Source organism: Paenibacillus sp. FSL P4-0113 (genome assembly GCF_038009305.1).
Classification (GTDB): domain Bacteria; phylum Bacillota; class Bacilli; order Paenibacillales; family Paenibacillaceae; genus Paenibacillus; species Paenibacillus polymyxa_D.
In genome coordinates this window covers 4,140,343-4,197,641 of record NZ_JBBPAZ010000001.1, presented here as the reverse complement: position 1 = coordinate 4,197,641, position 57,299 = coordinate 4,140,343, and the positions used below count along the sequence as shown (strand labels likewise).

The following is a 57,299-nucleotide window of genomic DNA, read 5'->3' as shown; positions in this document are numbered from 1 at the left end:
CGGCTCAGTCAGCCCCGGGAAACGACCATTCGCTTTCCAGTCAAACTTGCCGCTGTCCACGATCACCCCACCAATAGACGTACCATGTCCGCCAATAAACTTCGTTGCCGAATGCACGACAATGTCCGCTCCGTATTCAATAGGACGCAATAAGTAAGGACTTGGGAACGTGTTATCCACAATCAGCGGAATACCATATTCGTGCGCAATCGCCGCTACTGCTTCCACATCCAGCACATTGCCCTGTGGATTGCCAATCGTTTCGGCAAAGATGGCCTTCGTTTTATCCGTAATGGCATGGCGGAAATTCTCTGGATCATCCGAATCGACAAAATGCACCTTAATACCCAATTTGGGCAGTGTGGTAGAAAACAGATTATATGTACCGCCATACAGGCTGGAGGCTGATACAATTTCATCTCCAGCTCCCGCAATGTTCAGAATGGAGAAGGAAATCGCCGCCATTCCCGAAGCTGTGGCCAACGCGCCAGCCCCGCCTTCCAGTGCTGCAATCCGTTGCTCGAACACATCCGTGGTCGGATTCATCAGACGCGTATAAATGTTGCCGAATTCTTTCAGCGAGAACAAATCAGCCGCATGCTCGGCATCCCGAAATCCATATGAAGTGGTTTGGTACAACGGAACGGCGCGGGAAAAGGTAGTAGGATCAATCTCTTGTCCGGCATGGACAGCGAGAGTTTCGAATGACAGCTTGCGTTCTTCTGACATGATTATTTCCTCCCTTGTTATACGTGCTGTATGAATCGTCTCTTCCTGTATGCGTAGTCATGGATGATTTTTCAATTATTCTCGCACAAAAAGAACGATTTGGGAAGAAAATTCTCATTATTCAGGTAGGATATTATCATTTTATTTAAAGCATCAGGTTTCGGATCGAAAGGTTTTGCCCAAATGCTCACCCAGACCAAAATAATGGCGGAAATTATAGATGAGCGGACTCCACTTTGTCGGATCAATATGGTTCTCGCCGAGGATGATATCCTGATGAACATGCACCTGTATGGCTTGAGTTTCGACGATAGCAAAATAAGGAGAATGGTCAGGAATTCTTACATCCCTCACCTTGGCTTCAATTTGAATAGGGCACTCCCTAATTCGGGCAGGCTTGACCCTATTCGACTCAATCGAAGTGAGTCCGCTGATCTCATACTTATCTTTATGGTACATAAATCCATGTCCCTTTTTTTCCGCTGGAACAGGATTCTTACCTGTATAAGGAGCCAAACGTTCTACATTTTCCCACATGGAAGGTCCCGGAACATTGATTACACATTCGGGATGCCGCTCCATATTTTCTAATGCTTTGCCACCTGTTCCAATGCCTAGTACCACACAATCTCCTAATGCCCACGAGGAGGAAATCGGGCTAATATTGGTCGTTCCATCCTCATTCACCGTATTGAGTAAAATCACAGGGGTTCCGTAATATAAAATGCTAGGGTTAATCGTTTTAACGTCTGGGCTATGATTCATTCCATTCATCTGATTTATTGGGTTCATTATCTCTTCTCCTTCTATTCAGATCTACCTCCCTATTGTAAAATATAAATATTTCAACCTTCATCGAAGTATGGATTACAAAGGGGGATAACCGTGCCATGAGCACCAAGTCAAATGTAGCTATGATTGCTTCTCTTGTTAGCGAGCCTTCTCGTGCAGCTATACTCACCGCTTTATTAGACGGCAGGTTCCACACGGCAAGTGAATTGGCCCATATGGCAGGCATCAAACCGCAAACGGCCAGCTTCCATCTGGCTAAAATGACCGAGGCACACGTCGTTACTGTGGAAAAACAAGGGCGTCACCGTTACTATGGCATTCAAGACCCCGAAGTTGCCCGGGTGATGGAGTCATTTTTATCCATAGCTCCACCTGTTCCAATCAAGTCATTCAAACAAGCCTCCGAAAACGAGGCCATACGGTTGGCAAGAACTTGCTACGATCATGTTGCGGGTCAATTAGGCGTACAGCTCATGAATTTTTTCATGCAAAAGGGGATTCTTTCCGAGGATCAGGACGGGCTTCATATTACGGACCAAGGAGAGACTTTCTTCACTGACTTTCAGATTGACCTTACAAAAACAAGACAAAAGCGCCGCTCTTTCTCACATAAATGCCTGGATTGGAGTGAACGACGCCATCACCTTGCCGGTGCTTTAGGAAGTGCTATTCTGGACAGATTATTCGAATTACATTGGATCGAGCGTCTGCCTACAACCCGAGCGATACGTATTACAGCCGAGGGTAAAAGAGGTTTTAAAGAGATATTTTCGATAGAGGTCGACTAGATCATCAGAGTCCTTTTATTTTTCGCATTACCTCAAATCAAGCAGACTGTTTGAATTGGGCAATAGCAATGGCGGAGTCCTGAAAGTTAACTCCTGTCGTAGTAAGCAGGATAAATTAAGAAGCTTTCCCGCTCTGATCCGCCGCTTTTGCCCCATCTGCCGGAGAAGGTTGAATGGTATTATGAAAAAAAGGTAGCCACAGCCACATACGTCTCCTTTTCATAGTCAATGATGTGTATACATATGACTAATCCGCATATCAAGACTGTGCGTTTCCCCAGAGTAATGAAACAGGTGTGGGCTGGATGAAGCTGTTCATTGATCAACCTCTCTTGAAGAACTCTACCGTTTCGTTAAATGATTGCTGAGCCGAATGTACGTTATATCGGGGAGAGTACGGATCACTGAATCCGTGCTGTCCGCTGAATTTATGTACCCGGATATTACGGTTATCTAAAATTGAAATGAGCTCATCCACATTAAATGATGGTTCTTCCTGTGGGAAAAAAAGCAGTGTTGGACAATGTGGAGTTATTTCTAAATAATTCCTAATACGAGAGCCATAGTATCCTACAATTCCATCAACATACTTTTCTTTACTACACAGCCAGGCAACCGTTGCCCCTATGCTAAAGCCGACGATAAATACCTTTTTATAGCGAGCTCGAATACTTAATAATAAACTTTCGATATGATAGAAAGAGCGTTCAAATCCTATATTTTCTATAAAATTGGTATAGGCACTTTCCTCTTGCGAATAGTCATAAGGCGTTTCTTTGCCTAGTAAATTTGGACAAATGACATCATAACCCTGATCTGATAATAGGCTACAAAAATTTTGTATATGCTTGTTAATCCCATAAATCTCATGCAGTACAACAATTAGGGTGCTCGACTTTTTATCTATGCTTATCATATTGTCCCCCTAACCAGTTTTGAATATGGGAAAATAATTCATCCGGATACGCGTATTTATACTTAGCTGCCACTTCCGAGGATAATCGTTTGAACAACTTTAAGGATACGACCAATGCTTCCCAACTATGATTGGGATCGTATTTCCCAAAAGATTTCTTCAAATCAGTAACAACATCTTGATCAGCCCATTCATTCATGAATTTCCCTGCATGCCAAGTATCATATTCCGATCCATGTACAGCTTTTGCATGCCACTCTATCATTTGCAGCAATAATTGTTTACAGTCCATATCTCTTTGCTTAGCTACCCACAGATCATTACGCAAAATTTGTTTAGCCACATATAGAGAGGCGAAGCAATACATGTTAACAACCTGTAGATAAGCACCTTCAGATATTAGAGGAGTATCCGGGATCGTTGTGGTTTGAGAAATGATTTGATTTCCATTCCCCGTCTTATCGAGCAGCATCCTGACCCCCCGCTGAAATCCTTCAGGAATACGTCCATTTTTGATTATATGATCCAGATCAGAAATATGACGGAATAGAAAATCAACCTCAGCCCCTTGGTCAAAGAGAACGAGTTTTTCCGGATCCCCTTTTGCCGTTCGAAACATAAAGCTGGTCCAAACTTTGCCGATGTTTAGTAACCATTGATCATTTTGAAGATAGTAATCTGGATTCGTTGAAAAGACGACTACATCCAAGTCAGAAAACTCATCAAAAGGCTTGTCCTCTCTTGCCCGGGACCCAACGATATAAACCGCAATAATTTCCTCATTAGAGATTCCCCATTCGGATATACGCTCCTCAAGCACTTCGTAAGCATTATTCATTACAATATATCCTCCTTTTTTAGAAAACATTATATCCAATCCAATAATTACGGTATATATTTTTAGTTAACATTCAAAGGAATGCTGCCTGATATACACCATTCATCAAATCAATTTCCCAATCTTCATCCTGTGATATAATTCTTTCAATATTACAGTTTGGAAGGATGGTGCAGATGTCGGAGCAGCGAGTATACATCCGGTTCTCTGAGGAGACGGACGCCGCAGAGTTGGCAGCAATGTACAAGCGCAATCGAGAATTCTTTGAGAAGTTTTCGCCAAACAACCAAGAGAAGTACTATACGGAGGAGCACCAGCTCCAGACGATTATTAAAAGCAAGGCCGACATGATGGAAGACCGGAAATATTCCTTCGTGGTATGCCACAAGGAGGACGACCGGATTATAGGCAGCATAAGCCTATCTTTTGTGGTGAGAGGACCGCTTCAGAGCTGTATGATCGGATACAGTCTAGACCAAGCATATAACGGAAAGGGTTATACGACGGAGGCGGTGAAGCAAGTGGTTCACTATGCCTTCGATGAGCTAAAGTTTCACCGGATCTTCGGGGAAGCCTCTCCCCAGAATCCAGGATCCATACGTGTGCTTGAGAAGGCTGGCTTTCACAAAGAAGGCATCTCTCGAAGCAACGTAAAGATCAACGGAAAATGGGAGGATCACCAGGTTTTGGCGATTATAAATCCATCTGAGGATATCTAGTTTTTCAGAGTGAACAATCATTTAACCATTGTAGGTGGTAGATAAAAGTACCAAATTTCAATATTCTTATTATTGTAATTGAATTTCGGGAAATTCCAAGGAGGTTATTATGAAGTATCAATCCATCAAACTGAATGAAAAGTTATCTAAGTTTAGTGATCATTGGTCTCCGAAAGTTATTGGTGAAATGAATGACTATCAATTTAAATTGGTGAAAATAGTTGGGGATTTTGTATGGCATGATCATCAGGATACCGACGAGGTCTTTATTGTACTTGAAGGTGAGATGTTCATTGATTTTAGAGATGGACGGGTACAAGTTTCTCAGGGAGAGATGTTTATTGTACCTAAGGGGGTCGAACATAAACCTTTCGCCCATGAGGAGTGCCATATCATGCTAGTAGAGCCGAGGGGAGTGGTAAATACTGGAGGATCAGAGTCAGAATTAACGGCAGCCAATGATACTTGGATTTGAATATATAGCAATAATTAGAAGTGAACAAGAAAAATTGAAGCTGATCGGAGATGGGGCGTATGCACTCCGTAGCTGTCTATTATTGCATTAAGCAACGGGCAGGGGGGATAGTTAAAAAAAATTTCGAGAAAGGAAGAGTATAGTGGATGATAAGAAACGCAGAATTTAAGAATAGTTATGCAGGATGGCGAGAAGTAGAAATAAAGGATTCCTCTCTAGGCATTACATTTCCCATGATGGTAATGTATCCAACGAACGAACCCGAACAAATAGAGCGATTGGGTCCATACCAGTTAGAGTTGGCGAGAGAGGCAGGGCCATCGGAAGGAAGGTTCCCTTTGGTTATCATCTCTCACGGTACTGGCAGTACACCGCTTGTGTATCGGATTTTGGCGCAGTATTTAGCACGTAATGGTTTTATTGTCGGCATTCCAGAGCATCCATTTAACAATCGAAATGATAATAGTCTGGAAGGGACTGCCCAGAATCTTATCTATAGACCTAGACATCTTAATATGGCCACCGATTGGTTTTTCGATAGTATGCTTTTCAAGGACAATTTGATACAGAATGCTGTGTCGCTCATTGGACATTCCATGGGTGGTTATACGGTATTAGCAGCGGCAGGTGGCGTGCCGACTTCTTTTCCTCACGAGACCTCGGACGGAAAGCCCCAGCTTATAGAGGTTACACCAGATTACCGAGTAAAATGCCTCGTTTTACTAGCGCCAGCGTCGGTCTGGTTTCGAGCTGAAGATAGCTTGCGTACGGTTAATCTACCTATCTTAATGATGGATGCAGAGAAGGATCAGTACACTCCTTCTTTACACGCGCGTATAATATTGGATGGCGTGCTGGACCCTAAGAAGGTACAATACAAAACAGTAAAAAACGCCGGACATTTCTCCTTTCTGAGTCCCTTCCCGAAATCGATGAGGACTCCAGCCTTTCTCCCATCGCAAGACCCTCCCGGCTTTGATCGCGAACATTTCCATAGGGGACTTAATGCTGACATATTGGATTTTCTATATGCTCATACACGTTAGTTGGATGACAACAGCGGCTGTCTAAGACTTTATCTTTCAAGTCTTGGTCCGCCGCTGTTTGATTTTTTGTTCAGTCTAAAGCTTTATTTCCACTGGATATTTTACAGAAACTGTGTTCTTTTGGCTGGGCTCTCTCAGTGCATGATTTCTCTCTTATTCACCTTAACACCTGATAAGGATTGATCAAACATATCGAGAATAAAAAGGAACCTCTCAGCTTCACGAAATACATGATCGGCTAATAAAGGATGGATAATGCTTTTTATTCGGCACTCGTCGATTAAATCACGCGCTGTTTTCTTAAAATCACGCAAGGACTTCACAGAGACACGGTTCTCATCAACAAATTGACTCAGGAGTGGAACGGTTTGTGACTGTGGTCGCATATGACTTAGGTCAATCGCTTGAAACATTAGCATATCAAAATCATTACTAAACTCCCTAGCTTGTTCAACCAGTTTACGTTCGGATGGATCAAGTAAATGGCCTATAAATTTTGCGTGATCGGCCATGATTTTTAAGAAAAATACATTTTCGTCCATAATAGCATCAGGTAAGGGTTCAAGTGTTCCTGAATTCAGTTCTCCTAAACGGTTTCTGAAATAATTTGCTTCCCGACTTACGTGATCTACCAGTAAAGGAAAATTGGTTTGTCCAGGAAGCTTGCATTGTAATATAAGGCCCAGTACCATCCTCTTAAATGCCCAAATATTCGTCGCCGCATTCTGAACTTCCGTATTAAACTCTTTGATTGTATAAGGATCTGTCTTGTTATTAAATTCATGCGACCTTTTCTCGATATCCTCGAAAATAGCGTAAAACTGATTGGCTTCTGTTTTAAGTTGAGTATCTTCCGCTCTAAAACCTAACCCCAGAAAAAAGGAATGCTCCTTCATAATCCTGGACCAAAATCGTATTTCATCTAATGAGCGTGAAACGAATGCATCCAATCATATCCCTCCTCTATGTGAGCAAAAAAGCACTTACTTAGTCATATGGGATATGCCTTGTCATTATGAATGATGAAGTTCCAAATCTCATACAAATCTAATTTTGAAGTTGAGCTATTGTGACTCGTAACTCTGTTGCCTTATTTATGTACCTGAAATATTTCTTCATACTGGCTAATGACCGTCAAAGTTATTAGATCTTTTAGAGTTTTCTCCTTTTTATACTTTCGACGACCTAGGTTCCCCTGAAACAAATTAAATTCCATAATAATACTCATATTTGAATTTATATCATTTAATGTTTGGACAATTCTCCCATTCTAGTTCTATAATTCACTTGTTATTACATATATTTAGGAGGAAGTCATGAAGAATATTATATTCAAAAAACTAGGAACAATAGTGTTAGCCCTTCTCATTGGAGTTTCGGTATTCTCCTTGTTCCCTACCGTTACAAAAGCAGAAACTACAAATGTGACTTGGTCAAATGGGTCATTGGATAACACTCTCACGAAAATCAATGAAGCTGACAAAGCATCTATAGGAAAAACCACAGGTAAATGGTATTGGGAGATCACTATAAAAGATACATGGGTTGAGTCCGCAGTTGCCATAGGAATTACTGGAGAGACAGGTACATTACCTTCATCCTCTTGGGATAGAATAGCAGCCTATGGTTTCACTCCTGAATTATTTGTTAAAACGAAAAACACATCAGACAGAATTCAAAGAACCAATTATGGTAGTAAGTTCGGCAACAAAGACGTGATTGGAGTAGCTCTAGATTTAGACAACGATAAGATCACATGGTATAAAAATGGGGTGTCTCAAGGATTAAGCATTGCTAAACCTTCGGATCTTGCTGGATTGCAAGTTTTTCCATTGATTATAAATGGTACAACATCAGAAAAAACACTTACTGCTAATTTCGGAGCAAGCGATTTTAAATATCCGATTCCTGAAGGATTTTTACCTTATCAAGATTCGGGTACATCTACAACACCTGATCCATCTACAAAGCCTGACCCGTCTACAACACCGGATCCATCCACTAAGCCCGATCCGTCTACTACACCGGATCCATCCACTAAGCCCGATCCGTCTACTACACCTGATCCATCTACAAAGCCTGACCCGTCTACTACACCGGATCCGTCCACTAAGCCCGATCCGTCGGATACAGATGGGGCCTCCCAACCAACTGGTGACCGCGCCATTCTGACTGTAACGATGGACAATGGATTTGATAAAGAATTCGATTTGAGTAAAAAAGAACTCAATGCCTTCATCGCATGGTATGACGCTAAAGATGCTGGTAGAGGTGCTTCTTTCTTTGCCATTGACAAACATAATAACAACAAAGGTCCATTCAGCAATCGCAAAGACTACGTAATCTTCAACAAAATTCTCACATTTGAAGTAAGCGAATATTCAACGAAATAAACATATGAAGGGCTTCATGTCGGCTAACATGCCGATGAAGTCCTTCTTTACATTTACTCTAATCTCGAGATCACGCCTAAACTGCTATACTGGACGATACATTTTTTCTAGACTAAAAGTTTGCAAATCGTTTTTTAAACAAAAAAAGCACGGTTTCCAAAAAGCCTGGAAGCTGTGCTTTGCTTATTTATTCAACCCTAATATTCGATAATAAAGGTAACAAGATAAAATGAGCAACTACCTCAACCGATGAGGACACTCACAGGAGAATTCGTCATGTTAAAAAAAGCTCTATTCATTGCTCTACTTTCTGTAGCTCTAACAGCTTGTGGAAGCAATTTCAAAGAAGCAACGACAAGGTCTGGGTCTTCAAGTACATCCTTTGCTACTGAACAAACAGCAAGCAATGAAAATACTGCTCAGCAAGCTTCTACAAATCAGGTCACAGATAAACAATATTTATTTGCTGAATTCATGAAAGATGGAACCCCCATGTTAACAGAAGATCAAGCTTCTATGGAACAAACGTCTTATGACTTCATTGCTAAAAACAGTGACTTATTTCCTTCCACAGATAAAAGCAAAGTCATTAATCTAGTAGACAAATCCGTAACAACAAAACACTTAAATAAAAATTTGAACTTATACTTAAACAAATTTGTAAAAATAAGCGGCGATGTAATAGATATAGAAGAAGATAACATTCCTATAGGAACAACGGCTATCGTTTATATTAGTGATGAAAATGATAATACAGTAATGGCAGTTTATCCGGGAGCAAGTGGGGAAATTTTTGAAGGAGACGTTGCTACAGTTATTGGAGTTCCTATCGCTAATTTTTCATATGAAAATGTTTCAGGTGGCTATACGAATACTACACTGTTAGCAGCTTCTTTTCTCACGAAAGAAAATCAATAAATTTTAATCAAGTAAGCCCTTAAGCGAGTATTCAACTAAATACACAACGAGAGGGACTCTATCCGGCTAAATAAAGTGATTAGGAAATTGTTCAAATGCAAAAAGCTCTGCCGACCCATAAGGTTAGCAGAGCTTTTTATCTAATCTAATTTCGGACAGAATGAAAGAAGGTCGTTCAACTTGATTGATGGGTCATTATCATACAATTCTTTTCGCAAAATTAAACCCAACATGATTTAAGGATGATAACCAAGAGGATATAGAGCACCAAAATAGCCGCTGTAGAAGTCCACACACCGCAAACAGCTGCACCTGCACATCCGCTCATAGCTTTAGCCCTCCTTTATTTGTCTTCATCTTAATATATGTGTAAATATGTTTTATGACCGGGCATTCAGGTAAACATAAAAAGCACTCCATTTACGCATGCCAACGGAATATTAGGATACTTTCCGATCGCGTGCTGATATCTTTGTTAATATGGAAGATGAGATATACACCGCGAAAAAGCCATGCTTAATAGTTCCTGATTGTAAATCTGATACTTACGGTTTTGATCCAACACCCAATTTGCAAATCCTACAGCTTTAGTGTAGCAATTATAATCATAGGGATTAATTTTAAACTCAAGAATATTCAGCATCATCTGATTCTCTTCATCTGATAATTCCAAGCCCAACTGGCTAAACTGTCTTTGTCGAATTCTCCGAGCGGTGTCGTCTTGTATGGCTCTGTGCTGAATGGACACTTGTCCTTTATGTTGACGATAATACAATAAGCTTATAGGGAGGTTTGCTATTTGTACCTGAGAGGCTAATCGGTTCCACAGTTCGTAGTCTTCGGCATGAGGATAACTACTATCATATTGAATGTTTAGCCGATGTATCATGCTATTGCGTAATATTGTAGCAGGATGGCAGATACAGCAATGAAATAACAACCATGTTCTAATTTCTTCATGACTAGCCGGATTCACCTTAAGTGCCCCTCCACTAGAAGTAGTAAAAGCAGCACCACATACATCAATTAAGGGATTTTGATCCATGAATGATATTTGCACATCCAATCGATCTGGCGTAGAAATATCATCGCTATCCATACGAACGATATATTCACCAGTTGCCCTATTGAATCCCTCGTTTAAAGTAGCAACCAAACCTTGATTGGTACTATGGAATATTTTAACCACTCTAGGATCTGTTATCTGTGAAATAACAAAAGCGGATCCATCTGTTGAGCCATCATCAATAATAATCAATTCAAAATCGGAATAGGTTTGAGCTAATATACTGTGGATTGCTTCCCAAACAAAGGACACAGTGTTATAAACTGGAAGTATAACTGAAGCTCGTGGCACAAGAAGTTCCCTCCATTCTACATTTTAAAATTAGAAAATATTATTTTGCATAAAAGCCAACTTCCCTATTTTTCTCGAAAACTATTTCTTCGAATGTTCATGCTCCAAGTATATGTATTGAAATATATTTTGAGGCGGCTTCTCGGTAAAAAAAGCTTTCCATAGCCACCCTTTGGGGTATTTATAGAAAGCTAATCTGCTTTGCAGCGTCTATAGCGCTCACTTAAAATTTTTCAGGAAACTGTTTGACAATGCCTTCTGTCAGAATGTCCGCTAAATGAATCATATGGATCTCGTTTTTGTCGGTTGGAATGGAATATATGATAGAAGTATTCATGGGCTTGTTTGCACTAATTCTTATATTATATCCTTTCAAAGTACTGGTACGATGGTTATTAGAATTCTTAAATTTTAAAAATGTCGTCACTTCCTTTATTACTTTTGGCACGCTTGCTTTGTCGTATCTAATATTTATTACAGTTAGATCACAATCAATAGAGGATATATTAAAAGGAGCTTCGATTGCCATACCTGTTTTTGTACTATACTTAGTAATTGATCTTCAAAAAAATAATAAAGAGAAGGAAACTGCATTACCCACTACTCCATAAAACAGTAAAGATACCCTGACGCTTTAAGTAAGTGAGTAATCAAATAAAGACTCTTATGGCAATATATTAGCAGAGTCCTTTCATTTACTCTAAATTCACATTGATCACGGAAAAATAAGATTAGTTAATCTTAATAGCTATTCGGTGATCGGTGTGTTGAATCTAAAAGTAAACAATCCCCGCTGACCAAGTATGGTTAGCGGGGATTGTTTAGTTGTTTTTGAGTTGTTGTTTACGATTATCTTTTACTGTGGTTTTCAGGCTCGCGACGTTTTAAACCTGCCAAGCCAATTAATCCCAACAGGCCAAGCCACCCCCAATTATTATTATTATCGTTATCATTATTATTAGTAGTAGTTAGCATTTGTGTTCTACCATTGTCGTTTGTGGCCATATTGTTTTGACTGTTTTCAGCAAATGCTACTGCCGCTCCAAAGCTTGAAATCATTAATGCAACAACAGCCATTATCTTCATTTTTTTCAACATACCTAAACCACTCCTTTAAATTTGTGTTTGCAATCAATTTTTTAATGTATTTAGCATGCCAATTGAACTTATTTCTTATACACACATTAAATCTTCACTACTGGGAATCATAAATTCGTACATCATTAAAATTAAAAAGGAGTGGTTTTTATAATGGGTATCCTAAGCGGGAATCCAAAAGACGAGCCCATGCATTACGGAGAAGTTTATAGTGTATGGCAGTTTTCAGCGTTAGCGAAAGGCAGCGTTTCATTTTACCAAGCATGTTTAAACCACGCAGGAGACAAAGAACTCAAAAAAATACTGGATGATCTTATTGATCAAGCTAAACTGGAAATCCAAGAATGCGACGCAATGCTTACTGATAATGGGATTGCCCCAGCTCCTATTTTGCCTGAAAGACCCCCTGTGAAACTTGAGGATATCCCGGTTGGTGCAAGGTTTACTGATCCCGAAATCGCAGCTAAAATCGCATTAGATACCTCTGTAGGATTGACATCTTGCAGCCAAGCTATGGGTCAATCCATTAGAGAAGACATCGGGGCTTTATTTGCGAAATATCATCTAACTAAAACTGCTTTGGGAGTTCGTATTTTAAAAATGAATAAAGAAAAGGGTTGGCTAATACCTCCCCCTCTTCAATTAAAAAGACCTGAACCAGTTAAAGCCTAAATTTCCAGTACGATTCCTCAACATACTGTTCCCCTTAGATTGTTCAACAAAAATCCCCGCCGACCAGTTAAGGTTAGCGGGGATTGGTTTTGTTACGTTTAAGCACCTCCGATGGTAACGTAAGGCTGAATACTATTGTGGTGGTTAAGGGCTTGATCCGGCACAGTAACAATAAACAAAAAGCTACATCCACACCTTTTCCATAAAATTTAAAAATGCTGCTTTGGTTTCAGGAGTCGCATAATCCCGAAAATGTAAAAACAAACCCAAACAGTTTATAAAACAAGTCTCATTATTTAGTGTATGATAACTTACTAATGAATACATCAAATGTTTAAAACCATCAATGTAAGAACCTCGATGTAAATAATAATAAGATAACTCGTAACCAAACCACGCGATATAATCCGGTATCACTTGTTGGGTATACATATCATCTGATGATAGTTGCTGTTGTGCAAAAGCATTTATTTCGGCTTCAAATTGCTGAAGTATACCTTCTACATCTATACTATATTGGTTTGCTGAAATTATAACATTCAACAGTTTTGAGATTTTCTCATTCTCGTTAGTGGCGGATGTTGCTGCAATATATTCAACATAATCTTGAAGCACACTTATATCTCCTGACAACAGTTTATATACGTAAGTATTACCTTCTGCCCAACTTTTGAACAAGCTAATCCAGTGTTGAGTATCGTCGTCAGTCTCTTTAACTGAGACCAGAGGAATACAAGCATTTAGGAAGTTGGCAGAGCAATCGTCAACAACAAAGAAATTTATAAAATTATGCTACTCAAGTCTCAAGACCTATTCACCAAATAAATTTAAAATTGAATAGATTGTTTTACAATTAACATTAATATGCGGCGAATGGGAACTTAATCGACCATGAAGAGGTCAGTTGTTCTCTATTCAGACATGTTACAAAAGAAAAGCACGTTAAATTACTCAGTCGGAGGAATCACTATTTTGAGAAAGCTATCATTATTCTTTATTTCCATTATCATGTTGGGTGCAATGTTGTCCGCTTGTTCTGCCATTACATCCACCGTGGATCAAGCGACTACAGGCGTTACGTCCGGCGAGAGCAAAGAAATCGAAAAATACAATGCGTATGTGAGGCTGAATAACTTGATGACAGGCAGAATCAATGAGGTTCTGGTTCATTATTTCGAGAAGTTCGGAGTTGATACACAGCCTGTAATCGAGAAGAACTTCAGCTTCATCATGCTTGGCGTTGCTGAAACTGAGCGGGAAGTTATTGATAAAGCGAACGGCTATACCGCAAGCCAACCTGCTTTTGCGAACGCAGACCCCGTAGTGATCAAACTGACACCGGTCATCAATGATCTGTTGTCCGTCCTGGACGAAATGAAAGCCTACTATGATACAAAAGGCTACGTGGATGATGACTTCGCAAAAGGAAAACAGCTGCATACCAAGCTGGTAAGTGCCAATCTCGCTTACGAGACTGTCTCCAAACAATACTTCACGGCTATGCAAAAATTGGGTAACGAGCAGCGTCTGGCTGAACTGCAAAAACTCAAGGATTCAGACCAGCGGATCAGGTATAATGCCTTGAAGTTCATGATAGATGCCGAGGCTACGGCCATTGAAATGGATGAGCAGGGTATCACCGCCAACAATGTGCTGCAGCTTGATATGACGAAGTTTAAAGCCAAATACGACATTATGACCGCAGATCTGAGTGCGCTCATGACAATCTCAAAAGACAAGAATCGAGTTCAAAAAGAAGGGATTAACAGCTTCAGTATCAGGAACTATGTTGATTCAGCCACTGAGGCAAAAGCGGCTGCTTCGAAAATTATTGAACGCATCAATAAGAAGGAACCTGTATCTGATTCTGACCTGAACGGCCAGTTCCTGAACACTACGGATGGCACACCTGAGAATTTCAATTATAAGCTAAGCAAGGCAGTCGAACGATATAATGAAATAAATTAAGCGTATCTAACGATAGGGGCTGCGAAAACAAATACGGAGTTCCGGTAACGAACAAGCTCTGCTAACCATAAGGTTAGCAGAGCTTTTGCTTTAAAATCCTCCAATGGTAACTTGAGGGTGAATGCTATGATGGTGGTTAAAAGCTTATCCGGCACATTAACAATAAGATTTAAAAATGCTGCTTTAATTTCTGGAACCGCATAATCCTGAAAGTGTAAAAATAACCAACCTTACTTCTCAAAGCTGGTATTCATCCGAAGAACGTTCAAGAGCAACTTGGACATTCGTCTATCAATCAATGTAACTCTGGATACCTATTCACATGTTCTTCCCAACCTCCAAGAGGCGGTGTTAAAAAACATTGGCGATTCAATTACAGGTGAGAGTATTAGCACTGAAAAGCCCACTTTACTAGATTAAAGGTTAGAAAAATGGTAGAAAAATGCTCACTCCAACAAAAAAACGCGTCCTCCAAAAAGCTTGGAAGCCGCGCTGTGCTTGAGTTGATAGCTATGCTGGTGAAGGGAATTGAACCCCCGGCCTACGCATTACGAGTGCGTTTAATCTCCGCTATCGTCCCGAAACCTAGACGCAGCCTATGACGAACATTCAGACGATGACCTACGGATTGTACGAAGCCCTACGGTTTGGTATTTTAATACATAGCGATTATACCACGGGGATATTGCCGGAGCAAACCAGCGATAATAAGCGTAACTTCTAGTAACATCCTATTATAGTCTTTATATTAGATGTTGTTTGGTGTATACTTGTTATTGTTAATTTATCAATAGTTTAGGAGCAACTGTATGGACCCACACCCTCCCTCTGAACTTAAACCTGATAGCTGTGATGCAATTCTGGACACGGTTAAAACTGTATATAATGAAGAAATTGACAGATTTAAACAAGTGGAAACTAAAACGGGTATCACATTAGGTTTTGTAGGTGTTATTTTAGGCGTCTTTATATCCTATGTTGGAGCCTCAAAAATTCAATTAAATGTCGTTTCCTACGTTGTATTTAGTTACTTTTTCAAACTCACTATTATAGGTTTGCTAACTGTAAGTTCTATCAAATTAATTAATGCTATAAAAGTAGGAAGCTTTCAACAAGTAGATATAAACAATATAGTAGACGCAGAGTTCGCAAAAGATAATCCCGCGGATGTTAAATACTCAATTGCAGCCACTTATCAAGAGACTATTACTCAAAATGAAGAGAAAATTGATAAAAAGAACGATAACTACAGCGTTGGACTTAACCTAATGACGTACGGTTTCGTATTGTTTATTATCTATATAATCCTAGAGGAGATCATCAAAAATGCCAAATAAAGACTCCAGAAGCAAGTATACAAATAATTCTACTGATGTGCCAAAGAGTAGAGGAACGAAACCTGTAAAACGTGATGCTTTCTCTCAACCTAATAACGGAACTACCAAGAGAACAACCACTAACCCACCTAATAAGAAGTAAACGAAGAAAAAGCGCCCGCCCACGGATCACAACCGTAGACGAGCGCTTTATAATTTCCGGAAGTTTATTTTGATACGCCGATTTCTCACGCACCAGATTCCGGGCCGGCGCGCAGGGGCCTTGGGGGTACGGCCCTCGCAATCTCCGCACAAAAATACGCTTATTCATTCGCTTTCGATAGCGTAAATAAGCGTTAATTCCGATCGGACACACGCAGCCATACGTACCACCCGATCGCCTTTTATGCAGCGGATATTCACGTACATATGCACAAAATCCATATTATGCGAACAAGTCTGCGCTCGGAAGCTGCGTCGTTATGCGGTTCCTATCGCGATGCATAAACGTACCGTATGCACCGTATATACATTACCAGCGTATAAATCGTATAAACCCCGTAGCTACGCGGCTTTGCGCTCCGCCCGGCCACTCACCCGCTGGTAACGTATGCAGTGAAATACGCTGGTTCTCACGTTCGTTATACACTGCGTATGCAGCCGAAACGTATGGCGGATTTACGCTATACCCGAAAGTTTCCGTAGCTATAAAACTGCGAGACTCCGCGCTCCTACTAGCCTCTTAGCTATTGGCACGCTTTCGTATCAGAAAAATTCCGAAGGGGTCACGCGTCAGGAGGCTCGTGTAGGTAAATTCGCTATAAAGTACACTTTTGGGACGCAATAATTAGCCGCTAATGCCCTATATACCGCTGATATAACGCCATTTCACCCGATTTCGCATACGGTATGAATCCGAACCGACTCGCAGTTTAAATAAGGCCGAACATTCGGCATCTCTCCGTAAGTTCATCCGCTGAAAGCACCGACCAATCTACCGCACTCCTATGTCGTCGACGTATTGCGGATATGAATCCTCGGTGTACCCTCTCGTACTCTTTATTAAAGTCTTCGCGCTGTCGCCAACGGTACAATGTCCGCCTATCAACTCCGCATAGAGACGCGATTTCATCCATCGTGTCATGTACGCCCTTGCGCGCCAGCATTTCGATTGCAAGCCTATGACGCTCGTCAAGCGGTGGCCGTGTGCGTCTTTTACGCTTCTTACTCGTCATTGTAACGCAACTCCTTCTCTATGTAAAAAAAGAGCGAGCCGCAGCCCGCCCGTTATTAAATCCGATCCAACACGATATAACGTTGTCCCGCGCCAAACGACGCAACGGCCACGCGGTCGCCCGCCTTGAGCGTATCGTGAAACGTAATCTCGAACTCGCCGGACGTGAATGACCCGAAGTTGAATACGTCGCTGAACGCCTTCGAGCTAGCAGGCGCAGACGACTCCGTTTCCTTTGTTACGCGCGTGTATCGGTTGAGTTCTAGCGTAGTAGGCGCCACCGCCTTAACGGACACTTTCCGCGTATGTTCCCGTAAATGTTCCGGAACAATTACGTCGTCTCCGTCGAGCTCGATCTTCATATTATCGACTTGAACGCGGAGAGCTGGCGGAGGTGCGATGATCGTCGCGTATTCGATATCAACTTCTACGTTGTATCCGAGTTGCTTAATAACGTCGCGGAATTGCGATACGCCATTACCTTCGGTTAATTTAATCATTGACCTGTTCTCCTTCCTTTCGTTAGATAGCGAGACGGCGCGCTAACATACTTGCGAACCGATCGACGTCCATGTCGCTATTAATCGTGACGTTCTGTATAACGATGGACGGAGCATTACCACCCTTTCCGCATTGCTGATCGCGCCATTCGGACGCTTCGTGCTTCGTGAGGACTGTTTCATCCCGATGGAGACGCGCAGGATAATCGTTATATGGGACGCGGTCGAGCCCACCCGCATGACCATTCGCATTCGGACGTTCGACTTGAATAACGCCGTTTCCGCCAAAAGCCTCCGGCATACCAAGCGAGAAGTTCCCGGACAATACCTGCGCCGCGTCAGAATTTTTGAACTCCTGCCATTTCTTATACGCGTACTCGATCGCAGAAGCCACCGCATCAATCGCCGTTTCCATGAACTTCAGAATCGGCTTAACGGTTTCCCACGCAGTCTTAAATGATTCTCCGAGCGTCGGAAGCATTGGCCGCACAACATTGTCTATGAGGAACGTAATCCCTTTCGCGAGGTATCCGACGAGCTTAGCTGCGATTGGAAATACCGTGTTGAAGATGTCCAGAACGGTCGGCAATACCGCAACCACGACCTCGCCGATCGCCTTAATGGCCGATTGGACCAACGTAAATACCGGCTGCATAAACGTCCAAGCCGATTGGAGAGCACTCGATATCTGCGGAAAGTAGCTTTTAAATATGCCGACTACGTTCGTGACCCCGTTTACGAGTGCGGTCCATGTCGCTTGTGCGGTCGGAAGCAACGATTTAACTCCGTTCATAACGGCTTGACCGACGGGAGCCAGCACAGTCATGACGCTGGTAAACGTAGACTTAATCGCGTTTCCCCACGCTTTGGCTTGATCGGAGTCTAACCAGTTGTTTAATTTTACGGCAAGCTCGGACCCTTTATTTGCGAGTGCGGCGATCATCGGCATTGTCGGAAGTAATGCAGAAATTCTTAAAGTTTCCAGTGCTCCTTCGAATTGTTCTACCGCACCGGCTGCGTTGTTCATTTTCTCTTTTGAAACTTGAAGCGCAGTGACGTTGCTCATCTGACGCTGAAATTCCTTGACGCCTTCGGAACCCGCCTTATACAACGTAGTTGCGGCCTTCACACCATCCGTACCATACATGTCCAGCAGCGTAGCCGTTCGATCCTGTTCCGACATCTTACCGAGCGTTTTTTGCAGAACGTCAGCCACGCCCGCTAGGTCCTTGATCTTACCCTTTTCGAAGAACTTATTTGCCTTGCCGACGCCAATGCCGAGGTCTTCGAACAGTCGTGCGGCCTTCTTTGTCTGCGGCTGCAAAGACATCAGCATAGACTTGTAAGAGGTACCGGCATCCGACCCGGATTTCAACCCGTCATTGGACATGAGGCCGATCGCGGTATTAAAGTCTTTGAACGATACCCCTACCATGTCCGCAACGCCGCCCGCACTCGCGAGAGCATATCCGAGACTTCTTACGTCAGTTGCCCCGGAATTGGCAGTACCCGCGAGAATATCCGCAGCTTGTGCCGCTGTAAGCCCGTCCTTCTTAAACGCGTTCAGCGACGTTGCCATTGTCTCCGCAGCTTCCGTGAGTTCCAAGCCGCCAGCCGTTGCGAGGTTCAGCGCTGCGTTAAGACCGCCCGCTTGGACTTGCGCGGTGGACATTCCCGCCTTCAAAAGCTCCTCGATCGCTTTTGCTGACTCAAGTGCTGAATATTTAGTAGCCATTCCCTGCTCCAGCGCGAGTTGTTGCATCTGCTTCATTTGTGCATCTGTAGAACCCGTTAAAGCTTTAATCGTGGACATTTGCTCCTCAAAATCCATTGCTTTTTTAACGGAATCTCCCGCAACGGCGACAGCAGAAACGGCAGACCCAAGAAGCCCCGCCGCCGCTCCGAACTTAACCATTCCGCCCATTGCCCGGTTCAGCTTACCGGACATTTCATCCTTCAGGCGCAGATAACCCGTGATATCAAATGCTATGACGGATCACCCACTCCCGATAACGATCGAGCACACGCAGCAACTTACGCAGCGAGTCGTGTACGGATAGCCTCTGACGCATTGCATTTCGACCGCGATCCACAGCCTCGTCCGCTTTCTCTAGTGCATCCGAAAGACGACGCATGTGATAGCCGACAGTTTTAATCGGGTGAATACCGGAATCCTCAAACTGCGTGGCTATCTCCGTCCACGTTGCGTACTGCTCCGTATGGCTTGTTCTAAAGCCGTAGTTACCCGGCCGCGTATACGTAATGATCTCCGCGAGTAAGTTCGCGATCGGGACTACGCGCTCAAAACCCGTTGTAATATTATCCGACATACTACTCCCCCTATCGTTGTTGCGCCGCCTTCGCTTCCCTCTCAAACTGAAGCATCATCGACGCGTACATAAACATCCGGTGTCGTCGTTCCTTGGCGTAGACTTCGTCGGGCGGAATGCCGTGACGCTGAAAGATTTCATGAAGCAACGCAGACTCCCCGCCCGACTTGATTAGTTTTTTGCTTCGTCAATCAGCTTCGCATCGTCCACGAATCCGGACAGTTTAAGCAACGCCTGTACGACACGGGATTGTTCGCCGGGCAGTAGCGCCTTTTTAACGACATCGGCTGCGTCAGACGCCTCGTAGTGATCCCTCAACGCCTTATCGTTAAGGTCCGGATCAGCTACGGCTTTAACGATGAGTAGACGGTTAAATAGCGACTCATCGACCCCTCCGTCCTTGCCCGTCGTTGCCTGTGCGCGAGCTTTTTCGAGCGTATCCTCGTCTAGTGCTTTGACGATGAAGTCCGTACCCAAACGCGGAATATACACGCCTTCCTGTAAATCCGTAGTTGCTCCGAGTAATGCTTCAAGTCTGCTTGTCATATAATCAGCCTCCGTATGTTTTTGTCGGAATTAAAAAGAGGCCCCGAAGGACCTCTGTGATATCGCTATCTACTTACGCAGTCAGCCCTTTGATACGGGCGTGCGCCTTCTCTTGTTGGAACTCCAGCGTATACTCTCCGACGATGATACCGGACTGATAATCGCCTTTGACGCCGAGGTACGTATGACCAAAGGAGCGGTCGCCGAGTGGTCGAATCTTAATCCGATTCGCGTCAATAAACAGAATCTCGTCCGGCTTCAGATTATCGTTGAGCACGACCTGGAACGTACCGAAGTCATTAATGAGGTGGTCGACCTTCTGGCCGCGACTATTCTCCGCCTGCGTCAATCTAATATTCGTAAATGCCATGTCACTAATTGCGCGCTTCTGCACGGCAGGAACAACGAGCGTATAGCCTGCGCTTCCTGTGGCAAAACCGCCCGCATTGTAGACTTCTTGCGCCACGTCATCGAGTAGCTTTTTCGTAACAGGGCCGCCTGCGGTCGTTACGTTGGTCTCGATGAAGCTACGGATACCGCGCATTGTGCGTCTATTGCCGTTGTCCGACTTTCTACCGCCGATAATCGCCTTTTCCAACTGGAGCGCGAGTTCAATTTGCTTCTTCGCTTTCTCATAACTGTACAATCCTGACGCCCCGATTCCGTACTGCGCTACCGCTTCCGCAGACCCGGTAATGCTCACCGTATCCTCGAAGATTTGCGTCACGTTGTCGACCTTGAGACGTTCTTTAAAGCGGGCCTCCCGTGCGTCTGCACCTTCCAGACTATCGCCGTACAACGATTCTATCGGAGAGTCCTTTGTAATCGCGGCGGCAGTTGTTCCGTTGTAACCACGAACGACCGTGACTTTATTTGCGATGGTATCGACGGTCTGAATCAATACGAGTTCATCTCCAATTTCCGCAATGGTGCGCGGTCGGAAGGGCTCGGTGCTGGCGACCTTAATCTCCGTTGCGTCCACAGCAGCGGCAGCAGTTACCGTCGTTCGTGTCGCAAACATCGCGTCCTCGTACCATGCGTGTGTGATTGATGTGACTGGCTGGCCGAATCCGAGTAAATTCAGCATCGGCGTTTGTGTTGGGTTAAGCAGCAAAATTTCATCGGCTACAGATTCGCGCTTACCTACCAAGTCAGTTGTATAAATTGTCATAATAAATTCCCCCTATTAATTTTGTAATTTAAGTTTACTTTTGAGTTCCATATACTCAACCATGTCTTCCGGACGCCCGGTACGCTTAGCCTTTTCCGCTGCTGTCGCAAGTCGCTGTTCACTCGTCTTTTCGGCTCGCTCACCATAATTGGGCGCAAACGGGCCTCCTATAGTACGCGGTTCTTTTGGTTTAGCGGCTGAAGTAAACGCGGTCAGGATTTCATCAATCCCCTGCGCTTGCCCTGCGTCATCAAACGTTACAGCAGAAAGATTTACAATACCCGCCAGTGCGTCCGGATCGTCAATACCTGCTGCCTTTGCCTTGCGATACCACGCATTGCCGACACGCTGGCTATGTAGCTCCGATGTCAGCGATTCGAGGCGCTGTGTGAGTTCCGCCCGTTCATCCTCCCACGTTGGCTCTTGCGTTTGTTCTTCCGGAATATCCGGATTTGTTACGTCTTCCATGTATACCGCTCCTTTACCATTTAAATTTCATGTGCCTGAACCACGTAAAACCTCGCGGCGTCATCAACCGCTTCACTGCCGGAGTAATCACCGTACCCACCTCCTTCACGCTGCTTGTACGTCCGCCGCCGCAGGCTTACCGCCTCTGCCCTCCGTTAGCACGTAACTCACGTGCAAGCCGACCGGCACTTCCGCCGTATCGAACGATTCGCAGTCGGATAGATGGAAGAATACGCGATCCTCACCAGACGAGATGAACCCGTAGCCCCGATCGCTAAAGTACGAGACTACGCCGGATTTACGCTTTACTCTCGCCGGTTCAGCCGACTTCCTCCGACTGATACCGAGTGACGGGCCGATGTTGGCGATCTCTTCACCCGTACCGATGCCGCCTGTCCACGTCTTTGAGTTGATAAATCTACTCACGCTGATTCCTCCCCCTCAAACTCTTTAACAAACTGGTCTACTGCTCCATTGACGTTTGACACAACGGCAACCGGATATTTCCCGAAAAGGTGCCGCCGATCTTGTACCTCGAAGTACCCGGACCATAGCGCATCGACGGCGCTTTCTAGCAGTGTCTTCTCTGCATTAACAGGCCAAGTCCCTGTCAGTGTATCAATGCCGGACGCGTCGTAAATCTTAACGACATCCTGGCCGCCCTCTTGCTTATGGATAACTTGCGTACATTGATCGCTCATTTCCGTTTCTCCTTCCGCTTTCTTTTTCTCCGTTCCTCTTCCGCGATCATAGGTGCAGCGAATCGAATCCATGCGCGGGATACGGAGTCACCGAATGTAACATTTATACCGTCAGCGAACGTTACGACCGTGTGATACTGCGGATTCACGTTTACGACCTCCTCGGAAATTAGTTCGATAGCCGCGCCCTTTTAGAACGTAGAGACGAAGGTAACGGCAATCCGTCTGCTCATCTCGGTACAATTTGCAACGCGAGTCCGTTTCGCCAGATAATCCGATCATGAGCGTACAGGTCCGGTCCGGCTGTAGGTAATCGCAGTGCTTTGCATCTTCTCGTGTAATTAACGGAAACACCCCCTTTTAAGCACGCCAAATAAGCCGCCTCAGAAATCGGGCCGCTTTGGTCGTGTACGTTTTTTAATTGAAGAGAACTTTAATCGCCGCCAGCTTTTCCGCTGACCCTGCGAAAACAATACGCGGATTAATGATGATGCGCTTCTTACGTCTATCGCGGACGTTATGTGGCAGGTAGAACACCGGCTCACCTTCAAGCTTGATAGACTCAAGAGCAATACGAAGCCGCTGCGTGTTCTGATAATGGAGCAAGGCTGCCAGCCTTTCGAGGTCCATCGGTTGAAGCCGGTCTTCGTCGGGTTCTTCCGGATTGTAGCAAACAATATTTGTCGAGAAGCTTACAAAAGGAAGAACTGCGTAGATGATCGCCAATTGCTTAACACTCCTGCCGTTATACCGCTCATATAGCCCGCGTACCGTATCCCGAAACATCCGAGTATGACGGAAACGATCCAACTTATATTGCGAATCCCTTAGCACGCCCCGGTAGAATACAGAAGGGTTCACGTATAAGTCGCCGTACTCATCCTCTACGGTCAGAATAGCCTCATCCACAAGCTTACGGTACAATTCCGAGAACCGCGGGCGGCTCATTCCGAGCAATCTTTCGAGTTGCTTCCGATCTATACGTCGTCCGTTATCGTGCTGAAGGCGGCCATTATAGCCTGTATACGTCCCGATGAGCATTAAACGAGCTAGATCGGACTGTGTCATCGAAGGGAACCTTTCGCTCATCGTCATACAGCCGTCAAATAGTGCAAACACGAAGCCACCGTTTTCCGATTCGTGCGTACTAATCTCATTTACAGCAGAATAGCCATGCGCCTGTTTTTCCGTAACCTTGATTGCGATTTCGAGCGTATCTCCGAGCATATCCCCGACTTCCTGCTCAACGGCTTCCTTCTGAGCAATTACACCTCGCTTTACTTTAGGCGTAAGACCTGCCCATACTCGATGTTCCTTTTTGCGCGCGACTGACACGCAACCCCCTCCTTTTGGAAATTAATAAATACCACGCTTTTCAGGAACAAAAAAGGCGAAATACCCTGCTTTTCAGGAACAAGCTTTTTAGAGTGGTACTACTGAAAATCGTTGATGCAAAGCCTTTTTTCGCTCTTTTTCTGTGTTTCCGTCGATTCTATCCCTCTTTCTTCAGTCAATTCTTATTCCTTGACGCGCATGAGATGTAGTATGAAGTTGATCGTATAACCTCCTGCCGCCGCCCTTCGGTCGTTGCCTCACCGCGCCCAAAAGATGGCACGATGAAAGTGTATCTCTACCAAAGTCTTTCTCGCGTTTAGAATATGTACAGACGTCCCGATTAGGGGCGGATGTCCGCAGGAGCGTAGCGACGCGGAAGGTAAAACGGATGAACACGCCATATCTGCCGTTGTAGCGTCTACTTTCCCGGTAGTAACGTATCCCGGTATATCTCGATTAGGCGCGTTAATTTATCCGGCGTAAGTTCGAGTTCTTTTTCGAGCATATCCGCCCTGACTTTCGGTAGGTTACGGGCTCCGTTCTCGACGTAAGAAACGAATCGCCCACTTACGCCCATCAACGCGCCTAATTCTTCGTATGAGAGCCGATAGACTGCGCGAATGATACCGATGTTGCTTTCGTTAACGACCGCCATTGTAAACACCTCCCTTTGCGTTCTGATTCTTGAACTAGCTTCGTAAATAAAAAGACCGCCGTCATGTCGTCAGGCACACGACACGAGTGCGATTTTACTTTCACATATAAGGCCTTGAGATTACCGCAAAAACAACCTCACCTTCGAAAAAAGTTTCCTCATAACATATAGATAACTAAACGGGCAAAATATACGATCTAAACGGAGGAATTTACGCGGTCCTCTCATACACGTATGTAACTGAGCGGTTAAAAAACAACCTATATCGTAAGAGTGTACGAAGCGTACCCGCAACAATCTACTCCCTCATAACGTATAGCCACAAAACGACAGAAAATACAGGGTACAAATTAAAAAATTCACACAAAATTCACAAACGAAAAGAGCATTCGGATTTTATCCGCAGCGTTCTACTTCCTCATAACATATAGCCGCAAAACATAGTAAAATATACGATAAAACGTTAAATTATCGTAATAGGACGCAGGGAATATGCACCAGTTTGTCGAATTTTAGCGTAATCCAGTACCAAAGGACTACGTAATATGAAGAAGAGTGGGCGTTTTATGCGTGAGAACGGCACCTTCAATTATGCGAGTTAAATTAATGAGGGGGAACTATCAATGATTTGCCCGAGCTGCACAACTAGCATCTTCTTTGACCCTATAAAAGAAATGGTCTTCGAAATATCTGAGGGGCATGGTAGAACATTCGAGGGAAGCTACTGTCCTGAGTGTGGTGAGCTTATTGTAATTAGTTACACTGGCGAACATAAAATAAATCAAACCGATGGCGGAGCTTATATTATGCATTCAGGCGAAGAAGAGGCTGTCGTCTATCCTTTGAACAAAAATAGATATACCATCTCAAGCGACATACCAATTGAATATTCATCTGACTTTTCAGAGGCAATTAAGGTTCTCCAAATCAGCCCTAAAGCCAGTGCCGCACTCAGCAGAAGGTGCCTTCAAAATTTCTTACACAATAAACTCAATATTAAAAAGAGTAGTCTTGCACTAGAAATAGACCAGTTTATCAAGTCAGAAAAAGTGCCGAGCTACATCCTTAAAGCAGTAGATGCAATTCGAAATATAGGAAACTTTGCAGCCCACCCTCTAAAAGACACCCGAACGGGAGAGATAATTGATGTAGAGCCTGGCGAAGCCGAGTGGCTGCTTGAAGTATTAGAAATGTTGTTCGATTTTTACTTTATATACCCTAGGAAGCTTGAAGCTAGAAGGAAAGAACTAAACGAAAAGCTAAAAGCCCTAGGAAAACCACTGATGAAGTAGATTAGGCGATAAATTCCGTATAATACTGGCCCTCGCATTAGCCGGCATCTTTAACGTTTACCACCGTTTCGTACACGATCGACAAAAACTTTTCAGAAAATGGAACCTACGTTCGCATCCTGCGTATTACTGGATATAACAAGCAGACGACCGGTGCCTGAACCGGATTTACCGGCCGATCGTCCGAGGATGATAAATCTATGTGAACTACGCCTGCCTGACGGATATTGCCGTATCCGGACGTAGGAATTATTGAAGGAATCGGCCAGCCTACCGAGACGTTGGCGCGTCTTACGTAGGCCGACCGAAGTTTACCGAGCAGTTGGCGCTACTCAGCGATTGTTCCGCATAGCGATCCCTCCGATTGGCGTCGGAAAGTACGGACATGAAACTTTTAGCCGCCGATGTTGCAGCAAAGACAGCCAGGTAATGCACGCGCGTCTCCTCCCCATTTATGGCGTTAGGTTCATCGGAGGACGCGCTATCCCTTCTTCTTAACGAGATTTAATTCGATATCGCCACGATCATCGAGCCATAGCAATTCGTCGATTATAAACATCAATCCGTCCATACTTCGGAGCCGATCGAGTGTTTCTGTGACCACGTCCAACAAGTCGCGCTGAACGTTTCCCGCAAGCTGAAGGCCGCCCGAGTCACCATCGATAAATAAGTGCGTATGTTCCGGATGGTCGACTTTGTGGACGTGACGAAGCCATAAAATACCGTTCTCAAGGTGGAAAAAGTAGTGATCCGCGTATAAAACACCCTCCACGAGTTCATACATATGCGGCAGATCGTAAGGTCCGTAGGCCAGCGCCGCCCGTTCTAATTCGGTTGACTCACCCATGCTCAAACGCCTCCATTCGGAAATACGTTGTTAAATGCCGCATCTAGCTCTTTTAACGTCTCAATTCGTTCGGCATCAGTGAAATGCGGACTCTCCAATACGTTGCCGACCGCGAGTATATAGAAACGGAATGCAATCATTAACGCCTCGCCTGTCGTTTCGGAACCAAGCCGATAATCCGTGAATATTTCCAAGTAAGACATTACGCCAACACCTCCCGCGCGATCAACACGACAGCGTAGATGAATTTAAGAATCGAGACAATACGTTTACGATTTTTGCGTGATAATACGATGTTACGCGTAGCTTGCGAATTTACTGTAACGTTCAATCTGGACGCCCCCCTTCCCGACAATGAATCCGAGTTCCTTCATAACGTCCATTGATAGCGTTAAACTACCGAGAGGCGAACATTGATTGACTCCGGTTATCCGCCAGAACGCCCGCGCCTGTATGACGAGCTCCTGACGTGTGCCGACGTACCGAACTATGTAGTTCCCTGTGATCGGATCGAGTACGTAGCGAACTTGAGCCGGAGTAACTAGCGGACGAACAACACGGAAGACTTCCCGTTTCATTTCTGCGTCCAACTCAAAGCCGAGTTCAACGAGCTGTGCCGGAGTAGTCTCAACAATGTCGCCGTAGAGATACGGATTAGCTTGCGGTATAATAGTGAAGAATAATTCCGATGTAACGCGGAGTTCTTGGCGAGTGCGGCCGCTTCCGACCGTGATGATAATGAGGTTGTCGCGACGATTACGGATGAAACCTAACGTTATTGACATATGATTGCGCCTCCTAGCGGGATTATAAGGTGAATTGCGTTGATGCTTCGTTACGGTACGATGCTGCTCGGGATAAAGATGAAACTTTTAATAACTCAATTCGTTAATAACCTGATACGATAATAACCCCATGAGTTAATATAGTCAAGCCTTTTTATGATAAAATAAAATTAATTACAAGGAGGATCGCGGATGATTCGTTTTACACTTGAAGAGATGCTCAAGAAAAGAGAAATGAGTATGTATGCATTGTCTAAAAGCTCAGGCATCCGTCCAAATACCATAGGCCAGTGGGCAACAAACGACGGCGTTGACGTAAAGTCTATAACAATCGAGACTCTTGATAGAGTTTGCTCCGTATTAGACTGTCAACCGGGGGATTTAATTAAATACATACCTCAAGGAGCCGAAGAAAGTACCGAACCAAAAAAAGAAGACCGTTAATTTAGCGGTCTTTTTGCGTTAAATTATCGCCTATCCTCCGCCCCCTTGCGTACCCCTTAACGCAGGCTTTAGCGTCCTGATACACGCTGATTTCACGGTGAAATTATACGATATATGGGTTAATATCCTTGTTAAACGATAAATAATTAAAAAGGGGTATCCAATTGACCGAAGATGAAAAGGATTACTATAAAAGTAAAATTGATTATAACAAATGGGTTTTAGGCATTATTTCTATTTTATTAGGTTTTACGATTACCCTTTATGGAAAGATTGAGAGCGCTCATTTTCTTTTTATACTTATCATTGCTTGGGCAAGTTTAGGATACTGCTTCTTCACCTCCTATGGATTACTGAGGATGTATTCTTTTGTTTTTGAAAATAAACTTTTGCCCGAAAAGGGACTTTCTCAAAAGAATCAAAAGATGATGGACAAGCAACCTAAAGATGAATTTAAGCTATCCAAAAACCAGGCATACTCTTTTTTTGTGGGCCATCTCTCTATACTTATCTTCATATTACTTAATTTAATCTTCTAATTATTACGTGAGTGAAGTCGTAACTTTATCATCTGATTTACCTACGATAACTGCGGAAATCAACGCATACAAGCGCGTTGCAGGTGAGGCTATTTTCGAAATCGGCCGCCGTCTCAAGTCTGTACGCTATGCAAAATCGGATAGTACGGACCCGGAAGCAAGGAAACTCGCCCAACAACGTGAGGAAGCAGGCGGGTGGATACGGTGGCTTGAGGAACACGTTGAGTTTAAGCGGTCATACGCACACAAATTTATCTCCGTATACGACGAAATCGGAGAGAGCGTTTCGACGTCGAAACATCGAGGTTTGGAAGCACTCTACGAGATCGCAACGCTTCCGTCTGACGAACGCACTCGGGAATACACGCTGAAATCCGGAGTTACGAAGGTTCCGGACGAAATGACCGTACGTGAACTACGCGAAGTAAAGGCTGCGCTGAAGGCCGAGCGTGAAGCGCGGGAACTTGCGGAGGCACGTGCGGAGAAGGCGGAAGACGATTACGGCATTATGTGCGATACCCTCGAAGCTGTGCGTGCAGAACCACCGAGGGTATAATTCCCAATTTTTTCGTAGTATAATTCCCCTCTATCTGATAAAATTGTGCTCAAAGTAAATAAACGTAAAAGGGGTTACATCTGATGCGATACCTTCTTGCTATTCTGATTCCGCCGCTGGCGGTCCTGCTCTGTGGGAAACCCGGCCAGGCTATTTTAAATTTTATACTGTGTCTATTTTTCTTCGTGCCTGGTGTCATTCACGCACTGGTCGTTGTAAACAGCCACAAAGCTGACTTGCGAAACGAAGAGCTTATCCGCGCAGTACAGCGCGGGCAGAACCGATAAACGACGAAAAAGCCCGTAATCCTCTACGTTGAGGACACGGGCTTTTAACGTTAAATTAGGCGTTTATGGCGATACTCTTATGTGGGTGTTCTGGACGGAGTTATGGCGCTTATTTACGGTCAGAACGCGATGATATTTCATGCTCTAACATTTTTGAAACTCCTAATCCGGTCGATATCAATTTCTCGATCCTCTCAGTATTAAATACTTGATTATTAATTTCCACGGACATATTAAGATAAAAAGTAATTATTTCGTTCAATTGTTTTTCATTCAATACATTCCCAACTGTATCAGAATGCCTTTCCCAACTAGTACTTTTAAGCCCACTAGTTAGTCCTAATTCTCGATAGTTTATAAATTCTACACTTAATTTCGAAAACATCTTCTCTATTGATCCTAAATGAACTATATTGTAATCCAACTCATTTTTGACTGATTTTAATGCTGTCGTATTATTTTTAGTCTCTTGAAGGTTAATTAACTCCAATTGCTTACTAAACTGTTTCGCTATTGAGTCCCTTGTCACTAACCATGTGGCTATAGAACCAATAACACTCCCCATAAGTCCAGGAATTACACTTCCCCAAAAGTCTCCCATTAAACACCTCACTTCTCCCCGATAAGTTTGAACGCTCCCCAACGTAACTTCCGATATCATAGTTTTGAACGGAAAACTTTACGCTTCGACTAATATAGACATATTTTACTATGTGAACAATCCATAATCTAGTACAATTTTCCTGTGCATACAAGAAAATAACGCCCACCTCCAAAGAGATGAGCGTTGTTATATGTTTTATTAGCGTCTCTTTCCTACGCGAGACATTCCGAGTCGTGAGAGCGGTGAATACTGCGAATGACTATCACGCATGGCTTCCTCGTTTATCTTGACGTATCCCTGCGTGGTCTTAATATCAGCGTGCGCTACAATCCGCTGCAACGTGAAGAGATCCCCACCGTTGAGTAGGTAGTTTGTGCAGAAGTAATCACGGAATCGGTGCGGAGACACCGGAGTTACCTTTCTGTCGATACCTACTTTGTCCGCATACTGGCTAAGTCTCTTTCTGAATTGATCGGCTTTCAACGGATCGCCGTAATTCGCTAGAAATATGAAGTCCGTATCAAAGTAAGTGTGATTCTCTTCCATAAGGATAACCAACTCACGTAAAACACTTGCCGAAACTGGGACAATTCGCGGCTTTCTGTTTTTATTCATATGACCCGGTAATCGAATACAACGCGACGCGATATCCAGGTGGGTCGATTCCAACCTCAACGCCTCGTTAATCCGCAACCCTGTATCCGCAAGTAACCTCATAATAGTACGATCTCGGAAGCCCGCAAATGTATCAACGTCGGCAGCTTCAATTAAAGCCCGGAGTTGTTCATCGACAATTACACTCTTCTCCTCTGTATCCTTGCGCGGTGGCTTCAGCTTCTCCGCTGGGTCTTCTTTCATCAATCCCTCGGACATCCAAAATTTACACATTGTTTTCAACGCGCGGAGCCTTGACGCTACCGTGACGGGTGAAAGACTGCACCCTTCTACTCGCCGCTCTACAACACCGTCATATTTTGTCCGTTCGTAGGACATGTAGTTTATATACTCGCGTAGAATGGCCGTATCGAGCTGACCTACTTCATCTATCTCCGAGTGATTCTCCATAAGCCACTCCCGAAAGTAACGCCAGTAGCTTTGATAGTCTTCGAGTGTTCGCGTCCGTAACTTCTCCGCTCGTTTAGCGTTGAAGAATAGATCGAACCCCAAGTCAAGCCCGACGAAGCCGACCTCTTTTCCAGACCGTCCACTGCGGCGTTTAGCCGTAACCGCCTTACCCTTACGTGGATCAACCGACATAGCAAAAAACCTCCTACAAAATACCGTAGGAGGCTCCGTATATATCGCATTTCAGCGCCGACGTTCGTCTGTTTTATCGCTAGGAAAACGTTGACCTAGCGTCTGCCTATCCGGAACATTCAACGAGTGACAAACGTTGATATGACGGGAAATTCTAACGAGGGATGCTGGTGAAGGGAATTGAACCCCCGGCCTACGCATTACGAGTGCGTTGCTCTACCCCTGAGCTACACCAGCAGGTCAGTGTAACTGACAACAAAAACTATTATACTCTTAGTTACATAAAAATCAATCACTTACATCAACTTTTTCAACTAGGATTTGGATTTAGTTCGGTAACATTTCCTGTCGCGGTGCCAGATAGTTTCTCTGCGACGGAACGGAGCTTTTGGTGACTGGATGAAGGCTTGTCACGGCGATCATCAATTTTGACCGAGGTGGAAACACGCTTCGCTCCTGACAGGAATGGTGCTTCGTGCAGCGCAGCAATGGCGGTGAATACATCGTCCAACGAACCTTCAATAATCGTACTCATGGAGGTAAGCTCATAGGTAATTCCTTTTTGCGTTTTCAACACTTTTTGCATCTGGGCAACGTAGTCGCTCAGGCTTGTACTCCCCGTTCCAATCGGGATCACTGTCACTTCTGCAATAGCCATCGCCAAGTTCCTCCCTAAAATTAAAATCGTCGCTGCTTTAAAAATTTAAAATTTCAGTCCGATAGAGCGAGCAACCTTATTTCACAAAAAAAGTTCATATGTATGCTGCTTGTTTCTGTAGGAAACATCTTTATCATTCATTGTACCGTTCAAACAGCCTCAATTCAAATACAGCCCGCGACTTCTCTGTATATTTTGATTTTCCATTCCTTTTCCTTTACGTATGGCTTCGAATGTTGCTATAATACTCCTTGCACTTATTTGAAATTTTAAGTTTTTACACACAATATGTTGGGTTAAATATTCATAACACGTCTAAATATAGTGATGTAGCCGATAAATCGTACGGGAACCATCTTTTCCCCCTTCATTGGCAGGTACATCGCTATTTCTATGTTATTGGATTACATACAGCCCCCAAATGCTGTCTGACCATCGCTTTTTTCGCCATTATCTTCTCATCATGATCATTTTCATGCCTATTCCCAAGTATGATTCCAAATCAAGAAAGCGAGGAATTAATCCTATGCCACAACTCGTAACCAAACCAAACAATCGCCAGTTGGCTTTTGATGAAATACGCATCTCCGTATATGCCGACCGTGTACTCAGCGGACTGGACAAGCTGGATAAGGATCGACTCATTCGCGGTGTAACTAGCAAGCTGCGCCGGGACGAAGTCACGGGGGATGACATTAGCAACGCGTTTGCGATGGCTGCCCTTGAATTGGTTAGTAAGGAAGAACCGGACTGGAAATTTGCCGCTGCACGTGCTTTGCTCACTTCCTTGTATAAAAAAGCGGCTACTCACCGCCGTTACAAATCCTATGCGGACGAGCCTTACGGCGCTTTTTATCCACTGATCACTGATTTGGTCCAAAAAGGAATTTACCGTCAAGAACTGCTCGACTACTATACCAAGGAGCAGATTGATGAGCTGGGCGATTCCATTTTGCCGAAAAATGACCTGTTGTTCGATTATATCGGGCTGTTAACACTGTCTGAGCGCTATTTGGCCAACGATTTTGACGGACGCGTAATGGAACTGCCGCAAGAACGCTACATGATCATCGCGATGTACCTGATGCACCAAGAGCCTGCCGACAAGCGGATGGAGCTGGTCAAAGAAGCGTACTGGGCGATGAGCAACATGTACATGACAGCAGCTACACCAACGATGTCCAATGCCGGAAAAAAGGTGGCCGGACAGCTCTCCAGCTGCTTTATCGACACCGTAGACGACTCGTTGGAAGGTATTTTCGACTCCAATACGGATGTAGCCCGTCTTAGCAAAATGGGCGGCGGCATCGGCGTATACCTTGGTAAAGTACGGGCGCGTGGCTCCGATATCCGTGGACATAAAAATACAAGTTCCGGCGTCATTCCGTGGATTCGCCAGTTGAACAATACAGCTGTTAGCGTAGACCAATTGGGTACTCGCAAAGGTGCAATTGCCGTATATCTGGACGTATTCCATAAGGACATCCTCGCATTCCTTGACCTGAAGCTGAACAACGGTGACGAGCGGATGCGTGCACATGACGTGTTCCATGGCGTATGTCTGCCCGATCTGTTCATGGAGCGGGTCGAAGCACGGGGCGAATGGAATCTGTTCTGTCCGCATGAAGTGAAGAAAGTAATGGGCTGGAAAGATGACAACGGTCGTCCACTGGGACTGGAAGATTTTTATGATGAAACCTTCGGTTCAGGTACCTTCCGCGAAAAGTATGAGGAGGCGTCACAGCATCCCATTCTCTCTCGTATTACAGTGCCTGCCATCGACATTATGAAGCGCCTGATGAAGTCGCAACTGGAAACAGGTACGCCTTACATGTTCTACCGTGATACGGTAAACCGGGCCAACCCGAACCGCGCCCATGGTATGGTGTATTCCTCCAACCTGTGTACGGAAATTATGCAAAATCAATCTGCAACTGTAGTGGAAAAAGAAGAATTGGTCACAAAAGACGGACAAACACGCATCGTTATTTCCAAAATTCCTGGCGATTTTGTGGTGTGCAACCTGAACTCCATCCATCTGGCTCGTGCGGTTCCAGCAGGTGTGCTGGATCGCCTCGTACCGATTCAGGTACGTATGCTGGATAATGTTATTGATATCAACAACATTGAAGTACTGCAAGCACAATATACGAACAGCCAATATCGCGCTGTCGGTCTGGGTACATTCGGACTGCATCATCTACTCGCGCTGGAAGGTATCCGTTGGGAATCCGATGAAGCGGTAACCTATAACGATCATTTGTATGAAAAGATTAACTACCTGGCCGTCAAATCCAGCATGGAGCTAGCGAAAGAAAAAGGCCGTTATGCCAAATTCGAGGGCTCTGACTGGTCTACCGGGCACTATTTCACTTCCCGTGGCTATACAGATGGTACACGCGAAGGCAAATTTGTCACTACCTCCGAGTGGAGTGAGCTTGCAGAAGAAGTCCAACAAAACGGTGTCCGCAACGCATGGCTGTTCGCCATCGCGCCTAACGGTTCCACGTCTATTATTGCAGGCTCTACCGCCAGCATTGATCCATTGTATGAGCTGCTTTCCTATGAAGAGAAAACAACTTACAAGATTGCTAACCCTGCACCGGACTTGAACGAAAAAACTATCTGGTACTACAAGACGGCTTTCTTGCTGGATCAACACGCTTCGATCAACATGGCTTCTGCACGTCAGCGTCATATTGACCAGGGCCAAAGCTTTAACCTGTATGTACGGCCTGATATTAAAGCAACTGAATTTTTAGAGCTGCACATCCATGCCTGGAAATCAGGTATGAAATCGACCTATTATGTACGCAGCCGCGCACTGACGATTGAAGAATGTGATAGCTGCGCATCCTAAACTAAAGGAGAGAAGCTCTCATGCAGTTACAGAAGATTTTTAACACGGAAGCGCCAAATCGCTCTACCCGTATTATTGAAGGCGAAAGCTCCGGTATTTTGAATTGGAACGATATTCGGATGCCGCATATGTACAAATTGTATAAAGTGCTACTACTGAATCACTGGATTCCAGATGAAATTCCGATGTCCAAGGACGCGTCCCAGTTCCCTGTGCTGGATGCCGAAGAACAGCGCACCTTCAAAATTAACATCGGCCTGCTGGCTGTACTGGATTCGATGCAAACGATGTTTGTCGGGGATGTAAAACGCTATTTTACCGACTCGTCACTGGAAGCTATTTCAGCGATTATCGGGCAGCAGGAAGTGGTGCATAACCAGTCCTACTCCTACGTTCTGTCTTCTTTGGTGTCAGATCAGGAACAGAAGGAAATTTTTGAATACTGGAAAAACGATCCTGTCCTGCTGGAGCGTAACACATTCATCTCGGACATTTACCAGGAGTTCCGCGATGAGCAGAACCCGCAAACCTTTTTCCAAGCGATGGTAGCGGATTTGATTTTGGAAGGCATTTTCTTTTACAGTACGTTTGCGTTCTTCTACAATTTGGCCCGTGATCAGAAAATGATGGCAACCAGCCAAATGATCTCGTATATTCAGCGTGATGAAAATCAGCATTGCTACTTCTTTGCCGAAGTGTTCAAGCAGCTATTGTCCGATTTCCCTGAGCTGAATACCAAGGAAAATACGGACTATGTCTATCGTATGATTGACCGCGCTGTGGAGCTGGAAACGAATTGGGCGCATTATACGCTCAAAGAGGTTCGCGGCATCGACCTGAACGAGCTGAGCGATTACATCAAATACATGGCAAATATGCGCCTGAGACTGCTTGGTATGGACAAAGCGTACGAAGGCGTAGATGTAAACTGTATGCCTTGGATCAAACCATTCTCAGATGAAGCGCTGAATGCGACAAAAACGGACTTCTTTGAAGCAAAATCACGCAATTATGGCAAGGTCGGAGATGACAACGGATTTGACGATTTGTAAGTCATAAGATACAGCCTTAGCTCGGTACTTACCGGGCTAAGGCTTTTTTCATGAGAATTTACGCAAATACGCAAAAAAAATCATGAAACATCTGAATAACTATTCATATTTTCCTATTTGTACACGATATATATGAAGGTAAAAAAACAAAGTAAGGAGCATATTATGAAAAGCAGCGTTAAAAAAAGAATGGGATTACAATCCAAACTCTACTTCATCTTGCTCATTCCTTTAATAGTGATTGGCGTCATTGTTTTGTGGACGACCAATCAATCTATCCAGAATGCTTCTCTATCAACCATGCAGCTAAACAATGAAACGCTGGCAAAGAACACGGCCCAGTTATTGGACAAATCCGCAGTCAAGAGCTTAAATACGGATTCATCTGAGCAAAGTAGCGAGTATAAGCAGCTTCGTAACGAGTTAAATACACTCAGGTTGCAAACTGGAATCCTGTACATCTACATGTACAACCGTGTGGGCAATGAGTGGAAAATTACGGTAGATGGAGCCGCATGGGAAGACAAAGACTACAGTCCATTCGGAACTCCTGTAAGTTTTACCCTTAAAGAAACGGAGGAGAAATTGAAACAAGGGGAAACAGTGACTACAGATATTACAACGGACCCTGAGTGGGGGACGATGTTTTCCTCCTTTACTCCCATTAAGGATACAGATGGAACCATCATTGGTTATTTGGGAATCGATAGATCCCTGTCCTCTGTGACTGAAGTATACGAACATACCTTGCCCGAGGCCTACCGATTAGTTATTCCTGTTATCTCCATCATTCTGATCATCTCCATTACGGCTATGATGCTGGTAACCCGGCGGATACTGCGTCAGGTGAGATTTATTAAAAATACACTGGAGCAAGTAGCCGACGGCAACCTTACGGTTACATCGTCGCAAGTAACATATGATCAGTTAGGCGAAATCAGCGGATTGACGAACAAAATGGTGGAAGCCATGTCGAATATGATTGTGGATATTCAAAGCAGTTCAAGTACACTCCAGCATGCATCGAAGAATATCGTCGTGACAACGGAGGGGACACTCCATCAGACTGAGGAACTGTCCCGTACGCTCCAGCAAATTGCCGATGTCTCTATTAACCAAGCAGAACAAGCGGTGGAATCAGTTCAACAATCTGACCGATTAGGACAAACGCTGGATGAAGTCGGAAGCCATGTGCAGCAATTCACGGATACAGCCCATCATCTCAATGAGGTTCGCAATCAGGTAGCCAGTGAGCATGAACTGTTATTAGAAAAAGGACGAGAAAGCGCCCTGCGTATCAAGCAGATGCAACGCATGTCCCACGCGTTAACCGAAAAATCCCGCGAGGCAGCTAACATCGGTCAACAGGTACAGGGCATCGTAAAGCAGACGCAGATTTTGTCCTTCAATGCATCTATTGAAGCCTCACGTGCAGGCGAAGCTGGCAAGGGTTTTTCTGTGGTCGCTCATGAAATGGGGCAACTTGCCCAACAATCCGCCATATCGATTCGTGAAATCGACGAAATCTTAAGCAGCTTTGTTGAGCAAATTGAGCAAATGGGTGATCAATTTGATGAAAACATAAAGACCGTCAATGAACAAGAAACCCAAATTTCAGCATGTCTACAGTCTGTTGACAAAGTCACCCAGGTTTCACGGGAAGTTGAGGAGTTAGCTGCACATCTGGCTCAATTGACGGCAGAGATGCAAGAGGTACGTCACAGCGTAGATCAACATTTAAATCACACAGCCAGCGCGGCACAGCAGACTGCCGGAATGACAGAAGATGTATCAGCAAGCGCTCAGAAACAGGCCCTAGCGGTAAAAGAACTATCCGAAGTAGCCCGCAATCTCACCACACTATCAAACAATCTGCAGCGTCATGCCGACCAGTTCCGGGTAAAAAACGCTGAATAGTAAATATGATGTTGGATTCGATTCAACTAAACCAAAAAGAAGTAAACTAAAATGGAGCATTCGCTAACGTAGCGAATGCTCCATTATTATGTTTTGAAAGCCGAGCAGAGTTCACCTTTATCCGAGTAGGTGCATACATATAACCTAGAAGTGTGTATTCAAGCACTCCAGACTCATATCCGTTCTTATGACGGGGGTAGCGCCGCTGTTTTCACCTGTTTCGTATAAGAAGGATAGCCTCCCGTATGCTGGAGCATTTCGATTTCACGCAAAATACGCGGCAAGTCAGCGACCGAGTTCATCACGATGTGGGCTCCTGCTCTTTTCAAACCATATACACTCTGTCTGCGCCGTTCCTCAGCCACTCTGTCTTCCGCTTCATGGCTGGTCGTTTGAGCTACGGTCGTCACGCTTTCGTTATGATTCAAGACACCAATCGTCCATACACCGGCGTTCCGTCCTTCTTGCATATCGGCTACTGTATCTCCTACTTTCACAATATCGCTCAGCGGAAATACCTGCAAGCGATGTGCAATTTCATAGATCATCCACGGATAAGGTCTCCCCTGCGAAACTTCACAAGGGGCAACCATACAATCCAGCGTATAGGGTGACTGTGCAGGCGTAAATACGTGACTGAGCATCTCCATTGGACAGGATGCAGTGGCACCTGACTGAATGCGACGATCCTGCAACTCCTGCAGCGCCCTGTCTATACCGATAGCAGGCTCAGCCCCTTGGATCAAGGAGCGGAGAACAGGGACAAGCTCAAGATAAATATGCTCAATATCCACTCTGCCAGGATGCGCACCAAAGCACTCCAGCCATTTTTTCCGAACCTCTGAAAGTCCCAGCACATTCGCAATATGATCCCGGATCGGCATTCCTCGCCCATGAGATACCTGTTCTTCAGTTACCTGTATACCTTTCCATCTGAAAATATCACGCATTCCCTGGGTTAAGCCTCGTCCTCCGGGGTCTAACAATGTACTTTCGAGATTAAAAATAACCGCTTGTATCATGCAATCCCCGCCTTTCCGTACCGCGGCTATCCGCAATCTTTATTTTGCTTAGGAACATGATACACAGCTAACGTAAACTGAAATGTCGTAAACGGTAAGCGGATTGTAATTGAAAATAAATTCCTTGATTGGTTGTGAATACCGAGTGTGATCAGAGGAGGAGTCGCAACATGAGACAGCCTTGGAATGAATTTAATTCCAAAATGCCTTGGCGGATGGAGCTTGGTTGTTATGCGCTGAATAAACTGGCCTGTGGAGGATTGGTTTTTGGTCTCTTATGGGTCTACTGCTATCTGACAGAGGAAATAACAGGAATTCCTCTGACTATAGCAGGCAATAGTGGTGAACTGACCGCGCAGCTGTGGGCCTATGGTTTTGCCCTTCCTGCCGCTCTTGTCGCTGATGCGCTATGCGATCTTTTACCCTGGCTTCGCAAGCCCGAGCAGCTCACCCTATACCTCGCTGCAGGATTCAGTGTCTTTCTCCTGCTAGGTTCTTTGATGTCGCCTGCCGGAACGGGCATTTCATGGAGCAACGGCATAGCAGGTGCAGGGATTACACTGCTGTATTATGGAGGAAGGCACTGGCTGAACCGTGAATATGGATTACAGATCATGCTGGCCTTCCTCCTGCCACTGCTGCTATGGCCTATAGGGCTTCAATAATGTCGCCAGCGATCACAGAGGCAGGATGCTGGCGATGACGTGCGGCTATTTCTCCAGCCGCACCATGCAAATACACGCCAAAAGCTGCTGCCTGCGAAGCATTCAAGCCCTGAGCCAGCAAACCTGCGATGATGCCTGTTAGCACATCGCCCGCACCGCCTGTCGCCATCCCAGCATGGCCTGTGGTATTGACGTAGGCCGTTCCATCGGGACAAGCGATGACCGTGCGCGCTCCTTTGAGCACCAGCGTGACCTCACGTGTTCGGGCGTACTCCCGGGCATGGGTGATACGGTCACGCTGCACCTCTGCTGTCGGTATGTCCAGCAGACGAGCCATTTCACCGGGGTGCGGCGTCAGTACGACTGCCGCACTTCTCGGCTTCCAAGCCTCCAGCTCAGGCCCCGCCGAGGCGAGGATGTTCAAGGCGTCCGCATCAAGCACGAGCGGACCGCCGTATTCCTCCCACAGGCGGCGTAGCCAGCCGGTGTCCCCTGCAAAGCGGCCGAGGCCGGGGCCGACGGCCAGCACATCACGTGCCTGCGCGAGCTGTAGCAGCTCGTCTGCGGAGTCGGCGTTCCATTCGCCGTCTCCGCCTGCTACTGCGGCAGCGAGCATTAGTTCCGGCGCGGCGCCAATGACGCGCGGCAGCAGCGCTTCGGGCACCGCCCACGTGACAAGGCCGCTGCCGATGCGCAGGGCGGCACGTGCGGCCAGCAAGCCCGCGCCGCTCATGCGCAGGCTTCCAGCCGCGACCAGAACGTGGCCGTAGGTGCCCTTGTGTCCGTCCGGCACGCGGCTGCGGCTTACATCCACGTCCAGCGCAGCGCGCAGCGTGTCACGGGTCAAGAGCTGCAGCTGCACGCCGCACTCACGGGCAAGGCCGGGTGGAATACCGATGTAGCGTACCACCACATCGCCTGCGGTCCCGGCGCCTGGATATTGGACGAGCCCACGCTTCAAGTAGGCGAGGCATACGGTGACGCGCGCACGAATGCACGGCTCGTGCAGTGCACCTGTGTCGGCGTCAAGGCCGCTAGGCACGTCTACCGACACCAGCGGCACGCCGCTGGCATTGGCCTCGCGGATCAGCGAGGCGTAGGGTTCGCGCGGCGGGCCTTGCGTGCCCGTGCCCAGCAGGGCATCGACGATGCCGGAGGCGCCGCGCAGGTCGAGGGTATCCCGGCCATAGAGGATCACCGGGATACCCAGAGCCGCGATGATTTCGCGCTGCGCAGCCGCCTCACCCCGCAGCGTGTCTGGCGGCTCGACGTACACAACGGTGACGCGTAGACCTGCATCGGTTAAATGGCGGGCCGCCACCAGTCCGTCACCACCGTTGTTGCCTTTGCCTACGAGGATATACCAGTGTTCTCGTTCCCGTAAGTCATGTCGTCCTTGACTCCACGTCTCTGTCCGTATAATACCGCCATGTCCCGGTATATCCCCCGGCCCTGTGTGTGAAAGCTTCAATACTTCGTCAGCTACCGCGCGCCCGGCATTTTCCATCAAGGTAAGGGCCGGAATACCCAGCTTGTCAATTGTATAGCGATCCAATTCTCGCATTTCTTCGGCGGTCACCATATACATGCCTTTCGCCTCCCGTATGGCTATCCCTGCTTATTAATATCCAACTGTAAAACGGGAATTGACAAATTCCCCTTCTACTAACTCATCAATCAGGGCTACCGCATAATCTTCGACCGAGATACGGCTATGGCCTAATTCGTCAACCACCAAATGATCCAAACCAATACGGAACTGTCCTGTACGTTTTCCTGCTTCAATCATTCCGGCAGGACTACAATAGGTCCAGTCTACATCCGCAGCGCGGTACAGCTCCAGTGCATCTGCATGGGCAGCCGCCAGCGGCTTCACTTCCTCCGGAAACTCGGCGGTATCCATGAGGCGTTCACCGTTTTCTGTTTTCAGACTTCCCGCTCCACCAACGACAAGTATGCGCTCCGCGCCAGAACGCCGAGTTCCTTCCAGCAAAGAACGAGTCGCTTCGAGCAGTTCTTCCTCTTCTCCAAACTTGGGACCGTATGCGCTAATGATAGCATCGTGCCCCTTAGCCACTTCCGTAACGGAATTCGGATTTAGAATATCTGCTTGAACCACCGTCAAGTATTCACTTTGCTCCGTCACACGTTGGGGGTCGCGCACCGCTGCTGTCACCTCATACTTACGCTTGATAGCTTCCTTTACTAACGCTTTGCCGATTGTTCCTGTTGCCCCGAAAATAATAACCTTCATATTCACTGCCTTCTTCCTGTCTATAATTTACTTACTGTTATTTATCCGTTTTATCTCCAGCTTAAACCCGTGCAAGATATCGATTCGATGTCTCATGATCTTCTGTTGCAATTTTTATATTTTTATCCATACCGAATCTACCCTCCTGCTTGTATCTTGTCTATTTTACCAAAAAATACTTCATATATCCTGGTCAAAGGTATACAAGCCCTTGAAATGCCTGTGTAGTCTGTGCAATAGTGTAGAAAGAACAATGGAAGGAGGGATTGCGGGTGTCCCCGACGGACTTCGCGGCGTTAGTCGCATATATCTCACCCGGTCTGATCGCCTTCCTGCTGGCGTTGTCTTTGCTGGTATGGCTGTATGTTCACAGTGCAGCCCAGCTTCGAAATTCGCGTCAGCAGCGGCTGGAAGAATTACAGGAATCGCTGCGTATCTATGGACGATTAGCTGGTTGTCTCCAAACCACTACCCAGAACGGGTTCAATAACAGCGAAAAGCAGTACCAGAACGGACTCATCCACGCTCTTCAGGAAGCCAAAGCTGCTCCCTATTTGACCCCTCACCTTCAAGAGCAGGTCCAAGCATCCCTTCGGGAGTGTGATGCGTTCCGCAGAGAATTGCTTCTCAAATCACTGGAGCGTGAAATGAACAAACTTATTGAGGAACGGCGTCTTGTTCTGCTGGAATCTCATGCTCCGGGCTGGGGAACAGCATTGTGGAAGCTATTGCGTCCAGCAGCTGGTCCGCTGGCACTGGCAGGAATCGTCTGGTTGGTCACAAGGCTGGTTGTGGAACTGACAGCCTCCAGCCATGTTGATGTTAGTCTGCCCGACACTGCACAATCTGCCTCATGGCTCATAGGGTGTGCATGGATGAGGTTCGTTTCAGGCTTGATCGCCCTACTGTATGTGTACCGGCTGATGACCCTGCGCAGGCAAAATGATCTGGACGTGACGGCATCCCATTTTCCAACAAGCCTGTTGTGCTTGGTAATCGCCGCTGTCGCCCTGCTTCAATGGATCGGACCGGAAGCGTCTCCCTACATACTGGCTGTTCAGCTTGTGCTGTTCTTGATCGGCTTCCGACTTACCCGAGGCCGCTCTCGCAGTGATCGTCCTTATGTTGGTCATCCCGGCTTGATCAAGGCAGATGCTTCTCAACATCAGGATTTACGCGCAGCAGATAAAGATAAAACGGCTGACTCTTCTTTGGCAGAAGAACATATCCGATCCTAAACACCAATGGACATGCCTTTACCCGTATCCTACCTGCAAATCACATACCATCACAGGACATCCCAACAACAAAGAAAGAGTTTATGGGGTGTCCTGTTTTTTGAACAATTTTTGGATTTTTGTGGGGTTAGGCTTGTGCCAATGATCAAGGAAAGGGTATATTGTTTATATAAATGTAAATCATATCGTTTTTTATGTATTATTATTGAAAAAAATCCATATATGTTAAACTACCATCAATTTATGATGTGCGTTAGAATTGGAGGAACTATGCAACTGGACATTTCTGAAAAATCACTTCCCGTTTATGAGGCGCTGGCCAGTGAGGTTCGGCTAAACATGATTGTTCTGCTTGCGGAGAAGCCTATGAATATACGTGAGCTGGCGGAAGCTTTGGGGCTCAGCAGTGCGATTATGACGATGCATGTCAAGAAACTGGAGAGAGCGTCCATTATTTCGACCAAAATGCTGCCCGGACGAGGCGGGGTACAGAAAGTGTGCTCACTGGCAACAGACAAAATTGAAATCGCCATGCCACGCTATCAGCAGGATGTACGGCAATTCCATCAGACAGAGATTTCCGTCGGACACTTTACAGATTTTGAAATACAGGCGACCTGCGGACTGGCTACCGTCGAAAAGATCATTGGTGAATTCGATGAGCCTCGTTCGTTCTTGGACCCTGAGCGCTTCAATTCCAAAATTCTATGGTTCAGCCAAGGATATATGGATTATAAGGTGCCGAATTTCCTACTGTCCAGCCAAAAAGCTGAGGAACTGGAAATTTCGATGGAACTATCATCCGAGGCCCCTTTTACCAATGATAATTGGCCTTCAGATATCACTTTTTTCCTAAATGATGTGAATTTGGGTACATGGACCAGCCCAGGGGATTTCGGGGATAACCGTGGTAAATACACACCTGCATGGTGGCCTGATTTTATCAATCAATATGGTCTCCTCAAAAGACTTCGCGTTACCTCCGAGGGTACCTTTATGGATGGGAAGCAAATTTCTGACGTGACTTTAAGCCAAGTGCTGATTGATCAGAAACAATGGAAATTCCGTATTGCCATATTGGATGATGCCCAGCATGTGGGAGGGGTTACTCTGTTCGGCACCGGATTCGGTAACTACAATCAGGACATCTTGTTCCGTTTGTACTACAAACATGCAGAAAATCATACCAAAACAGTAACGGTAGAAGCTGGCGATAGCAGCAAATAGTTTTAGTCCACTTCAAGACCTGAACACGGCGTTTTGCCCATGCCTTTCATGGGAAACAAAGCGCCGTGTTTTATTTTTCATTCACTTACATCGTACTCTTTTGCCACGTGCTATCCGATTAGCGTACAGGTTCAATACACACAGGTGAAGGAACCTCCAGCACATATCCCGTTCGGGTCAGCCTTCCATCCTCACTATGGATGGCAAAGGATACGAGGTTGTTTCCATCCTGATTCGCCACTACCAGATAACCGGACAGGATGTTGAAGTTACGCGGTGTGCTGCCGAAGGTTTCCACCCATTCAACCGTCTTCAGCTTGCCGCTGTCCAGATCGACATGGTATAGCACGATGCTGTCATGGCCGCGGTTTGACACATACAAAAAGCGTCCACAGGGCGTAATCCGAATATCGGCTGCTGTATTATCTACATTTATAAAGCCTTCTGGCAGTGTGGACAGGCTTTGCAGCAATGTAAGCTCACCATTACGTTCGTTATAACTAAACACAGCGACGGTATTGTTCAACTCATTGGCGACAAAAGCATATGGACGCGAAGGATGAAAAACCAGATGACGCGGTCCAGAACCAGGTGGCAAATCTATCTCACGATGGGTCACCAGTTTTCCATCCTCTGTCAAACGGTATACCACAATCTGATCCAGCCCCAGATCACATATCAGGGCATACTGTCCTGAAGGATCTGGAATAATCGAATGCGGATGTGCCGCATCCTGACGGTCCTGGCGAATACCTGAGCCGGTATGCTGAACTTGCCCCGACATGTCTCCTAATCCTCCAGCTTCCGTCACAGGGAACACAACGGCATTGCCGCCTGAATAGTTGGAAGCCAGCACATATCGTCCATCGGTTGTTACGGAAACATAGCAAGTATGTGCTCCCTCTGTCCCTTTGCGATCCAAAGGATGTAATTCCCCCGTCTGGGTATTCACCTGATACGCATACAGCTCGCCTCCTTCTGTTTCACTGGCAGCATACAGCTTTGTCCCATCCGGGTGTAGCGCGAGAAAAGAAGGCCTCTCCATCCCTTCCACACCTCCAACCATGCGCAGATCACCATGGGTCACATTCAAAGCACATACATATATTCCTCTTTCCTGACGAGACGCATAAGTCCCTGTATAAAATAACTGCTCATTCCGCTCTTCCATCGGCTCTCAGCTCCTTCTAGCTTTTTTTATCTGGCTTTTAGCTCTACTATTTGTCTTGTTGTAAAACCATCATGCATTATTACCCAAGATTCTGTCGTTTCATTAACATTTCGCAATGTATGCAAAAAAATAGCCTCCTTCGGCGCCATCTGTGGTTCATAAGAACGTCACAGTTCACACCAAAAGAGACTAAATTTACGACAAGAACAACATTAAACCGCTGTGGTTTGCGTATCTCTGCTATTCCATTTTACAGCCAGCCCCAAACTAAGGATGAGAATGACTGCCCCAAAAATATATGGCAAATTGATATGCACATCGAACAATTTACCCGCAAGTGCAGGCCCCAGAATATTACCAATACTCATATAAGCATTGTTCATGCCGGCTGCAACTCCCTGCTCATCCCCCGCCATTTTGGATAAAGCAGTATTAATGGCTGGCCGCAGCAACGACGTAGCGGTAAAGAAGATGAGCGATACCCCGAGTACATAATAAAAGTTGCCGGAGAGCAGCATAAGCACAAGGGAAATCGCTGAAAACAGAAAGGAGCCGATAATGACACCTTTTTCGCCAAAACGATTCAACATCGGGCTAATGACCACAGCTTGAATCACGGTTCCGACCAGTGCTCCTACGGTAATAATGATAGCAATATCACGCTCATTGTAATGAAACTTGCCCGTCACGAAGAAAGGAAACATCGTTTCAAAATGCGTCAATCCAAAGGTTAGCGTGAATATCATAATCAGCAGCATAAAGTAAGGCTTGCGGAAAGAAAGGGCAAACTGTTTAATCACATTATCCCGTTTGGCCTTGACATTCCGAAACTTCAACTGTTTCTCCAGCGACAAGGTTTCGGGCAGCATAATCAAGGAAATCAGTGCAGCTACGCCCGATACGGCCGCCGAAACATATAAGGGCGTACGAATCGAGATATCTGCCAGCAAGCCGCCCACACCAGGACCGATCACAAAGCCAAGAGACATGGCGGCACCCAACAATCCCATTCCTCTACCGCGATTGTGGACCGTTGTAATATCAGCAATATAGGCCATCATCGGAGGAATCATAAAAGCTGCTCCTGCACCTCCCAGCAAACGGGAGATATACAGTATGGTTAACGATTCCCCAATCGCAAACAATACAGAAGACGCCGTCATGATTACCAAACCGATAATAATCATTTTTTTACGTCCGTATTTATCGGACCATTCTCCCGCTAACGGCGAAAACAGGAATTGGGTTAAGCCAAACACGGCAACCAAATAACCACCCGTTTCACCACTGCCTCCCAAGGAGCTCATAAACTTGGGAAGGATCGGAATAATGAGGCCAATCCCCAGCATGGCAATAAACATATTAATCATCAAAATGACCAGCGGCCCCATTTTCAACTGTTGTGAATCTGACATGTAGCGTTTTGTCCTCCTCAGGTTCTTTATTTCGTATACGAAAATCTTATTTTGCAACCATTCCAGCAAAACTCTTCATTATATTAATAGAGAGAAGGACAAATAACAATCATAAAATACTTCCGATAACCCTGAATCTTTCCTTTGGGCAGAACAGCAAAAAGGAACAACTTGAAATGGCGATGTTGTCCCTCTCATAACGAACGACCAGGATGAATTTCTGGAACGGTCTGGCGGTCCCTACGAACTTTATTGTGGATCTTCGAATAGCTCCTGTATCATCTTTTCCCTGTTATTCAGAAATTGTTTCGTAATGATAAAATGATCGGTTTCCTCTAGCGTCCGGGTGTCGATCCCTTCATGTGTCAGATGATACAAGATGGAATCTGGATAAGCCATCAAAATAGGGGAATGAGTAGAAATGATAAACTGTGAGCCCTGCTGCACCAGCTCGTGAATCCGTGCAAGCATGGCCATCTGGCGCAAAGGCGATAATGCAGCTTCCGGTTCATCCAAAATATACAATCCTTGCCCTCCAAACCGATGCACAAAGGCAGCAAAAAAAGACTCGCCATGCGACTGCTCATGCAGCGATTTACCCCCGTAGGAATCTCGAATCGGTCGCCCTCCTCCTTCTCGATCCAGCTCGTCGATGTGAGTCGCCACATTATAGTAGCTCTCCGCCCGGAAAAAGAAGCCATCCCTTGGCTTTTCTCCCCCTCTCACCAGCCGGATATGCTCATACAGTGAGGAATGCGTGGCTTGTGTAGAAAAATTGAAATTTTTAGTACCTCCCTCTGGATTAAATCCCCACGCGACCGCGATTGCCTCCATAAGCGTCGATTTACCTACGCCATTTTCTCCAATAATATAGGTGACGGAAGGATGAAATTTGAGTTCGTTCCACTGGTGTAAGGCCTTTAAGTTAAACGGATATTGGCTCTTGTCCGCATCTGGAGGCCATATCAGCTCCAGGCGACGTATAAAAAGATTACGGTCCCATATACTCATATCCAAATCAGCTCCATTGCCAAGCAATTCACTAGGTTTTCCATCATTATATTGGAATTATTTACAGCAATCAATCTGAAATCCCATTTCGTAACCCTTCTGTTGTTATTGAAGCGATTATTACAGGTATAATATATAGTAATGTTCATCGGGTATGAAATCTAAGCACCTCATTCCGTGTATATCTCATTCTTTTCCAAGCAGGTGAATCTATGAAATCTAATCACAAACCGATTCAATCTTTTAAAATCGTACAGTTCATAATGACCATCTACAGGCAGCGATTGACACGTATTTTGCTACCGTTGGCTGTACTGGCTTTTATTATATGGGAGGCGGGACGAGAACTAAAAGACTTTAATCTGGCGCGTATGCTTCATGAGCTGCGGCGAATGGATGCCACCTTTCTCATCGAGATTGGCTTGTTCTCACTGGTTGCTGTGGCGGCTATGAGTGCATATGATTACGTAATCAGACATCATTTCAAGCTTCAGGTCAAGCCTGGAACAACATTTCGCTACGCCTGGATCTCCAATACCTTTAATAATGTCTTTGGTTTTGCAGGCTTTACAGGAGCGGGACTTCGCACAGTACTGTATAAGAAAAGCGGTGTGCCGTTGGGTGTCATCACCTCTGCGGTCGTGTTTCTTTCGCCAGTCGTCATTACCGGACTATCTTTGCTGGCTTGGGGAGCCATTGTTCATCTGTATCCGGTACAGCCTGTACTGGATGCTCACCCGTGGCTTCATTGGGCGCTGTGGGGAATGGCATTGTACCTACCGCTATTCCTGATCATGCAGCGCTCCAAACGGTACTCCACATGGTTCAACAAGGGAGAAGGACAGCTTTCCTGGTCCACCATCTCCGCTTCCATCAGTGCTTCCCTACTGGAATGGCTGCTGGCTGGCCTTACCTTTGCATGGATCGGCTCGCACTTGCTCCATGAACTGCCGATGCATGCTGTGTTCGGCATTTATGTAATAGCCGCGATTGCCGGGTTAATCAGTCTTGCACCCGGAGGGGTCGGGGCATTCGACATCATTGCCCTGCTCGGGCTGCAAATGGCGGGAGCCAACTCAGATCGGGCACTGGCTGTCCTACTGGTCTTTCGCGTCTTTTATTACATCATCCCGTGGCTCATCGGCTTGGTGTTAGCCGCGCTGGAAATGATTCCGCGTAACGAGCGCCTGAATCAGCTAGCTGAGACAGGTTGGGATTACTCCCTTAATGCCTGGCAGAAGGTATGGGGCTGGCCTGGTCAATTCCGGTTTTTGGCCGATCTAGGGGTATGGGCGCTTGGTAAGCTGGTACTCATATCCGGCGTGGTGCTTCTTTTGTCGGCAGCTACGCCCGGTCTGTTATATCGGCTTCGTTTTGCTGAGCATTTGCTCAGCCTGCCCGTCATGCGCTTGTCGCATGAAATCTCGGTCATCATCGGAATTATGCTTGTCGTCCTGTCCCATGGAATCTCCCTGCGTATTCGCAGAGCATTACGACTGACATTGATACTGCTTCTGACAGGAGCTATTTTCACCTTCACTAAAGGTCTGGATTTTGAAGAAGCTTTATTCCTACTGTTTGTGGCTTTAATGCTATGGATTTCGCGTTCGCGGTTTTATCGGGTCAGTGCGCCGCTGAATCGGCACAACATTTTAATATGGGGTGGATTATCTCTACTCGTAACCGGGGCTTATTTTATCATTGGGGCAGGCTCCAACACTCCCTTTATGCGCCATTTGCATGCCAAGGTCCATCTAGACTTTTTTATGAACCGCAGCGATTACGGAGTTACCGCCGTGTTTAGTCTGATTTTGGCATGGGTATTCCTGACGGTATATTTCTTTCTTCGACCTCAGCGTAGCATCGCTAATCTACCCGACGAGCAGGAGCTGGATAAGCTAAAAGAATTTTTGGAACGGCAGGGTGGTAATCTCGTCTCTCATATGCTTTTTCTGGGCGATAAATATCTGTATTGGACCAAAAATGAACAGGTTGTCATTCCCTACGCTCGTAGCCGGGACAAACTGATTGTATTAGGTGACCCACTCGGTCCAAAAGAACGTGTGAGTGAAGCCATTCAGGAATTTCAGCGGTTCGCAGATCGGTATGCGTTAACGGCTGTATTTTATCAGGCCTCGCCGGAGTATTTGTCCATCTATCACGAGAACGGCTATCGCTTTTTCAAACTGGGCGAGGAAGCACTGGTGCCGCTGGAATCATTTACACTGACGGGCAAAAGCAATCAAGCGCTACGCAGCGCCAAAAACCGTTTTGACCGCGAGGGCTACTCGTTCGAAATCATCCAACCGCCTCTAGAGGCGTCACTGATTGAGGAGATTCGTCAGGTTTCGAATATTTGGCTGGATGGGCGCAAGGAGAAGGGATATTCACTCGGCTGGTTCAAAGAACCCTATCTTCAGTTGGCTCCGATTGCATTGCTAAAGGACTCTGAAGGGAAGGTCATCGCTTTCGCTACGATGGCCCCTGCCTATGATCATGGACGGACGGTCTCCATTGACCTGATGCGCCACTTGTCTGACACGCCAAATGGCACGATGGATTATTTATTCACACGGGTCATTGAGTGGGCCAAGGAGAGTGGGTATACGACATTTAATCTGGGAATGGCACCGCTGTCCCAGGTAGGGCAAAGCGAAAAGGCATTGCGCGAGGAAAAGCTGGCCCGACTCGTTTTCCAATATGGGGGACATTTTTACGGCTTTCAGGGGCTTCGGCGCTTTAAGGATAAGTTCAAGCCGCAATGGGAGCCGCGCTATCTGGCCTATCCAGCTTCTGTCTTTCTACCGATCCTGACGCTGGAGCTGGTATATCTCGTGTCCAAACGCTCGGACTAAACAAAGGGCTGACAACAGGACTTTAATAGTCTAACACGACGTAAAAAAGGGTGTTCCCCAACCACGAACGGTTGCTGGAACACCCTTTTATATTCACAAATCTTCTTAGAAGCTGCCTTTTACAACAACTTCAGAGAGTGGAAAACGTCCTGATGGACGTGCTGGCACTTGTGCCTTACCTACACTAATAAGCAGGGTTGGCAGGTAACGTGCTGGAATATTGAATTGCTCGATCAACTGTGCTGGAATGAAACCGCCCATTGCGCAAGTGTCGTAGCCCAGAGATTTAGCAGCCAACATAATATTTTGTGCTGCAAGAGCAGAGTTCAGGATGGCTGCATCGCGAGCTACTTGCGGGTTTTGGTACGCGCCATTGATTTGACCTACCAATGCGTCACGGATTTCCGCTGGCAGTGCGCCTGCTTCTACCGCTTGATCATAAATGACGGTGTTACGGTTCGCTTCCAAATCACCCAATACGGCAATCGTAACGGAACTTTCCGCTACTTGACCCTGATTGTAGGCGATAGGCAGCAATTTTTGCTTGTCCGCTTCGCTTTCGATAACAAGGAATTTCCAATGTTGAAGGTTCCAAGCGGAAGGAGCTTCTATCGCCGCAGTCAAAATAGCCTCCAAATCTTCCTCTGGCAATTTAAAATCCTTAACATAGCTCTTTACCGCGTGTCTTTCACTAATAGTAGATAGGGTTTCATTTTTTGGACTACTCGACATTCTGGGCACACTCCTAATTTCTTATGATATATATCTAACTTGAATCCTCATTAACTTCCCAAACTACTGCAATTATAAAAATGATAGTTAGTCATGTCAATATGTTTAAGTATGACCCTGCACTCAAAATACAGTACAATACGGATAAAGACATACATATCGGCAGATGCCTGCCGATGGGACAAGACATAATGAGTTCATTTTGTTCTCATTTGAATTAAAAAAGGAGCGTTACTATGATTGGATCGTTTAAAAAAACAGATATTGCTTTGTTTGCCGCCTGGGTTGTAGCTTGTGTGGCAACTTTGGGCAGTCTGTATCTCAGCGAGATTTTGGGGTATGAGCCTTGTAAGCTATGCTGGTTTCAGCGCATTCTGATGTATCCCCTGACCCTTCTACTCGGGATCGCCTATTTTCGAGGGGATTCGGGGATACGCCGTTATGTCATGCCGTTGGCTATCATTGGAGGTGCGATTTCGGCCTATCATTTTACCATTCAGCGCATCCATGCAGCCGCCAAAGCAGCTACGCAAACTTCAACTTCCTGCGGCAGAGTATCCTGTGAACAGGATTACCTAAACTGGTTCGATTTCATCACCATTCCTTTTCTCGCACTGATCGCCTTTATCCTTATTATTGTAGCCATGGGTTATATCATGCGAAAGGAGAAAAAATCAGCTCAGGGAGAGGTACAAGCAACAGAACTCGCATAAGTATGAAAGAGACCCAATTATAGGGCCAGTGTTATCACCAAGAGGCGTATAATCCGCTTGCCGGGGGAGAGACTGTAACTAAATATATCCATTGCATATGTGGTATAATGTGAAAGGTTTGCAGTCTGTCCAATAACGCTTATATTCCTTATAGAGGGGGCCAGTCCATGTTTCATATTAGCACCCCATTGCTGCAATATGGCGCAACCTTCGGTATGATCTTAATCGCTATATCGGCTATTTTCATCCGTATGAAGACAGGTCATCGCCCGATTAATGCCAAAAAAATCATCATCCCTCCGCTCGGCATGAGCACCGGTTTTATGATGTTCGTGGTACCGGAAGTACGGGTTCCCTGGCTTTGGGCGCTGGGCGCTTTTCTGGTCGGCTGGTTTATTTTTTCTTACCCGTTGATCCGCAGCACCAAATTTGAGTTGCAAGAAGGGCTGGTTTTCGTGCAACGCTCACGTACCTTCTTCTTTATCCTATTCAGCCTGCTGATCGTCCGATTGCTGCTGCATGAATTTATTCAGCATTACATTACCATTCCGCAGACAGCAGGGCTATTTTTCATCCTAGCCTTCGGCACCTTGTTACACTGGCGGCTCCGTATGTATTTTCAATATCGTCAATTCGTTCCGGACGAGACAGAAGTCCGCATCTGACCAACGGTTTTTTAACATGCTTGCTAGCATATTGCTGTATAGACCAAAAAAGGACACGTTCTCCCAGCCAGGAGGCCGTGCCTTTTTGGTCTTTTCGTCTTTTTAGTCTATCGGAGGCTACATTTCCGCCTTGCCCGGACGCCGGGCGCTAGGCACTTACTGGGAGCTTTCTTTTGTAAACAGCGTGCTGCCGTTTATGTTGTTCTGCGGAGCATAAGCGCCGTCCCAGGTGATAAAGAAGCTTGCTCCGGTGTAGATTTCATTCAGGGCCTTGTTCCAAAGCGAATAATCGAATTCCTTGAGCTGATTATTGTTGCGATCCACATGGTCGCCACCCACGGCTGGTCCAATTTCGCAGAAGCCATAAGTTTTTCCAAGTCCTTTGATGTCATTGTAAGCCATCTTAATTTCATTGTCATTGGACGGATCGTCGCTGTAAGCGTCGATGCCAATCCAGGTGACATAGCTGGAGCCGGGGTAATAAGCAGCCGCGTTGGCTCCTTTATTTGGAGCATAGACAAAATTGACGTTGGACATGCCATTGGTCGTCACAATGTAATTGTACAGATTGATGTACAGGTTCTTATAGTCCGTCGTGTTCTTGTCCCCCCACCAGAACCAGCCTCCGTTCATTTCATGGAAGGGTCTGTAGTAAACGGGGGATGAGTTAAACTTTTGCAGGCCGGTCACTACATTGTCAACCTGGGCCTTATAATTTTGCAGCCATGCGGGGCTGGACGAATTGATGGATGAAATGTCTGTATTAGCCAAGATCTCGAAATCGGAATCAGACATCGGGGCGTTTACATTTCCACCCTGGGGATTGGGCATGTGGGTGGAAACGGTGACGATTTTCCCCAAGGCTTGGATGGCGGAGGCGCTATTGGAGGTAATGGAGGCTGCATCGGTTCCCCCCTGGTTCCAGTTCAGCAGATCATAGGAGACGATGTCAGGGTTGTAGTTCCAGACAGGACTGGTGTTTACACTTCCGTCATAGCCCAGGAACATGCCAGTATAGTTGATATTGCTCTCCGCGCCTGCCGTCATTGGTAGCGAGAATAATAATGCAGCCCCGGTCAGGGCGCTGATCAAGCTCTTCGTTTTCTTGAATGAATTCATAATGGTTATCCTCCTGATGTTTATATCTTGCTACTTGTAATTGCAAGACTTAAGATGTGACCGATATTCCCCTAGGACAATGCTGACTCGCAACCTACATGTTTTTCGTTTTAGCGAGTGGATCTCCATCTTCCTAAAGGAATACGTTTTTGTGATCCTCAATTACATCGACATCAGGGAGAAAAGTTGAAATAGTTCTATTAGAGCAAAAAAATAATTCATATAACAATGAACAAACAATTTCTGCAAAATGTGGTAGGGACTAAATGTGTAATAAAGGAAATTTTTTCATTTCATTCTTATGAATTTGTTTTCAAATTATTGTTATTTTTGTACTATATAGAAGATTCATAATCACACACTTAGCGTATCCTAGCGTCCAGAACTAAGCTGATCACTCTGATGGCATAGTGTATATTTCGTTAAAATGGTGGCCTGGCACTCATGAAATGAAAAAAACCGATATTCGCCTTTTGGCCAAAATCGGTTTTTGGAGGTGAAACCATTATTCCCCGCATGTACTGGACCTTTATAGAATGCACGTAGCAAAAGGGACTGTCCCCTGGACAGCCCCTTTTCTGTAATATGTCCAGCCCATTCACCACGGTAGTCTGTATGTTTGCGGTGGATGCCTGCTTTTATTGCTGGGTCAAAATGATCGGACCCTCTGCTGTAATGGCCAGCGTATGCTCGTATTGCGCAGACAAGCCGCCGTCCAACGTGCGTGCGGTCCAGCCGTCCGCATCAATTTTACTGCGGTATGTGCCTGTGTTGAGCATCGGCTCAATTGTAATGACCATACCCTCTTTTAAGCGTGGTCCACGGTGTGGAGGTCCGTAATGTGGAACCTGCGGTTGCTCATGCATCTCTTCTCCGATACCGTGCCCAATAAATTCGCGTACGACCGAGAAGCCTTCCGCTTCCGCGTAGGTTTGTATCGCATGGGAAATATCACCGATCCGGTTACCGATAACGGCTTGCTCAATCCCTTTATACAGCGATTCCTTGGTAACATCCAGCAGCTTTTGCGCCTGCTCAGACACATTACCCACCGCATACGACCAAGCGGAATCTGCCAGCCAGCCATTCAGGTTCACAACCATGTCGATCGTCACGATGTCCCCGTCCTTCAACGGTGTCTTATTCGGAAAGCCGTGGCAAATCACATCGTTAGGTGAGCCACAAGTTGCAAACTGGTAGCCGTTATAGCCCTTTTGCTCCGGTGTTGCGCCATGCTTCTTCATAAAGGATTCCGCAAAGGCGTCAATTTCCAGTGTCGTAATGCCCGGCTTGATCATTTTGGCAATTTCCCGGTGGCAAGCAGCCAAAATGTCTCCAGCTTTTTTCATATTTTCAATTTGTTCTTTGGTTTTAATGATAATCATTAAACGGTCTCCTTCTTTTCCGTGTTCGTTCCACTTTTCACTGCTTCTTTTTTCTACTTCTATTGTAACGCTAAAAGCAGCGAAATGGAACCGATGTCAACTGATACCGTTTACAAGGATCTTAAACGGGGTATATAATATTCCATAACTTGTATACCAGTATGCAAAATCATTTCCTAGATAGGAGTATCCTATGAAATATCCAACAACCTGGTTACAGGGCGCATCGCTTGGGGAAAGGATTGCTTGTGAACTTCGGCTTCAGATTATACGCGGCGTTCAGACACCAGGCACTGTGCTATCTGAGAATCAGATTGCTGCCGATTTTGGTACCAGTCGTTCTCCGGTGCGTGAAGCCTTGAAGGCACTCTCGGGCGAAGGACTGATCCGTCTGGAGCGCATGGGGGCGATTGTCGTCGGCATGACACCCGGTGATATGGAGGAGCTATTCGATGTGCGAATGCTGATTGAACATTTTGTTGTACAAAGGTATGTACATAGTGATAATGCCACATTGGTGACTGTTTTGAATCAGATGATTGACAAAATGGAAGTCGCTCTCAAGTACAGGGATGTCGTTGAATTTTCTCTTCAGGATTTTAATTTTCATGAAGCTCTGGTTCTGGAAGCTGGCCATACCCGTATTCTTCATACCTGGAATGGCATGAGACAGCTAATCCTGACGGTCATGTTAGCTGCAACAGAACAACGATTTGCGTCCAACATCGAAGAATCACAAGTCACGATTCACAAACATCGAACCTTTGCAAACGCTTTAAATCAGGGGGATGCTCAGGAGTTGTCAGGATTTATTGAGGATCATTATCGAGATACCCGCAACGCGGTTAACGATAGCGTCCTGTCTCCCTACAGAAGAAAGACATCGTCCTAGCCACAATATGCGTGACAAAGAGCAGATGTACCGCGCTTTATGCGTTTCTCGCTGGCGCGGCTCTCTTTTAATTGAAGTTGTCGACAAGTATACATTTAGCTATACATATAAGAATAAGGAGGCATACCTTCATGAACACATTATTCGGCTTAAGCCATAACGCGTCCCTGCTCATATGGGCGCTAGTTACCGTCATTCTTTTGATTTTGCTGATTGCTAAATTCAAATGGAATCCCTTCGTTTCACTGCTGCTTTCGTCGGTATTTCTCGGACTGGTTAACGGGATGCCTGGTCATGAAGTTACTGCCTCCATCACCAAAGGGCTCGGCAGTACACTTGGCTCCATCGCCATCGTGATCGGTTTAGGCACAATGCTCGGTAAAATGATGGCAGAATCTGGCGGTGCCGAACGCATCGCGACTACACTGATGGATCGTTTTGGTGAAAAACGCGTTCATTGGGCGATGATGATCGTAGGCTTTATCGTGGGAATTCCGGTGTTTTTTGAGGTTGGTATTATTTTATTAATTCCCATCCTGTTCACGGTTGCCCGTAAAATGAACATGTCTCTGCTGAAAATCGGTATTCCAATGCTGGCAGGACTATCGACGGTACACGGCCTTTTACCACCCCACCCGGCTCCGATGATCGCGATTGAAGCCTTTAACGCCAATATTGGACGCACGATAGGATATGCACTCATCGTGGGCATCCCATCCGCCATTATTGCAGGCCCGGTCTTCGGCGCTTGGATTGGCAAAAGAATCATGATCAGACCTTCCGAGAGGCTGGACGAGCAGTTCAGAAATACGACGGGGCGGTCGTTGCCTCCCTTTTGGATTACTTTGTTCACCATTTTGTTACCTGTTATT

At 45.7% G+C, this 57,299-nt stretch carries 60 protein-coding genes, 2 tRNA genes and 2 pseudogenes (2 of these 64 only partly in view); 25 read left to right on the top strand and 39 right to left on the bottom strand.

The window, feature by feature from the left end:
• A protein-coding gene (locus MKX46_RS18195; protein WP_165148041.1) for a homocysteine synthase crosses the window boundary here: on the bottom strand, positions 1-729 show its 5' portion. It extends 564 nt beyond the left edge of the window; the window shows 729 of its 1,293 coding nt (coding positions 1-729); its start codon is at positions 727-729; its stop codon lies beyond the left edge, outside the window.
• 153 nt (positions 730-882) lie between these two features.
• Positions 883-1,521, bottom strand: a complete 639-nt coding sequence (locus tag MKX46_RS18190) for a flavin reductase family protein (protein ID WP_049816915.1) — start codon at positions 1,519-1,521, stop codon at positions 883-885.
• Positions 1,522-1,619: 98 nt separating this feature from the next.
• Between MKX46_RS18190 and MKX46_RS18185 the strand changes: the two genes are divergently transcribed.
• Complete coding sequence (locus MKX46_RS18185; protein WP_029516008.1) at positions 1,620-2,309, top strand: ArsR/SmtB family transcription factor; 690 nt, start codon at positions 1,620-1,622, stop codon at positions 2,307-2,309.
• Between the two features lie 322 nt (positions 2,310-2,631).
• Here MKX46_RS18185 and MKX46_RS18180 read toward each other — a convergent pair whose 3' ends face one another.
• Together MKX46_RS18180 and MKX46_RS18175 are read right to left on the bottom strand one after the other, a co-directional pair.
• Positions 2,632-3,225 (bottom strand): dienelactone hydrolase family protein, encoded by a 594-nt coding sequence (locus MKX46_RS18180; RefSeq protein WP_029516009.1) that lies wholly within the window; start codon positions 3,223-3,225, stop codon positions 2,632-2,634.
• Complete coding sequence (locus tag MKX46_RS18175) at positions 3,209-4,063, bottom strand: aminoglycoside 6-adenylyltransferase (protein ID WP_029516010.1); 855 nt, start codon at positions 4,061-4,063, stop codon at positions 3,209-3,211. Before MKX46_RS18175 ends, MKX46_RS18180 begins: the two co-directional genes overlap by 17 nt.
• 176 nt (positions 4,064-4,239) lie before the next feature.
• Between MKX46_RS18175 and MKX46_RS18170 the strand changes: the two genes are divergently transcribed.
• The 3 genes from MKX46_RS18170 (at position 4,240) to MKX46_RS18160 (ending at position 6,303) form a co-directional block, all read left to right on the top strand.
• Positions 4,240-4,782, top strand: coding sequence for a GNAT family N-acetyltransferase (locus tag MKX46_RS18170; RefSeq protein WP_080658582.1), 543 nt, complete (start codon positions 4,240-4,242; stop codon positions 4,780-4,782).
• Positions 4,783-4,891: 109 nt separating this feature from the next.
• The gene (locus MKX46_RS18165) at positions 4,892-5,257 is read left to right on the top strand and encodes a cupin domain-containing protein (protein ID WP_029516012.1); all 366 of its coding nucleotides are present in this window, start codon (positions 4,892-4,894) and stop codon (positions 5,255-5,257) included.
• 146 nt (positions 5,258-5,403) lie between these two features.
• Positions 5,404-6,303 carry an alpha/beta hydrolase family protein gene (locus MKX46_RS18160; RefSeq protein ID WP_029516013.1) on the top strand — a complete coding sequence of 300 codons (900 nt, stop codon included), beginning with the start codon at positions 5,404-5,406 and terminating at the stop codon, positions 6,301-6,303.
• Between the two features lie 134 nt (positions 6,304-6,437).
• Here MKX46_RS18160 and MKX46_RS18155 read toward each other — a convergent pair whose 3' ends face one another.
• A complete protein-coding gene (locus MKX46_RS18155; RefSeq protein ID WP_029516014.1) occupies positions 6,438-7,253 on the bottom strand; it encodes a DUF2935 domain-containing protein in 816 nt (271 codons plus the stop codon).
• 366 nt (positions 7,254-7,619) lie between these two features.
• Here MKX46_RS18155 and MKX46_RS18150 point away from each other — a divergent pair, with 366 nt between their 5' ends.
• Positions 7,620-8,696: an SPRY domain-containing protein gene (locus MKX46_RS18150; RefSeq protein WP_341071591.1), complete on the top strand. Its 1,077-nt coding sequence runs from the start codon at positions 7,620-7,622 to the stop codon at positions 8,694-8,696.
• Positions 8,697-8,972: 276 nt separating this feature from the next.
• The gene (locus MKX46_RS18145) at positions 8,973-9,614 is read left to right on the top strand and encodes a hypothetical protein (protein ID WP_341071590.1); all 642 of its coding nucleotides are present in this window, start codon (positions 8,973-8,975) and stop codon (positions 9,612-9,614) included.
• A 220-nt stretch (positions 9,615-9,834) separates the two neighbouring features.
• On the opposite strand, the gene MKX46_RS18140 is transcribed toward MKX46_RS18145, so the two are convergent.
• The 4 genes and pseudogenes from MKX46_RS18140 to MKX46_RS18125 form a co-directional block, all read right to left on the bottom strand.
• Positions 9,835-9,942: a hypothetical protein gene (locus MKX46_RS18140; protein ID WP_023986758.1), complete on the bottom strand. Its 108-nt coding sequence runs from the start codon at positions 9,940-9,942 to the stop codon at positions 9,835-9,837.
• A gap of 147 nt (positions 9,943-10,089) precedes the next feature.
• Positions 10,090-10,971, bottom strand: coding sequence for a glycosyltransferase family 2 protein (locus MKX46_RS18135; RefSeq protein ID WP_029516018.1), 882 nt, complete (start codon positions 10,969-10,971; stop codon positions 10,090-10,092).
• 223 nt (positions 10,972-11,194) lie between these two features.
• A pseudogene (locus tag MKX46_RS18130) lies at positions 11,195-11,278 on the bottom strand (glycosyltransferase); the annotation flags it as partial.
• Between the two features lie 542 nt (positions 11,279-11,820).
• A complete protein-coding gene (locus MKX46_RS18125; RefSeq protein ID WP_340931250.1) occupies positions 11,821-12,069 on the bottom strand; it encodes a WGxxGxxG family protein in 249 nt (82 codons plus the stop codon).
• 153 nt (positions 12,070-12,222) lie between these two features.
• Here MKX46_RS18125 and MKX46_RS18120 point away from each other — a divergent pair, with 153 nt between their 5' ends.
• Positions 12,223-12,741, top strand: a complete 519-nt coding sequence (locus MKX46_RS18120; RefSeq protein WP_029516021.1) for a DUF3231 family protein — start codon at positions 12,223-12,225, stop codon at positions 12,739-12,741.
• Between the two features lie 183 nt (positions 12,742-12,924).
• Here MKX46_RS18120 and MKX46_RS18115 read toward each other — a convergent pair.
• Positions 12,925-13,458 (bottom strand): annotated as a pseudogene (locus MKX46_RS18115) (transcriptional regulator); the annotation flags it as partial.
• Positions 13,459-13,713: 255 nt separating this feature from the next.
• On the opposite strand from MKX46_RS18115, the gene MKX46_RS18110 reads away from it, so the two are divergent.
• A complete protein-coding gene (locus tag MKX46_RS18110) occupies positions 13,714-14,709 on the top strand; it encodes a YiiG family protein (protein ID WP_341071589.1) in 996 nt (331 codons plus the stop codon).
• Positions 14,710-15,225: 516 nt separating this feature from the next.
• Here MKX46_RS18110 and MKX46_RS18100 read toward each other — a convergent pair.
• A tRNA-OTHER gene (locus MKX46_RS18100) sits at positions 15,226-15,283 on the bottom strand.
• Between the two features lie 235 nt (positions 15,284-15,518).
• Here MKX46_RS18100 and MKX46_RS18095 point away from each other — a divergent pair.
• Complete coding sequence (locus tag MKX46_RS18095; protein ID WP_208332390.1) at positions 15,519-16,046, top strand: hypothetical protein; 528 nt, start codon at positions 15,519-15,521, stop codon at positions 16,044-16,046.
• 911 nt (positions 16,047-16,957) lie between these two features.
• On the opposite strand, the gene MKX46_RS18090 is transcribed toward MKX46_RS18095, so the two are convergent.
• From MKX46_RS18090 to MKX46_RS18040, 12 genes are all read right to left on the bottom strand, one after another.
• Entirely contained in the window at positions 16,958-17,260 is a 303-nt protein-coding gene (locus MKX46_RS18090; RefSeq protein ID WP_341071587.1) for a phBC6A51 family helix-turn-helix protein, read from the bottom strand.
• A 55-nt stretch (positions 17,261-17,315) separates the two neighbouring features.
• Positions 17,316-17,759, bottom strand: coding sequence for a DUF2577 domain-containing protein (locus tag MKX46_RS18085; protein ID WP_341071586.1), 444 nt, complete (start codon positions 17,757-17,759; stop codon positions 17,316-17,318).
• A 22-nt stretch (positions 17,760-17,781) separates the two neighbouring features.
• Entirely contained in the window at positions 17,782-19,707 is a 1,926-nt protein-coding gene (locus MKX46_RS18080; protein ID WP_341071585.1) for a phage tail tape measure protein, read from the bottom strand.
• Between the two features lie 31 nt (positions 19,708-19,738).
• Entirely contained in the window at positions 19,739-20,089 is a 351-nt protein-coding gene (locus MKX46_RS18075; RefSeq protein ID WP_341071584.1) for a hypothetical protein, read from the bottom strand.
• Positions 20,090-20,260: 171 nt separating this feature from the next.
• Positions 20,261-20,635 carry a phage tail assembly chaperone gene (locus MKX46_RS18070; protein ID WP_341071583.1) on the bottom strand — a complete coding sequence of 125 codons (375 nt, stop codon included), beginning with the start codon at positions 20,633-20,635 and terminating at the stop codon, positions 20,261-20,263.
• Between the two features lie 73 nt (positions 20,636-20,708).
• On the bottom strand, positions 20,709-21,806 hold the full coding sequence (locus MKX46_RS18065) for an SU10 major capsid protein (protein WP_341071582.1): 1,098 nt from the start codon (positions 21,804-21,806) through the stop codon (positions 20,709-20,711).
• Between the two features lie 15 nt (positions 21,807-21,821).
• Complete coding sequence (locus MKX46_RS18060) at positions 21,822-22,274, bottom strand: hypothetical protein (RefSeq protein WP_341071581.1); 453 nt, start codon at positions 22,272-22,274, stop codon at positions 21,822-21,824.
• Between the two features lie 105 nt (positions 22,275-22,379).
• Complete coding sequence (locus MKX46_RS25610) at positions 22,380-22,700, bottom strand: cold-shock protein (RefSeq protein WP_445671742.1); 321 nt, start codon at positions 22,698-22,700, stop codon at positions 22,380-22,382.
• Complete coding sequence (locus MKX46_RS18055; RefSeq protein WP_341071580.1) at positions 22,697-22,975, bottom strand: hypothetical protein; 279 nt, start codon at positions 22,973-22,975, stop codon at positions 22,697-22,699. The genes MKX46_RS25610 and MKX46_RS18055 overlap by 4 nt, the downstream gene beginning before the upstream one ends.
• On the bottom strand, positions 22,972-23,124 hold the full coding sequence (locus MKX46_RS18050; RefSeq protein WP_341071579.1) for a hypothetical protein: 153 nt from the start codon (positions 23,122-23,124) through the stop codon (positions 22,972-22,974). Before MKX46_RS18050 ends, MKX46_RS18055 begins: the two co-directional genes overlap by 4 nt.
• 268 nt (positions 23,125-23,392) lie before the next feature.
• The gene (locus MKX46_RS18045) at positions 23,393-24,310 is read right to left on the bottom strand and encodes a hypothetical protein (RefSeq protein WP_341071578.1); all 918 of its coding nucleotides are present in this window, start codon (positions 24,308-24,310) and stop codon (positions 23,393-23,395) included.
• Positions 24,311-24,728: 418 nt separating this feature from the next.
• Positions 24,729-24,965: a helix-turn-helix domain-containing protein gene (locus tag MKX46_RS18040; protein WP_341071577.1), complete on the bottom strand. Its 237-nt coding sequence runs from the start codon at positions 24,963-24,965 to the stop codon at positions 24,729-24,731.
• 623 nt (positions 24,966-25,588) lie between these two features.
• On the opposite strand from MKX46_RS18040, the gene MKX46_RS18035 reads away from it, so the two are divergent.
• Entirely contained in the window at positions 25,589-26,257 is a 669-nt protein-coding gene (locus MKX46_RS18035) for a DUF4145 domain-containing protein (protein WP_341071576.1), read from the top strand.
• A 481-nt stretch (positions 26,258-26,738) separates the two neighbouring features.
• Here the strand turns inward: MKX46_RS18035 and MKX46_RS18030 are convergent, their stop codons facing one another.
• From MKX46_RS18030 to MKX46_RS18020, 3 genes are all read right to left on the bottom strand, one after another.
• A complete protein-coding gene (locus MKX46_RS18030; protein WP_341071575.1) occupies positions 26,739-27,104 on the bottom strand; it encodes a hypothetical protein in 366 nt (121 codons plus the stop codon).
• Positions 27,105-27,106: 2 nt separating this feature from the next.
• Positions 27,107-27,307 (bottom strand): hypothetical protein, encoded by a 201-nt coding sequence (locus MKX46_RS18025; protein WP_341071574.1) that lies wholly within the window; start codon positions 27,305-27,307, stop codon positions 27,107-27,109.
• Positions 27,308-27,400: 93 nt separating this feature from the next.
• Positions 27,401-27,889: a hypothetical protein gene (locus MKX46_RS18020; RefSeq protein ID WP_341071573.1), complete on the bottom strand. Its 489-nt coding sequence runs from the start codon at positions 27,887-27,889 to the stop codon at positions 27,401-27,403.
• A 192-nt stretch (positions 27,890-28,081) separates the two neighbouring features.
• Here MKX46_RS18020 and MKX46_RS18015 point away from each other — a divergent pair, with 192 nt between their 5' ends.
• The 4 genes from MKX46_RS18015 (at position 28,082) to MKX46_RS18000 (ending at position 29,715) form a co-directional block, all read left to right on the top strand.
• Entirely contained in the window at positions 28,082-28,333 is a 252-nt protein-coding gene (locus MKX46_RS18015) for a helix-turn-helix domain-containing protein (protein WP_068941884.1), read from the top strand.
• Positions 28,334-28,497: 164 nt separating this feature from the next.
• Positions 28,498-28,872, top strand: a complete 375-nt coding sequence (locus MKX46_RS18010; protein WP_058830405.1) for a hypothetical protein — start codon at positions 28,498-28,500, stop codon at positions 28,870-28,872.
• Between the two features lie 7 nt (positions 28,873-28,879).
• Positions 28,880-29,428 (top strand): DUF3102 domain-containing protein, encoded by a 549-nt coding sequence (locus MKX46_RS18005; RefSeq protein ID WP_341071572.1) that lies wholly within the window; start codon positions 28,880-28,882, stop codon positions 29,426-29,428.
• 83 nt (positions 29,429-29,511) lie between these two features.
• Positions 29,512-29,715, top strand: a complete 204-nt coding sequence (locus MKX46_RS18000; protein WP_014282210.1) for a YqaE/Pmp3 family membrane protein — start codon at positions 29,512-29,514, stop codon at positions 29,713-29,715.
• Between the two features lie 109 nt (positions 29,716-29,824).
• Here the strand turns inward: MKX46_RS18000 and MKX46_RS17995 are convergent, their stop codons facing one another.
• The 4 genes from MKX46_RS17995 to MKX46_RS17980 all read right to left on the bottom strand — a co-directional run bounded on the left by MKX46_RS17995 (position 29,825) and on the right by MKX46_RS17980 (position 32,234).
• Complete coding sequence (locus tag MKX46_RS17995) at positions 29,825-30,316, bottom strand: hypothetical protein (protein ID WP_208332425.1); 492 nt, start codon at positions 30,314-30,316, stop codon at positions 29,825-29,827.
• Positions 30,317-30,517: 201 nt separating this feature from the next.
• Positions 30,518-31,576, bottom strand: coding sequence for a tyrosine-type recombinase/integrase (locus MKX46_RS17990; RefSeq protein WP_341071571.1), 1,059 nt, complete (start codon positions 31,574-31,576; stop codon positions 30,518-30,520).
• 165 nt (positions 31,577-31,741) lie between these two features.
• Positions 31,742-31,813: transfer RNA gene (locus MKX46_RS17985), tRNA-Thr, on the bottom strand.
• A 73-nt stretch (positions 31,814-31,886) separates the two neighbouring features.
• Positions 31,887-32,234, bottom strand: a complete 348-nt coding sequence (locus MKX46_RS17980) for an MTH1187 family thiamine-binding protein (RefSeq protein ID WP_013308518.1) — start codon at positions 32,232-32,234, stop codon at positions 31,887-31,889.
• A gap of 526 nt (positions 32,235-32,760) precedes the next feature.
• Between MKX46_RS17980 and MKX46_RS17975 the strand changes: the two genes are divergently transcribed.
• From MKX46_RS17975 to MKX46_RS17965, 3 genes are all read left to right on the top strand, one after another.
• On the top strand, positions 32,761-35,094 hold the full coding sequence (locus MKX46_RS17975) for a ribonucleoside-diphosphate reductase subunit alpha (RefSeq protein WP_029517884.1): 2,334 nt from the start codon (positions 32,761-32,763) through the stop codon (positions 35,092-35,094).
• 20 nt (positions 35,095-35,114) lie between these two features.
• A complete protein-coding gene (locus MKX46_RS17970) occupies positions 35,115-36,146 on the top strand; it encodes a ribonucleotide-diphosphate reductase subunit beta (RefSeq protein WP_029517885.1) in 1,032 nt (343 codons plus the stop codon).
• A gap of 165 nt (positions 36,147-36,311) precedes the next feature.
• A complete protein-coding gene (locus MKX46_RS17965; protein ID WP_341071570.1) occupies positions 36,312-38,063 on the top strand; it encodes a methyl-accepting chemotaxis protein in 1,752 nt (583 codons plus the stop codon).
• A gap of 185 nt (positions 38,064-38,248) precedes the next feature.
• Here MKX46_RS17965 and MKX46_RS17960 read toward each other — a convergent pair whose 3' ends face one another.
• Positions 38,249-39,085, bottom strand: coding sequence for an HAD hydrolase-like protein (locus MKX46_RS17960; RefSeq protein ID WP_341071568.1), 837 nt, complete (start codon positions 39,083-39,085; stop codon positions 38,249-38,251).
• Positions 39,086-39,255: 170 nt separating this feature from the next.
• Here MKX46_RS17960 and MKX46_RS17955 point away from each other — a divergent pair, with 170 nt between their 5' ends.
• Positions 39,256-39,750, top strand: a complete 495-nt coding sequence (locus MKX46_RS17955; protein ID WP_341071567.1) for a hypothetical protein — start codon at positions 39,256-39,258, stop codon at positions 39,748-39,750.
• Here MKX46_RS17955 and MKX46_RS17950 read toward each other — a convergent pair.
• Positions 39,734-41,338 (bottom strand): NAD(P)H-hydrate dehydratase, encoded by a 1,605-nt coding sequence (locus tag MKX46_RS17950; RefSeq protein ID WP_341071566.1) that lies wholly within the window; start codon positions 41,336-41,338, stop codon positions 39,734-39,736. The two genes, MKX46_RS17955 and MKX46_RS17950, sit on opposite strands and share 17 nt — an antisense overlap.
• A gap of 33 nt (positions 41,339-41,371) precedes the next feature.
• A complete protein-coding gene (locus MKX46_RS17945; RefSeq protein WP_039270303.1) occupies positions 41,372-42,004 on the bottom strand; it encodes an NAD(P)-dependent oxidoreductase in 633 nt (210 codons plus the stop codon).
• Positions 42,005-42,276: 272 nt separating this feature from the next.
• Here MKX46_RS17945 and MKX46_RS17940 point away from each other — a divergent pair, with 272 nt between their 5' ends.
• Both MKX46_RS17940 and MKX46_RS17935 read left to right on the top strand, forming a co-directional pair.
• Complete coding sequence (locus MKX46_RS17940; protein WP_029514733.1) at positions 42,277-43,242, top strand: hypothetical protein; 966 nt, start codon at positions 42,277-42,279, stop codon at positions 43,240-43,242.
• Positions 43,243-43,512: 270 nt separating this feature from the next.
• Entirely contained in the window at positions 43,513-44,469 is a 957-nt protein-coding gene (locus MKX46_RS17935; protein WP_039270301.1) for an ArsR/SmtB family transcription factor, read from the top strand.
• A gap of 118 nt (positions 44,470-44,587) precedes the next feature.
• On the opposite strand, the gene MKX46_RS17930 is transcribed toward MKX46_RS17935, so the two are convergent.
• The 3 genes from MKX46_RS17930 to MKX46_RS17920 all read right to left on the bottom strand — a co-directional run bounded on the left by MKX46_RS17930 (position 44,588) and on the right by MKX46_RS17920 (position 48,066).
• Positions 44,588-45,640 (bottom strand): lactonase family protein, encoded by a 1,053-nt coding sequence (locus tag MKX46_RS17930; RefSeq protein ID WP_165148005.1) that lies wholly within the window; start codon positions 45,638-45,640, stop codon positions 44,588-44,590.
• A gap of 212 nt (positions 45,641-45,852) precedes the next feature.
• Entirely contained in the window at positions 45,853-47,055 is a 1,203-nt protein-coding gene (locus MKX46_RS17925; protein WP_029514730.1) for an MFS transporter, read from the bottom strand.
• Between the two features lie 249 nt (positions 47,056-47,304).
• Positions 47,305-48,066: an AAA family ATPase gene (locus MKX46_RS17920; protein WP_341071565.1), complete on the bottom strand. Its 762-nt coding sequence runs from the start codon at positions 48,064-48,066 to the stop codon at positions 47,305-47,307.
• Between the two features lie 212 nt (positions 48,067-48,278).
• Between MKX46_RS17920 and mprF the strand changes: the two genes are divergently transcribed.
• Complete coding sequence (gene mprF / locus MKX46_RS17915; RefSeq protein WP_029514728.1) at positions 48,279-50,921, top strand: bifunctional lysylphosphatidylglycerol flippase/synthetase MprF; 2,643 nt, start codon at positions 48,279-48,281, stop codon at positions 50,919-50,921.
• A gap of 105 nt (positions 50,922-51,026) precedes the next feature.
• Here mprF and MKX46_RS17910 read toward each other — a convergent pair whose 3' ends face one another.
• Positions 51,027-51,653 carry a nitroreductase family protein gene (locus MKX46_RS17910; RefSeq protein WP_069010781.1) on the bottom strand — a complete coding sequence of 209 codons (627 nt, stop codon included), beginning with the start codon at positions 51,651-51,653 and terminating at the stop codon, positions 51,027-51,029.
• A gap of 236 nt (positions 51,654-51,889) precedes the next feature.
• On the opposite strand from MKX46_RS17910, the gene MKX46_RS17905 reads away from it, so the two are divergent.
• Positions 51,890-52,366: a disulfide oxidoreductase gene (locus MKX46_RS17905; protein ID WP_039270297.1), complete on the top strand. Its 477-nt coding sequence runs from the start codon at positions 51,890-51,892 to the stop codon at positions 52,364-52,366.
• 167 nt (positions 52,367-52,533) lie between these two features.
• Positions 52,534-53,031 (top strand): CcdC family protein, encoded by a 498-nt coding sequence (locus MKX46_RS17900; protein ID WP_029514725.1) that lies wholly within the window; start codon positions 52,534-52,536, stop codon positions 53,029-53,031.
• 156 nt (positions 53,032-53,187) lie between these two features.
• Here MKX46_RS17900 and MKX46_RS17895 read toward each other — a convergent pair whose 3' ends face one another.
• A complete protein-coding gene (locus MKX46_RS17895) occupies positions 53,188-54,150 on the bottom strand; it encodes a glycoside hydrolase family 26 protein (protein ID WP_341038482.1) in 963 nt (320 codons plus the stop codon).
• A gap of 638 nt (positions 54,151-54,788) precedes the next feature.
• Positions 54,789-55,535: a type I methionyl aminopeptidase gene (gene map, locus MKX46_RS17890; protein ID WP_013308498.1), complete on the bottom strand. Its 747-nt coding sequence runs from the start codon at positions 55,533-55,535 to the stop codon at positions 54,789-54,791.
• Positions 55,536-55,728: 193 nt separating this feature from the next.
• Here map and MKX46_RS17885 point away from each other — a divergent pair, with 193 nt between their 5' ends.
• Together MKX46_RS17885 and MKX46_RS17880 are read left to right on the top strand one after the other, a co-directional pair.
• Positions 55,729-56,427 (top strand): GntR family transcriptional regulator, encoded by a 699-nt coding sequence (locus MKX46_RS17885; RefSeq protein ID WP_165147990.1) that lies wholly within the window; start codon positions 55,729-55,731, stop codon positions 56,425-56,427.
• Positions 56,428-56,558: 131 nt separating this feature from the next.
• Positions 56,559-57,299 carry the 5' portion of a GntP family permease gene (locus MKX46_RS17880; RefSeq protein ID WP_341071564.1) on the top strand. Its footprint extends 621 nt past the window's final position, so the window shows 741 of its 1,362 coding nt (coding positions 1-741); it begins with the start codon at positions 56,559-56,561; the stop codon falls past the right edge of the window.

Excerpts from the sequence above, each read along its gene's own strand:
- MKX46_RS18060 (WP_341071581.1), bottom strand. The coding sequence starts at position 22,274 with ATGGAAGACGTAACAAATCCGGATATTCCGGAAGAACAAACGCAAGAG.
- MKX46_RS17945 (WP_039270303.1), bottom strand. The coding sequence starts at position 42,004 with ATGAAGGTTATTATTTTCGGGGCAACAGGAACAATCGGCAAAGCGTTA.
- MKX46_RS17920 (WP_341071565.1), bottom strand. The coding sequence starts at position 48,066 with ATGAGTATATGGGACCGTAATCTTTTTATACGTCGCCTGGAGCTGATA.
- map (WP_013308498.1), bottom strand. The coding sequence starts at position 55,535 with ATGATTATCATTAAAACCAAAGAACAAATTGAAAATATGAAAAAAGCT.
- MKX46_RS18040 (WP_341071577.1), bottom strand. The coding sequence starts at position 24,965 with ATGGCGGTCGTTAACGAAAGCAACATCGGTATCATTCGCGCAGTCTAT.
- MKX46_RS18065 (WP_341071582.1), bottom strand. The coding sequence starts at position 21,806 with ATGACAATTTATACAACTGACTTGGTAGGTAAGCGCGAATCTGTAGCC.
- MKX46_RS17965 (WP_341071570.1), top strand. The coding sequence starts at position 36,312 with ATGAAAAGCAGCGTTAAAAAAAGAATGGGATTACAATCCAAACTCTAC.
- MKX46_RS17910 (WP_069010781.1), bottom strand. The coding sequence starts at position 51,653 with ATGTCGAGTAGTCCAAAAAATGAAACCCTATCTACTATTAGTGAAAGA.
- MKX46_RS17980 (WP_013308518.1), bottom strand. The coding sequence starts at position 32,234 with ATGGCTATTGCAGAAGTGACAGTGATCCCGATTGGAACGGGGAGTACA.
- MKX46_RS17900 (WP_029514725.1), top strand. The coding sequence starts at position 52,534 with ATGTTTCATATTAGCACCCCATTGCTGCAATATGGCGCAACCTTCGGT.
- MKX46_RS18080 (WP_341071585.1), bottom strand. The coding sequence starts at position 19,707 with ATGTCCGGTAAGCTGAACCGGGCAATGGGCGGAATGGTTAAGTTCGGA.
- MKX46_RS18120 (WP_029516021.1), top strand. The coding sequence starts at position 12,223 with ATGGGTATCCTAAGCGGGAATCCAAAAGACGAGCCCATGCATTACGGA.
- MKX46_RS18070 (WP_341071583.1), bottom strand. The coding sequence starts at position 20,635 with ATGACAAGCAGACTTGAAGCATTACTCGGAGCAACTACGGATTTACAG.
- MKX46_RS18190 (WP_049816915.1), bottom strand. The coding sequence starts at position 1,521 with ATGAACCCAATAAATCAGATGAATGGAATGAATCATAGCCCAGACGTT.
- MKX46_RS18175 (WP_029516010.1), bottom strand. The coding sequence starts at position 4,063 with ATGAATAATGCTTACGAAGTGCTTGAGGAGCGTATATCCGAATGGGGA.
- MKX46_RS18075 (WP_341071584.1), bottom strand. The coding sequence starts at position 20,089 with ATGTCGGATAATATTACAACGGGTTTTGAGCGCGTAGTCCCGATCGCG.
- MKX46_RS18150 (WP_341071591.1), top strand. The coding sequence starts at position 7,620 with ATGAAGAATATTATATTCAAAAAACTAGGAACAATAGTGTTAGCCCTT.
- MKX46_RS18140 (WP_023986758.1), bottom strand. The coding sequence starts at position 9,942 with ATGAGCGGATGTGCAGGTGCAGCTGTTTGCGGTGTGTGGACTTCTACA.
- MKX46_RS18160 (WP_029516013.1), top strand. The coding sequence starts at position 5,404 with ATGATAAGAAACGCAGAATTTAAGAATAGTTATGCAGGATGGCGAGAA.
- MKX46_RS18030 (WP_341071575.1), bottom strand. The coding sequence starts at position 27,104 with ATGGGTGAGTCAACCGAATTAGAACGGGCGGCGCTGGCCTACGGACCT.
- mprF (WP_029514728.1), top strand. The coding sequence starts at position 48,279 with ATGAAATCTAATCACAAACCGATTCAATCTTTTAAAATCGTACAGTTC.
- MKX46_RS18020 (WP_341071573.1), bottom strand. The coding sequence starts at position 27,889 with ATGTCAATAACGTTAGGTTTCATCCGTAATCGTCGCGACAACCTCATT.
- MKX46_RS17960 (WP_341071568.1), bottom strand. The coding sequence starts at position 39,085 with ATGATACAAGCGGTTATTTTTAATCTCGAAAGTACATTGTTAGACCCC.
- MKX46_RS18015 (WP_068941884.1), top strand. The coding sequence starts at position 28,082 with ATGATTCGTTTTACACTTGAAGAGATGCTCAAGAAAAGAGAAATGAGT.
- MKX46_RS18170 (WP_080658582.1), top strand. The coding sequence starts at position 4,240 with ATGTCGGAGCAGCGAGTATACATCCGGTTCTCTGAGGAGACGGACGCC.
- MKX46_RS17930 (WP_165148005.1), bottom strand. The coding sequence starts at position 45,640 with ATGGAAGAGCGGAATGAGCAGTTATTTTATACAGGGACTTATGCGTCT.
- MKX46_RS17950 (WP_341071566.1), bottom strand. The coding sequence starts at position 41,338 with ATGTATATGGTGACCGCCGAAGAAATGCGAGAATTGGATCGCTATACA.
- MKX46_RS18035 (WP_341071576.1), top strand. The coding sequence starts at position 25,589 with ATGATTTGCCCGAGCTGCACAACTAGCATCTTCTTTGACCCTATAAAA.
- MKX46_RS17935 (WP_039270301.1), top strand. The coding sequence starts at position 43,513 with ATGCAACTGGACATTTCTGAAAAATCACTTCCCGTTTATGAGGCGCTG.
- MKX46_RS18090 (WP_341071587.1), bottom strand. The coding sequence starts at position 17,260 with ATGACGAGTAAGAAGCGTAAAAGACGCACACGGCCACCGCTTGACGAG.
- MKX46_RS17885 (WP_165147990.1), top strand. The coding sequence starts at position 55,729 with ATGAAATATCCAACAACCTGGTTACAGGGCGCATCGCTTGGGGAAAGG.
- MKX46_RS18125 (WP_340931250.1), bottom strand. The coding sequence starts at position 12,069 with ATGTTGAAAAAAATGAAGATAATGGCTGTTGTTGCATTAATGATTTCA.
- MKX46_RS17995 (WP_208332425.1), bottom strand. The coding sequence starts at position 30,316 with ATGGGAGACTTTTGGGGAAGTGTAATTCCTGGACTTATGGGGAGTGTT.
- MKX46_RS17970 (WP_029517885.1), top strand. The coding sequence starts at position 35,115 with ATGCAGTTACAGAAGATTTTTAACACGGAAGCGCCAAATCGCTCTACC.
- MKX46_RS18145 (WP_341071590.1), top strand. The coding sequence starts at position 8,973 with ATGTTAAAAAAAGCTCTATTCATTGCTCTACTTTCTGTAGCTCTAACA.
- MKX46_RS17905 (WP_039270297.1), top strand. The coding sequence starts at position 51,890 with ATGATTGGATCGTTTAAAAAAACAGATATTGCTTTGTTTGCCGCCTGG.
- MKX46_RS18095 (WP_208332390.1), top strand. The coding sequence starts at position 15,519 with ATGGACCCACACCCTCCCTCTGAACTTAAACCTGATAGCTGTGATGCA.
- MKX46_RS17975 (WP_029517884.1), top strand. The coding sequence starts at position 32,761 with ATGCCACAACTCGTAACCAAACCAAACAATCGCCAGTTGGCTTTTGAT.
- MKX46_RS17895 (WP_341038482.1), bottom strand. The coding sequence starts at position 54,150 with ATGAATTCATTCAAGAAAACGAAGAGCTTGATCAGCGCCCTGACCGGG.
- MKX46_RS18185 (WP_029516008.1), top strand. The coding sequence starts at position 1,620 with ATGAGCACCAAGTCAAATGTAGCTATGATTGCTTCTCTTGTTAGCGAG.
- MKX46_RS17925 (WP_029514730.1), bottom strand. The coding sequence starts at position 47,055 with ATGTCAGATTCACAACAGTTGAAAATGGGGCCGCTGGTCATTTTGATG.
- MKX46_RS18055 (WP_341071580.1), bottom strand. The coding sequence starts at position 22,975 with ATGAGCGATCAATGTACGCAAGTTATCCATAAGCAAGAGGGCGGCCAG.
- MKX46_RS18025 (WP_341071574.1), bottom strand. The coding sequence starts at position 27,307 with ATGTCTTACTTGGAAATATTCACGGATTATCGGCTTGGTTCCGAAACG.
- MKX46_RS18165 (WP_029516012.1), top strand. The coding sequence starts at position 4,892 with ATGAAGTATCAATCCATCAAACTGAATGAAAAGTTATCTAAGTTTAGT.
- MKX46_RS18085 (WP_341071586.1), bottom strand. The coding sequence starts at position 17,759 with ATGATTAAATTAACCGAAGGTAATGGCGTATCGCAATTCCGCGACGTT.
- MKX46_RS17990 (WP_341071571.1), bottom strand. The coding sequence starts at position 31,576 with ATGTCGGTTGATCCACGTAAGGGTAAGGCGGTTACGGCTAAACGCCGC.
- MKX46_RS18180 (WP_029516009.1), bottom strand. The coding sequence starts at position 3,225 with ATGATAAGCATAGATAAAAAGTCGAGCACCCTAATTGTTGTACTGCAT.
- MKX46_RS17955 (WP_341071567.1), top strand. The coding sequence starts at position 39,256 with ATGAGACAGCCTTGGAATGAATTTAATTCCAAAATGCCTTGGCGGATG.
- MKX46_RS18000 (WP_014282210.1), top strand. The coding sequence starts at position 29,512 with ATGCGATACCTTCTTGCTATTCTGATTCCGCCGCTGGCGGTCCTGCTC.